The organism is Clostridium sp. LIBA-8841, from assembly GCF_057782475.1.
On record NZ_CM173488.1, the window covers coordinates 367,672 to 425,342 of the forward strand.

Genomic DNA, 57,671 nt, shown 5'->3' on the forward strand with positions numbered 1-57,671 from the left:
CAGGACTTGAACCTACGACCTTCGGGTTATGAGCCCGACGAGCTACCAGCTGCTCCATCCCGCGTCATTAAATTGTATTTACTACTCTTTAACTATACGTTAACATATCAATAAAGTCAAGTAATTTAAATATTTATTTTAAATTGTATAAAGGCTTAGAACTTTTACTTTTGTGATATATAATAAATATATAGGGGACGTATATAGTTTTAATTTGTAGTTCAGGAGGAGAAATGTTTACCAAAGGTTTTGATGAAGCATATAGTAGGGCTTTAGAACTTCAAGAATTATTTTCTAATGAAAAAGAAAAATATTATGAAGAATTAAAAAATGAAAACAGAGATATAAAGCATTTAGTTAACAAAATAAACGAAGAAAAAATATATATATTAGAAACACTAGTACCTAAATATGCTAAAAATATGAGTATTTTAGAAAGAAAAGCTATAAAAGCTACTTTAGGAGAAGAAGTTAGTAGTGAATATGTAATAAATGATTATGATATACGACCTATTAAAGAACTTTTAATGATAGATTGTAATGAAAAGTCTATTATAAAAAATATAAAGAGTCCTTTTATTAAGGTCTTTAAGATAAACAAAATAAATAAAAATTTAGATGAAGAAATGATGGAAATACAAGCCGCAAGAGATGAAATGAAGAAGATTTTAGAGCAAGCAAAAGATGATAAAAATAAATTAATAGGAATTTACAAGTTATTATGTTCTGCTACTAATTTAGGTGAGGCTATAGAACAAAGATTTAGAGATTTCATTCCTATGATACAGAGTAGTAGGCTTATATACGGAGATACTAACATAGAAAAGAGAAGCTATAGAATAGGAAATGTTCTAAAGTGCTATGAAGGAATAACAGTATTTTTAGTAAAAGTATGTGAAACTAGATATAGAAATACAGATGGAAAAAAGGTTAAGTATATAAAAGATTCTTTAATTGATGAACATTTAGAAGAATTAAAGTTCTGGAAGGAAAATTTTAATGAAATATAAATTATGTGTATAAGAAGTGGTTTGTATTTACAAAAATATATAAAATTGCCCAAGTAATCCGTGTTAAAATGTAATAAAGTGTAAATTAGGTTTTAATTTGTAAGTTTGTAAAGAAACACTTAATACGGTATAAAGGGTGGAGAAAAATGGCTATATTAGTAACAGGAGGGCTTGGTTATATAGGAAGCCATACATGCGTTGAATTAATAAATAAAGGGCTTGAGATTGTAGTTATAGACAACCTATCCAATAGTAAAGAGTTGGTTAAAGATAGAATAAAAGAAATCACAGGAAGTGATATAAAGTTTTATAAAATGGATTTGCTTGATAGTGATGGATTAGAGAGAGTATTTTCAGAAAATGAAATAGATTCAGTAATTCATTTTGCAGCATTAAAGGCTGTTGGAGAATCTACAGTAATACCACTAGAGTATTATAAAAATAACTTAGTTAGCACATTAGTTTTATTAGAAACTATGAAAAAATATAATGTTAAAAAATTGGTGTTTAGTTCATCGGCTACTGTTTATGGAGAGTGTAAGATTGTTCCGTGTCATGAAGAATGTCCTTTATCAGTTACTAATCCATATGGAAGAACTAAACTTATGATAGAAGAAATTTTAAGTGACTTATATAAATCAGATGATACTTGGGATATATGTATTTTAAGATATTTCAATCCTGTAGGCGCACATAAAAGTGGGTTAATAGGGGAAGAGCCAAATGGAATTCCAAATAATTTAATGCCATATATAACTAAGGTTGCTATTGGAGAACTTGAAGAGCTAAGTATTTTTGGAAGTGACTATGCTACACATGATGGCACTGGAGTTAGAGATTATATCCATGTAGTTGATTTAGCAATTGGACATCTTAAGGCACTAGAGAAATTAACAATGAAACCTGGTCTTGTTATTTATAACTTAGGAACAGGAAGAGGATATAGTGTTTTGGATTTGGTCAATGCTTTTTCAAAGATAAGTGGAAAAGATATTGCCTATAAAATAATAGAAAGAAGACCTGGGGATGTGGCAGAGTGTTATGCTGATCCAAGCAAAGCTAACAATGAGTTAGGATGGCAAGCTAAATATGAAATAGAAGAGATGTGTGAGGACTCTTGGAGATGGCAAACTCAAAGTTATAAAGTATATAATTCTTAGAGATATAAAATTGATTAATATGGCTATTTTTGTCGTTTAAAATAACAGTAAAGTAAATATATTCAATAAATTGATAAAAATTTTTAAAGAATAAAGAAAAATATGTAGATTTTATTGAATTTTTAACCAGAATGTGATACTGTCTACATATAGTAAATACTTATAGCGTGTTAGTATTTATTTTGGAATTGGTTGGAGAAATTTTTCTTCAGCCTTTATTCTTTATATAGATAATTTAGAAGTTCGGATATATTAATTATTAGTTAGATATCTAAAGAAGTTGGGAGCTGTATCATTGATATGGCTCCTTTTTTGTTTGAGCGTATTCTATAAAAGGAATACAATCTCACTAAAGTTCGATTGCATAAGTTCAAGATACCAAATTTTAAATTTGGACTTTCATCTAAGCCTTAGATATTATTCTGAAATAGACAATAGAAACTCTTTGCGAAATTAAGTTAGGTCTGAATATATATCTAGAAATCAACAATTACTTAAAACATAGCCTAATTTTATTATGGAAAGTCATTATAAAAATACTATTGCCATCATATATTTCATATTAAAGATTAATAATTTTAGGAGGAGTATTTTTATAATGGATATTATAAGCAATATCTTACAATCATTTTTAACTCAAAATATTTTGGGGTATATTGGTGTTGGATTAATTTTAATAGTTATATCTTTAGGGGTTATTTATAACATAAGAGTTAAAGGTAAATATGAAAGACTCTTAAAGGATTTTCAAGAAAGTGAATGGGTAAATGTACCTAATAAAGATAATCAAAAAGAACTTAAATTTTTTAATAGTGAATTGAAATCAATGGCAGATGAATTTAGAAAAAGTGCAAATAAAGGAACTAACAATATAAATACAGAGGTTATAATTCAAAAAAATATAGAAGGAAAAATATTAAAAGAAGAAAGTATTGCTAATATATTACCTGCTATTTCAATAGCTCTAGGTCTTATAGGAACTTTTTTGGGACTTACAATTGCTATTATGACCACAACAGGGATTTTATCTAGTGGAACTCAAAGCATGGCTGATTTTTCAAGAAGTATGAATATGCCTTTAGATAGTATGTCTAGTGCTTTTTGGACTAGTATTGTAGGGGTTATAGGTTCAGTTACATTAAACTGTCTTAATATTAATCTAAAGAGAGCCAAAGAAGATTTTTATGATGTTTTTGAAGATTACTTAGATAATATACTTTTTTCTATTTATATGAAATCAGAGAAAGATATGATTTCTGATTTTATGAAGGGGGTTTTAGGAGAACTTTCAGTAAAATTAGATGACTTATTTAATAGAGGAATAAACAATCTAGTTCAAGGAATAAATAGAAATACATTAGATATGACAAATACTTTTAATGGAATGAATAAGCATATGAAAGACTTAGATAATATTGTAGCCGACTTTAGAATATCTGTAATGGGAATAAAAACTCCTATAAAGAGTTTTGGAGAGAGCATGGAAAAGTTTAATAGAATAAGTACTGAATTCTGTAATTCAGTAAGTGCTACAAATACTAAGTTTGCAACTGAAACAATAAAACTTAAAGATAGTTTTATTGAACTATCTAAGTCTATAAATGATAACAAGAGGGAAATAAATAAACTTTGTATGAGGTTAGAAGTTCAAAGTAATGAGGTTAGGAGAGGGTACAATACTTTTAATGATGCATTTAAAGTCATAAAGGAAGAACAAAATAAGAATAATCAGGTTGTATCTAATCAAATTGCAAGATTAAATGATGGTTATAAAGAGTTTGAGAGAGGAATAAACAAGTTTTCAGATAATGTTTCAAATATGAAAAATGAAGTAGCAAATGGAATATACTATGCTCTTCAAAGAGAAACACAAGAACTTTCATCTAATATAGTTGATAAATTAAATGTTCCTTTAAGAGATATAAGCTTAGCTACTGAGGAATTAAGTAGAAGTACAAATAGAAAAAGGGAGATGGGAAAATCAAACTCAGATTGGCAAAAAGATGGCAAAGAGATTGGTAGGTGTTAAAAATGAAGGTTAGAAGAAGAAAATATAAAACTGAACAAGAAGTTCCTTCTTATTGGCCTTCCTTTGTTGATATAATGACCACTGTTACCTTAGTTTTTTTCTTCATATTACTTACATCTATTGGGGTTTCTAGTATTTTTGTAGACAATATAGCTGCGGAAAGAGAAACGGTTTATGATAAAATTCAAGGGGAATTAAATCAGTATGCTGTTGATGAGGAAGTAATGAATTTTAACAGAGAAGAAGGAAAAATTGATATAAAAACAGAAACCTTTTTTGATAGTGATAGTGCAGTTTTAAAAGAGGATGGAAAGAAATTAGCAGCTGAACTAGGAGAGATATTTTATAAGCTTTTATCTAAGGAAGAAATAAAGAGAAAAATAGATTATATAGAAATTGTTGGACATACTGATTTTGCTGGAGGAACAATCCACGGAAGAAAATTATCTACTGAAAGAGCAATTAGCTTTTTAAATGAAATGATGCCAGAAGATAGTAAACTTGAAGATCTTCATGGAGAGAAATTTAAAGCATCAGGTATGTCTGAGTTTGAAAACTATTCTTCTAAAGAGGAAAGAGATAGAGGGTATGACGAGTATGATATAAATGAGACTAAAAAAGATAGACGTATTGAAGTTCGTATGGTATTTAATAATGAAGATTTAGAAGAGGCAATAAGAGATAGAAATGAGTAAAAGAAAATTAGTTTTATAATAAAAAATATAGTTATAATCATGAATATATATATGTTGTATTAAAACTTTATTTAATAAAACTTATAAATATATTCCGAGAATTACTAGATTTCACTAAGAATTTATAGCTATTATTACGAAGAATTTGCTGAAGCTTCGAAACTCCCTTCGGTCAAACAGTCTCAGCTTCTTAACGCAAATTTTTCTACGTAATAGCTTAAATTCTAAAGCTCATCTAGATATTCTCTTCATACTATTTATAAGTTTTATTTTAAGTTACTTTTGATACAGCTCCTTTTTTGAATAAGTAATTATTAACTTATTTAGTAGGCTCCATATTTTTATCAATTTTAACAACAAGATTTAATTTTGTAGAATTTATATATTCCATAAATTCATTTTCATTTAAGGGTTTAGAAAAATAATATCCTTGAACAACATCAAATCCTAATCTACTAAATAATTTGAAATCTTCATAGGTCTCTACACCTTCTATAACTGAAGTAACATTTAATTTTTTTGCTAATATAGATATAAATTCAATAACAGCTATTTTATTAGGAGTTCTTGCATCAATAACAAACTCTCTAGGAACTTTTAATTCATCAAAATATAAACTTGATATTTGGCTAAGAGAAGAATAGCCTGTTCCAAAGTCATCTATTGAAATACAAATTCCATTTGATCTAAGCTGATTTATATAGGCTATTGTTCTAGTATTATTATTTAATGAAACATTTTCTAAAATTTCGGCTGTTATTAAATTGGGTGGAATACGGTGCTTTCTATAAATATGAAGTATATGGCAAATTTTATCGTAAGATTTTAATGTGTTTAAAGAAAGATTAACACTACACTTAAGTTTAATATTTTGTTTTAGTAAACTTCTTTGAAATTCACAAGCTTTTTTAAATACATACAAATCAAGGGATGATATTTCTCCTAAATTCTCTGCAATAGGAATAAATTTAGTAGGAGATATATATCCTAAGGTATCGTGTTTCCACCTTAGTAATGTTTCAAAACCAACAACTTTTAAGGTTTTTACAGAAATTTTAGGTTGAAAGACTAAATGGAATTTATTTGATAGAAGATCATCTTTAAAATCCTTCTTTAGTATGTTTGTATGCTCTAAATCTGTTTTAAGGTTATCATCATACATAAGTATTGCGTTATTAGATACTTTAAGTTTTTTAGCTCTCATTAAAGCATAATCTGCTTCTTGAATTAATAAATCTAAATTAACATTAGATTCATTTAGTGAATAACCAACATTAAAATTGATATGTATAATATCAGCATTATGTTTTACATTTATATCTTCAAAGTTATGAAGAAATTTTAAAATAGAATCAACTTGATCTATTCTAGACATTAGAGCGAAATCATTTCCACTATATCTACAATATAGGATGTCTTTTCCTAATAGAGACTTAAGTTCTTTAAGTTTGTTAGAAACTTCAACTAAAACTTTATCTCCAGCAATATGACCAAAAATATTATTTATATCTTTAAAGCTTTTTATATCTATAAAAAAGAGAGCATAGTTATTATGCTTAGATTCAAGTTGCTTTAAAAAATAGTTTCTACTATACATATTAGTTAAAAAATCAATTTCATTTGCTTTTTTAACGCTTTCAATCAATCTTAAATTATCTCTTCTTAAGATTACATCTCTAGATAGTAATAAAACCATAATAAGAAGTAGTATTATTAAACTTTCAAGTCCGTTTAAGTCTTTATTTATTATGGATGATGAAACTATATATATTGCAGCAAAGGTTACAGGAAAAATTCCTATGGTAACACTTATCCATGAATTATTTATATTCATATATGAATCATCTAGTAATCCTATATTAAAGCGGGTATCTTTTTCAATTGTTGAATAATAGATGCTAAGCAGTACTAGTATTGAGCTGAAGAAGTCTATAGCTACCCCTTGATATATATAATGAGAATAAAAAATTTCATTATTAAAATATGAGATTATATAACAATTAAGGATTGAAATATAAAAATATATAAGTAAAAGAAAACTACTTTTCTTATTATTTCTTAAATAAATTGTTTTTACAAAAATTAAGATTATAAGAAATCCTTCTAAGAAAATATATAAGCTATTAAGATTTAATAAAAATAAACTATAAATTGAATCATCTAAGAAGTATGTAGACGATAGGAAGTAATTAGAGTTCTCATAAATAATAAATGCAAAAGGTATAAATGTAAAAAATGAATCTCTAATTATGTAGTCTCTTAAAATCTTATATTGAAACATGTCCTTTATAAGAATATAAATCATGAAAATTAAAATTGCTGATAATAAAACTAACTTTATGTTCTTTAGTAAGAGTATTTTGTGAATTGGAAAATCTAAAATACCTAACAAATTCACAATTAAGTTCATTAAAAGTTGAATACTTTGAATAAGTATAAAGCTTAATTTTATTGTGTTAAGATGGCTTTTAGAGTGTCTGTATTTAAAAGAAAAAAATACTCCAATTACACATTGAAAAATCCAAAATGAAAATGCGATAGCCCATAATAAATAGTCAGGTAATATTTGGGGGTCGGTAAATACAGAAAATAATGTTATTCCTAGAACCACGAAACTAAAAATAATTTGGACTTTAAAAAAGAGTTTTATTTTATATAAAGGGTTTTCCGACATAGAAACCTCCAAAGACTTATTAAACTATATTTTTAGATTATTAATTAATCTTATTAAATAATTCATTAACATTTTATTAATAGAAATAATTTATGTCAAATAAGGAAAGTTTAAATAAAAGTGAAAATATAATCATAATCAATAGCATACTAAGTTTTATAAATAAATTAAGCTTACCAATGAATATTATTAAAGTTACTGAAATAAAGTTATGGTATACAGATATATTACTTATTTAATAAGGGTAGGAGGATATGTATGATCGATTATTTTAAAGAATTAAATGTTGAGATAGATGCCTCTGATAGTGAAGTGAAAAATGCCTATTTTAATATGACTAAAAAATACCCACCAGAAAAGTTCCCTAAGGAATATAGGGTTATAAGGGATGCTTATGAAACTTTAATAGATAAATCAAAGAGAGATGTTTATGTTTCTGAGGTATTTGATTCAGAGGTTAAAAAAATTCTTAATGAAGGAGTTGATTTAGCTAAGGATGAAAAATATGATTTAGCAATTTTAAACTTTGAAAAAGTTTTGCAGAAGTATCCTGATAATACAAAAGTTAAAAAGGATTTGGCATTGTGCTTAATGAAGGAAAGGAATTATAAAAAAAGCTCTAAGATTTTAAAAGAATTAGTTATAAGGGATCCTAACAATATAGAGTATTATAAGCTTTTGATAAATTCTTATTCAGAAAGTTACGATTTGAAAAATTTAGAAAGTGTTTTAAGGAAGAGTTTAAAATTAAAAAATGTAGAGGTGGATTTTTATTTAAAGCTATTTGAAATTTATAATGTAAGTGAATTAAGAGACTATACTAAGGCTATTAAAATTTTAAAAGAAGGCTTAGAAAATAAGAATATAGAATCTCAAAAATATAAATTATATCTAAAGCTTTTAGATTTATCTGATAGATTAGATTGTAAAAATGATTTCAATGAAACCTGCTCTTCATTAAGTGCTGTTACTTTAAAGGAAAATTATAAGGAAATAAAAACTTCAATTTTAGATTTATTATATAGGATTTTAAAAGAATTTCACTTCAAAAATGGAGTAAAACTTACATCTACAGCTTTAGTTTTAATAGATGAAAAAGAAGATATAGAAACCTTAGAAAAGATAATGAATTTTAGGAGATTATTCTTAGATCTTTGTAAAATCCATGATGATAGAGAAATAAATAGTGAATTTAAGAAACTTATTTATTATAAAGTTGTAAGTGAATTCTTAGGTGATGATCTTAAGTTTAATGAAGAATTTAAACAGATAAATAGTGATTTTTTCAATAAGTTTAATTTTGAAAATAATGAACTAATAAAGTCCATTGGAAGATTAAAGGAAGAGCATGAAAAAGTGTATTTAGGAACTAGAAATATTTGCAACGATGTTTTAAAGATATATAGTAAAATACAAAAAATAAATGGGAAAACTGAGGTGCCTAAAGAGCTTTATTCTAAAAGGAAAGAAGTTAGTAATGTGAAAAAGCTATTTAGAAAAGTAATAAATAGTTTTAAGGACAATTAGGATAAGGGGGTACTAATTTGAACTATGAAGAGGAATTAAAAAGTATTTGCGAAGAAAAAAGATATAATGAATTATTTATAGAAGATAAAGGGTTGAAAGAAATAAAAAACTCCATAAAAAAAATAGCAATACAAAATGAAAATATAAACCAGGATTATATTGAAGAAATTTATAGAATAGGAAATAGTCTTGAAGGAATTACAAGTTATATAAAACAAAAAAGTGAAGAAGAAGAGTTGCGGAGTAAAAAGATAAATAAAGAGTTAGAAATAAGGGAGAAAAGGTTCGTTAAAAGCTTAATTAACGTAATAGATAACATAAAATATATTTATGATTTTAGTTTGAAATCTGATAATGAGATGTTGGTTGAAGCTATGAGTAGTTTATTCAACATAGTAAAAAAAATAATGATAAATGTGGATATCCTTCTTATTGATGGAAAAGAAACTTTTTTTGATGAAAGCTTACATGAATGTGTTAGCACTATTTGGGATAACAATAGAAAAGACTATGAGATAACAGAAGTTTTAAAATTAGGATACATATATAAGGGAAAAGTTGAGAGAGTAGCTCAAGTAGTAGTAGTTAAAAATAAGGAGGATATATAATGGGAAAAATAATAGGAATTGATTTAGGGACAACCACTTCAGAAATAGCTTATGTTAAGGATGGTAAGCCATGTATTATAAGAAATGTTGAAGAGGGAGATGAACATGTTATTCCATCAGTAGTATCAATAGATGGAGATGAGATAAAGGTTGGTAAGAAAGCTAAGAATCAACTTTTATTAAAGCCCGAGTTAACAGTTTCAGAAGTAAAAAGAATTATGGGAACAGATGAAATTATAAGAATTCAAGATAAAGAATATAGACCAGAAGAGATTTCAGCTTTAATTTTAAAAAAGTTAAAAGAAGTAGCTGAATATTTTTTAGGGGAAGAGGTAGAGGAGGCTGTTATTACTGTTCCTGCTAACTTTAACGATATTCAAAGAAAAGCAACTAAAAATGCAGGAGAAATAGCTGGATTTAAGGTGGAAAGAATAATAAATGAACCTACTGCAGCAGCTATGGCTTATGGAGTAGATAATATAGATAAAAATGGAAATATATTAGTTTATGATTTTGGTGGCGGAACCTTTGATGTAACTATATTAGAAATGTTTGATGGAGTTTTAGATGTTAAGGTAAGTAGAGGTAATAATTACTTAGGCGGAAAAGACATTGATAATAAGTTAATAGATTATTTAGTAAGTGAATTTGAAAAATCAACAGGAATAAAGTTAGATGCATCAGATAGTAGAACCTTAGCTAGACTTAAAGAAGGAGTTGAAGAGGCTAAGAAAACTTTATCAAGCTCTAAAATGGCAGAAATAGTTTTACCTTATATTGGAGCAGATAAAGATAATAATCCAATAAATTTAGAAATGGTATTAACTAGAGAAGAGTTTGAAAATAATGTTAAAGAAATAATAGATTCAACTGAAGATATAGTAAATGAAGCCTTAGAGGATGCTAAGATTGTAGATGATGAAATAGATATAGTTTTATTAGTTGGCGGTTCAAGTAGAATACCTTATGTAAGAAATATGCTTGAAAAGAGATTTAAAGGAAAGATAGCAAGAGGGGTAAACCCAGATGAGGCAGTAGCTTTAGGAGCTTCAGTACAAGCTGCTATAAAGAATGATATTCCAGTTGGAGATTCAGGAACAATTATAGTTACAGATACTTGTAATTATACCTTGGGAGTAGCATTAAAAGGTGGAATATTCGATCCTATAATTGATAGAGACTCAAAATTACCTTCAAATGTAACAAAGAGATATTGCACAGTTATGGACGATCAAACAGAGGTGCTAGTAAGTGTTTATGAAGGAGAAAGTAGATACGTTAGCGACAACACATTAATAGATGAATTTATATTGTCAGGAATTCCTAAGGCTGATACTGGAAAGGAAAAGATTGATATAACTTTTGAGTATGATTTAAATGGAATTTTAAATGTTTCAGCAGAAATTCTTTCTACTGGAGATGAGATTTCAAAAATAATGTCTACAAGAGGCCTTTCAAAAGAAGAAGTTGAAGATCTTAGAGAAGTTGTTTCAAAAAATGATAATAAGGCAGACTTAGTTCCTTGGAAGTCAGATAACTTATTTAGATTAGTAGAACCTAATTTCAGGTTAGCAGAGAGAAAGATTCCAATGTTACCGAGTGCAGATAGAGAAAAACTTCAAGATATTATGAATGATATGAAGGAAGCTATCGTAGATAATGATAAAATGGCACTTATGAAGTTAGATGAAGAGCTTACAGATTTCTTATTTGATTTTGTTAATTAATATTGGGAGCATTTTATATGAATAATAGTGAAGAAGCTTTAGAAGTTATTTATAACAAGGCTTTAGATTTAGTAGCAAATAAAAGATTAAAAGATGGTGAAGAGTTATTAGAAAAAATTCATAAGACTGGAAATGTAAATATAGATACTCTAAATGTTTTGGGAATAATAAATTATCTATATTGTAATTTTAATGAGGCTAAAAAGTATTGGAGTGAAAGTTTAGAAATTTCATATGAGGATAATAGAGCGTTAGAATTTATTAATGATATAAATAGTGAAGAATTTAATTTAATAAAGGAAGAATATATAGAGTCTTTAAGTTTAGTAGAAAATAAAAATTATTTAGAAGCAATAAATTTATTAGAGGATATAGGAGATAAAAGAAAAGAGTTAATAGAAGTAAAAGAAATATTAGCTTTGCTCTATATGCTAATAAATGATAATGCTAAAGCTTTTAAAAATATAAGTAACGCCTTAGAATGTGATAATTCAAATTATAAGATAAAATCAATATACTATGAAATAAAAAATGATTTAGAAAAATTAAGTAATAACTATAAAGAAAATGATCCAGTAGTAGAATTTACTTTTTCTGAGGTAGTTTTAAATCTGATAATGATTTTGAATTATAAGATAAATTCTTTTTATGAAGAAGAGTTAGCTTATAAGAATGAAGAAATAAGTAAACTTCTTAAGGAAGTTGAACTTAACAGATTAGAGATTGAAAGCTTAAAAAAAGAAAATGTAGAGTATAATATTTAGCAAAAAAGCTGTATTAGATTCACTTTAAAATAAGGTTTATAATTTGAAACTTTATTTTATGGTGGAGTTTGATACAGCTTATTTATTTTATTTAACATAGAGTTTCCAATTTTGTAAAAATACGTTTAGAGATTTCTTATAAAATGTAATAATAAAGGAGTGAAGATATGAGTAAGGGAAAAATAATAAAGATAACTTTTATAACTATATTTTTTGTGTTTTTAGCTATTGTAGGTTTAGGAATGTGGGGTGTTTCTAACTTTATAGGAAAGATGGAAAAAATACAACTAGATGAAAAAAACTTAGGTGTAAATGAAGAGGTTAATAAAAATATAACTAATATAGCCTTATTTGGTATAGATGATGAAGATGGACAAGGTCGTTCTGACTCTATAATGATTTTAACAATAGATGAATTGCATAAAAAATTAAAGCTAACATCAATTATGAGAGATTCTTATGTTGAAATTCCAGGTAGAGAAGGTAAGGATAAGATAAATCACGCTTATGCTTTCGGAGGAGCAGAGTTAGCTATAAAGACATTAAATCAAAATTTTGGACTTAATATAAAGGATTTTATGGCTGTAAAAATGGAATCATTACCTGTGATAGTTGATAAATTAGGTGGAGTAGATATAAACATACAAGAAGATGAAGTAGATTTTATTAATGGAGTTGATTCTTCTGGTGTATATAATTTAAATGGAGAACAAGCTTTAGCCTATGCAAGAATAAGATATACAGATGGAGGGGACGCTAGAAGAACTGAGAGACAAAGGAATATACTAAATTCTATATTTGAGAAATTAAAGTTAACTCCTCTAGAAGAGTATCCAAGTATAATAGGTGAGTTTTTACCTTATATACAGACTAGTTTAGGTACTGGTGAAGTTCTTTCAACGGCAACCACTTTTGCAACACTTATACCTAATGGATTAGAGCAGGCTAGATTTCCACGGGATAAGGATATAGAAAACATAGAAGTTAATGGAATATATTATTTGGATTTTGATAATGAAGTTGTAAAGGATGAAATTAAAAACTATATTTTTGAGAATAAATTAGATTAAGTCGAATCTGTATCAAAATTTAAAACTAAATATAATAGAAATTAAGTATTTTAAGTTATTTATTCTGTAGACAAAAGGACTTTTTTAAAAAAGTCCTTTTAATATTTTATATAATTAATAAAAGTAAAAGATTTGAATAATAAAAGACATCTTTATAGAAACTTTTACATATTAATCATACAGTTATTAATTCTTGTTTCTTATTTAATTAAAATATGTATTATCAATATTTAATATGTAAAATACTGGGGTGACATAGAGGTGTTATTTGATTTTATATTATGGTAAAATATTCATGTAAAAATGAAGCTAAGGGTGAGTTTATTTAAGGAAGGATTATATTCCTTATTTAAGTTTTTAAAAGAAAAATAAGTTAATAAGAAAAACAATAGAAAAATTAAGGTGTTTCTTTTAAGGAGGAAAATCATGATAGACATACATTCACATATAATACCTAATATAGATGATGGATCTAAAAGTTATGAGATGTCTTTAGAAATGTTAAAAAGAGCTGAAGAATCAGGAACTAAAAAAATAATTGCAACTCCTCATTTTTTTAAAGGTTATTGGACAGAAAGCTATAGTAGTATAAAAAATAAAGTTAATGAGTTAAATAGATTAGCTAAAGAAAATAATTTAAATATTGAAATTTATCCTGGACAAGAGGTATTTTTCAATAATTATATATTAGAGGATTATAAACTTAATGAAATTGGAACATTAGCAGAATCAAGATATATGCTTATAGAGTTTCCTATGGATAAAATAAATTTTCAGAAGGCTATAGATACAATATATGAACTTAAGATAAAAGGAATAACACCAGTAATTGCTCATCCAGAGAGATATATGGATTTTATAAATGATCCAGAAAAGATAAATCAATTTATTGATGAAGGATATTTATTTCAATTAAATGGCGGGAGTATTACAGGTTTATTTGGAAAAGAAATAAAGAAAACAGCAGAGACTTTCTTGGAAAATAACATATATAGTTTTATAGGGTCTGATGCTCATAGTAATGGAAATAGAAATACTAGTTTAAGAGAAGCTTGTGAAGTGATTAATAGAATAAGTAGAGGAGCAAGCAAAAGATTTGAAGCTACTGGGCTTGCTTTGATGAATGACGAAAAAGTAGAGTTTCAAGGACAAAAAGTTAAGAAAAAGAAACGAGGACTTTTTTCTTTTTTTAAAAGATAGTTAGAAATAAAGAGTAACATCAATTAAGTTTTAAAATTTAATTGATGTTACTCTTTTATATTTGGCAATATTTTAGGTGGATGTTGATTTTAAGTGTATTTTTTTAGTTAGTCATGCTTATCATACAAGAACGTATTACTATCTTCCATAAGCATAGAAAATTGTGTCTTTTTAATCCAGCCATTACAATTTATTTTCGACTCTGTATTAAGTAAAGAGTAGTACCAGATTTCATTATTAATTTCAGCCTCATCTATAATTTTAACATGAGATTTTTCTTTTAATCTATTTATTACTAGAGAATCTGTAGATGGAGCTATAAAAATTGATGTATATGGAAGTGTAATACCATATTTAAATTCAGGTTGACTAAAATTTATTATTAAGTTTTTCTTGTTTCCATTATTTGTTTTGTTATAGGTAGTTGATTTATATTTTGAAATTTGATTGTTCAGGGTTAAAATTTGTCTTTTATACTCAGTAAATTTAATATTACATTGATATAATACAAATCCTAATGCACCTAGAGTTACTAGGATTATAAGAAAACAAAAAAAAGTAAGCATTAAAATCTCCTTAAAATAGTGTTTAATATAATATATTTTAAGTAGATAGGATTAATTACATAAATTTTTAAAAAACAAAAATACATTTATTGTAAAAAAATAAAATAATTAAAAGGAATAAAATTTAAAAAAGAGCTTAAAATAATAAGGAAAATTGACACGTTAGGAGGAATTATTATGGCTAATCTAAATGAATTAGAATTACAAAATCTTCGTCATTTAATTGGAGCTCATTGTACAATTGAAAAGAAACTTAGAGATTATTCACAACAATGTAATGATCAACAATTAAAAAACATGTTAAACAAAGATGCTGACGATGCAAAAGCAAGTAAAGAAAAGTTAATGACATTTTTAGGATAGGAGGAATTTAAGATGCAAGAAAAAGAAGTGATAAATGATTATCTCGCTGGAATAAATGCTAGTTTAGCAGGATATGGAAGCGTAATTGCTCAATGTGAGAATCAACAATTAAGAGAAACAATACAAAACATGAGAAATCAAGATGAAGTACGTCAATATGCTCTTTTCAAAGTTGCAAAAGAAAAAGGATATTATATTCCAGCTCAACCAGCAACTCCAGAAGAGATTTCAACTGTAAAACAACAAGTTTCTCAAGGATAGAAATAAAAAAACTATGTAACTGGAAATAGTACATAGAAGTTAATTGAATAGAATTTAAGTGGACTATTATTTTAATGATAGTCCGCTTTTTTATTAATAAGAATTAAACTTTAATACTTTTTTCTGACTTATAATTTTTTGAGTAATCATATGAAATTCTCAACTTCTAAAATATACTTAATAATATTTCTTTGAATTAAGACTATGTTTTAAGTATATCTTGATTTTAAAATAGTTTAAAACACAGTCTTAATTAAGTTCTAAATAATATTTGTAATTAAATATATATCAATATAAGTAAATTAAGAATTTATAAACCTAAAAGTTACATGTTTAAATATAACCAAGAAATTATTCTATAGTTTTAACGGCTTCATTTAAAACATTACCTATAGAGTCATTAATAACTAAACCTGCCTTAGAGTCTGCAGAAGTAGAACTTTTATTTATTAAAACTAAATTCTTTCCTCTAAAATAGTTAATAAGTCCTGCTGCAGGATAAACAACTAGGGAAGTTCCACCTATTATAAGCGTATCTGCCTTAGAAATAGCATCAACAGCACCTCTAATAACATTATCATATAAAGGCTCTTCATATAAAACCACATCAGGTTTAACTATTCCTCCACACTTAGTACAAGTAGGAACTCCTTTTGAATCTAGTATGAAATTTTCGTCATAGAAAGCATGGCAATCCATACAGTAGTTTCTAAGAACTGATCCGTGAAGTTCAAAAACATTTTTACTTCCAGCCCTTTGATGAAGACCATCTATGTTTTGAGTAACTATAGCCTTTAATTTTCCCATTTCTTCAAGCTTAGCTAAGGCAATATGAGCTCCATTAGGTTCAGCATCAGGATATATAAGTTTAGCCTTATAAAAATTAAAAAATTCTTCAGGATATCTTTTAAAAAAGCTATGTGAAACTAATTGTTCCGGAGTAAAAGTTATATTTAGCTTTTCATTGAATAATCCATTAGAGCTCCTAAAGTCGGGAATTCCAGATTCTGTACTTACACCAGCCCCACCAAAAAATACGATATTATCACTATTTTTTAGGATTTCAGCCAGCTGTTCTATCTTTGTCATATAAATCACCTTCCTTAATGATTTTATTTAATCTTATTATCTCATAAAAAAAGATTAAATCTAAGATAGAGATTTTTTTATTTATTATGGAGAAATCCAATTTCCTGTAGCAACTATCATAGCCATAAGTTTCAAAGTATTACCAAAGAAAGTTGAGGATTCAAGGGGTATAGATAATATATGGTTCCAAAGATTAGTTGTCCAATTAGGATTATCCTTTTGTAGGAGTGATAATACAAGAAATGGTGCTACAAATGATAAATCATTAGAGGTACCAAAAGGTTGGCCAGGAGGACCATTTCTTAAATAGTATCCTGAAACAATGTTTTCAGGAGTAGTATTTGTAGTTTTTATTATCCATTTGTTGAGGATAGATAATTGTTTTGAAATAGAGATTTTTTTATTTAAGATTGAATCCATAGAATACCTCCAAGGTATTCTAGCACTATTAAAATAATAATCCCCATCATGCATGGATTCTAATATTTTTGTATTAGGAGCTATAAAAACACCTTTTTCTTTAATAAAAAAATCTGGCATAAGTCCATTATCCTTGCTTTCTCTTTTCATTTGGCTGTTAATAATTTTTTGTATTCTAGTAATTACTAAATTCCATTTTTTTGAGTTTTTAGTATCAGCTTTAACAAATGATCTAAGGCTATAAAGCATAAAATCAGAGCTTCTGGTCACACCTTTAAATGTACTGTTAGTTAATCCAGTAACCCAATCACCTAAGTTTAAAATATAATCATCTTTATCAACGCAGCTATCCATTAAGGCTTGAATTCTTTTAACAGCCTCGTATTTATAATCAATTTTATCAAGTTTTCTCCATAATTTATCTGCAATTAATAATCCATAGCTTATATCCATATCTCCATCAGTAGCAGAGGAAGTTTCGGGTTCGCTATTTACTATATTGCCATTAGAGTCCATAATTTGTTGCCACGCCATTAAATTTTTATTATAAAAACTAGGATATGATTTTATGAAATTATAAATATTAGTGAAATGTTCTTTAGCGAATTTATCAAACTTGTACATAATAGGGAAAATGACCATTCCATATCCCATAGCTTCAGAGCAAGTAACTGCATTGTTAGTAGTAGGTTGATCAAGAGTATAAAAAAGATATTCTTTAGTAGGAGAAGAATCTTTAACAGTAATTAAATAACGATTTTTCCATTCTTCATAAAATTTTAATAGTTCAAAAGTCAATTGTTCCTTAGAATAATCATACATTATTGAATTTATATAAATATTAATCACCTCAAATAAGTTATAATATAAATATATTAATTTAGGTAAGAATAGTTAATTAAATTTTATTAACTAATATAATTGCTTATATATTTAGAAATTATATATAGTCTATAATTAATATTGGGAATTATATTATGCATTATCGAAAAAGGAGAATCATTATGAGGTTAAAAGAAATAAGGGAAAGAATGTACGGTCAAAAGCTTTATTATTGTAATGATGAGGAATTAATGAATGAACAGATGAAATGTTTAGAGTTACTTTATGATTTTAATCAAACACGTCCTTCTGAACAGGATAAAAGAAATAAAATGCTAAAGAAGATGTTTGCTGAGATAGGAGAAAACTGTTATATAGAACCTCCTTTTCATGCTAATTGGGGTGGTAAGAATGTACATTTTGGTAATGATGTTTATGCAAATTTCAATTTAACAATGGTTGATGATTGTGATATATTCGTTGGAAATAATGTTTTATTTGGTCCAAATGTTACTGTATCAGCAGGAACACATCCTATACACCCAGAATTAAGAAGTAAACAAGCTCAATATAATGTTTCTATTCACATAGGAAATAATGTTTGGATTGGTGCAGGTGCTGTAATACTTCCAGGAATTCATATTGGTGATAATTCGGTGATTGGAGCAGGGAGTGTGGTTACGAAAGATATTCCAGCCAATGTAGTTGCAGTTGGAAATCCATGTAGAGTCTTAAGAGAAATCAATGAAAATGATATGAAGTATTATTATAAATATATGAAAATTGACATTGAATAAGAGATTTTCCATATAAAAATTATTAAATAAAAATATTTACTTACACTAAAAATTTTTAATATGGTAAAATAGAATTATACAGTGTGTAGTTTTAATGACGTAATTCCAGTTGTTAAAACTACTTTTTTTATTTTAGAAAAGTATAATTGCTAACTACTTGAATTAAAAGTGCAATGTGTTAATGGTGCAATGAGAGCAAAATTTTAATTTAAAGAAGGTGAAATTTTATTGTTTAAAATTAATGATTATATAATGTATGGAACTGTTGGAGTTTGTAAAGTTATAGATATTACTAAAGAAGCTATTATTAATAATATAGAAAAAGAATATTACGTATTAAATCCTATTTATTCTAGTTATTCTAAAAATACAGTAATTAAGATTCCTGTTGATAATAAGAAGATTTCTATGAGAGAAATACTTTCCAAGGATGATGTAGATTCATTGATAAATGATATACCTAATAAGGAAACCTTATGGATAAAAGATGATAAGCAAAGGAATGAACAATTTAAATCAATGCTTAAAAGCGGGAATTGTGATGATTTAATTACCTTGATAAGAAGTATATATTTAGATAAAAAGAAGAGAAAATTAGATGGCAAAAAAGTATGTAAGGGCGATGAAGAGATTATGCAGACTGCAGAGAAATTATTAAATGAGGAATTTGCAACTATTCTTCATATTCGTCCAGAAGAGGTAAAATCATATATAAAAAGTCATGTACATCAATAGAATATAGGTAAAGATAATCAAGAAGTTAGTGAACACTTTACTGAAATAGTGAGAATAGACATTAATAGAAGCATATGAAATACTTAAATGGTATTTTATATGCTTTTATTTTAAGGAATAGAAAAGAAGCAAGAGAGTTTTTAGCAAGTTTTAATTAAGTTATCTATAAAGAAATTTCTAAAAATCAATCATAGTTTAAAACACAATCTACTATTTAGATAAGTTATTTAAAAGAGTAAAAATAAAATAGTTATTTAAGGAAAAGATAAAAAGTAGATAATATCTTTTTCAGAGGTGAACTATGAAAGAAATTGAGAGTCTTTTTGAAAGGTTAGCACTTATTAATATAAATGAAATTATTATAATTCTTGTTATTATGCTAATTGTTTTAATAACAAACAAAATATTGATAACTAATTTATTCAAATTGCTAAGGAAAGGCGCTAGAAAGACTAAAAATTACTTAGATAATAATATTGTTAGAGCATTGGAAAATCCACTGAAACTCTTTGTATCATTTATAGGCATATATTCAATCTTTAAGGTGATAAATGTTGATTTATTAGGGTTAGATTTTTTTTCTACATATAAGATTATAAGAGTTGGAATAATAGCATCGTTTATTTATTTTGCATATAACTTAACTTTGGAGAATTCATTGCTTTATTCTAAATTACATAAAAATGATAGCGGAAATACCATAGTGTTTCCTTTTTTATCTATAGTTATAAGGTTAGTGATTCTCTTAGTAGGAATAATTATAATTGCTAATGAATTTGGATTAACTGGTTTCATTGCAGGATTAGGAGTAAGTGGAGTTGCTTTTGCTTTAGCTGCACAGGACACATTTTCTAATTTATTTGGAGGGATGGTTATAGTTCTAGATAGGCCATTTTCTATTGGAGATTGGATACAAGCAGGCGATGTAGAAGGATTAGTAGAAGAGATTACATTTAGAAGTACGAAAATAAGAACATTTTCTATGGCCTTGGCTACTGTTCCAAATTCAAAGCTTGCCAATAGTAACATAATAAATTGGACTCAAAGAAAATTAAGAAGAATACATTTTAAATTTACTATGGATTGTAAAACATCTATAGAAAGTATAAAAAATTCTGTTAATAAAATAGAGAATATGCTAAGAGAACATGATAAAATAGATAAAAATCTAATAATAGTAAGCTTTAATGAACTTTCAACTTATGGCTTTAGAATTTTTATATATTTCTATACAGATCAATTTGAATATTTAAAATATGAGAAGCTTAAAGAAGAAATAAATATAAACATCTTAGAAATATTAAGGGAAGAAAGTGTGGATTTAATGTTTTTGAACTTTGATTTTAAAGGTTTTGATAGAAGAGGTGACACTTGTAATTTTGAAAGTACTGAGTTGGAATCAATAAAGAATATTACTGAGGAGGAGAGAGGCGTATGACAATGATATTGGAAGCATGTGTTGGGAATTATATAGAAGGAAAAAGAGCAGAGGAGTTAGGAGCAAATAGAATAGAACTTTGCGATAACTTATCTCAAGGGGGAACAACTCCAAGTTATGGAACAATACTTCAATGTAAGAATGATATGAAAATAGACATTAATGTAATAATTCGTCCAAGAGGAGGAAATTTTGTTTATTCTAAAGCAGAATTAAATATAATGAAAAATGATATAGAGCTTTGCAAAAAGATAGGAGTAACTGGAGTTGTATTTGGTTTTTTAAATGAAGATAATATATTAGATTTTGAAACTACTAAAGAGTTTGTTCAGTTAGCGAGACCATTAGGTATAACATTCCATATGGCCTTTGATGATATTGAAGACAAATTTGATGCAATAGACAAACTTGCATCATTAGGAGTAGATAGGATTCTAACAAAAGGTGGAGATGATAATGCCTTTAAAAATAAAGATACCTTAAAAAAGTTAGTTGAATATGCTGGAGAAAGAATAATAATACTTCCAGGTGGAGGAGTTACTAAAGAAAATTTTTTGGAGCTTAAAAAATACACTAATGCAAAGGAGTTCCATGGAAGTAAGATTGTAGGGAATTTATAGAAATAATTAAAGTGATTGAAGCAATTAGAAATAACTCATTATATATATTGTTAATCTTTTAAAACGGTAAAAAATAACTCTTTACAAAGTAAAGTAAATGTCTTAATATATTATATATAGTAACACTAAATTCTAACAAAAGATATAAATTTGATTCTTAAAAGTAACTAATGCTTAAGTGCAATGTAAATAATTTGTAATAAGTAATTTGTATAATTAAATTAAAGGATTATTTGTTAGGAGTGATAAAAGTGTTAGAGAAAATGATATTAAGTGATAAAGAATGTGAATATCTTACTAAAAGTATAGCTGGTGGAGTTGGAATTGGTTTAGCTTTAGGAGCTATAATGAATAATCCTGAGTTTGGATTTGCTTTAGGCGGAGTAGTAGGAATAGTATCTTCACTTATTTATACTTTAGTAAAGAGAAGTAAAAGCAAAATAGGTAAAAAGGTTATAAACTAACATAAATATTGTTTGTTCGGGTTTATAGTACAAAATTAACATAGTGTTAATTCCCCCCTACTTAAACTATAAATCCCTTTTAATATAAAATTTATATATGTAAAAAAGAAGCAGATTAATCTGCTTCTTTTTTTATTCCTAAACTAATAGGTGGATTTTTAAAAGAACTTTTTATAGTATTTTTTGTATTAGTAATTTGAAGGGATTCTATAACAGGAACAATAATTGCAGCAACAAAACCACCTGCTAAACCATTATTATATAAATTCAATCCTCCATGTAATTCTCCAATATTGAAAACTATGAATATATGCAAAAATCCAGCTATTATTCCATAAGGCCAACCATAGTATCCTGAAATAGGAGCTAAGCCTGTACTAAATAAAATACAAACCACTGTAACTGGAGAATTTATATCAGAGATACTAATAAGAGAGGCTAGTGATGCACCTATAATAAGTGGAATAGAATTAGCTAAGTTTTTTCCATAACATCCAAAACCAGCCATTGCAAAAATTGCTCCAATTGTAGGTCCATTTAAATCTCCATTTATAAGTAATACAAAAAGTGTTGAGAATATACAAAGAACACCCATATTAAAATAACAACTACTTCCATAGATTGAAAAGAAGTCACTAGGAAATATACCATGTTCCTTATTGATTCCTATTTGATCTTTTAATACTCTTTTTTTAGATTTATCTAAAATTAGACTACAAATTATGAAATATGCACTTATTACCAATAAGAACACTATATATAAATTGTTATTACCTTTATGCCAAATTGAATTTGTTTCAAAGTTATGACCGACAGCTTTCATTAAAGACATTACTGCTATTGCAATAATACCTCCCGCAAATCCTACATTATAAAGAGAAAATCCAGAATGAATCCTTGAAGCGTTTTGTGCAATTGGAGGAAGAATAAATCCTATTATCATACCAACTAATGTTCCCATAATTGTTCCAGATATAGGATGGATTCCTGGGAAAAATGAAAATTGGCTAACTGTAGGGGCTAGTGCAGTTCCTAAGGAAGCTACAACTAAATAATCTTTGAAAGGTTTTTTTTTCACTTTAGAATATATCCAAGTTCCTAAAATTATGGGCCATATATTTACTATGTTTTTTCCAAACATACCGAAACCAGTTAAAAACCACAAAGACATGATACTTCTTCCGGTAGATTTAATATCGTTTATATAAAACAAAAATATAAATATTATGCCTAGTAGTGCACTGTTAATTAAGGTTGCTCCAAAACCACCTATACTTATATAATCTGTTATTAATATGTCTGAATTTAAAATTATTTTGTGAAGTCCAGTTACTATTTCTTTTGGGCTTTCTAAAAAAAAGGCAAGTATAATAAAAGAAATATATAAAATTAAATGTATAAGGTATTCTTGTGGTAACCTTTTCAACAAAAACAACACTCCTTTATTAAAATATATTTAAGATTAATCAATATTAAGGGTTAAATTAATACTAATTTAAGTAGATTATATAATAGAAGTTTTTAAAAGAATAGATAATTACCATAATCGTAATAAAATAGAAACAAATAAAGCTACTATTAGTATATAAGTCCTAAAAATATACTAATAGTAGCTTGTTATATATAGTATTTAAATACTACATATAGATTAATCTAATAACTCTGATCTCTTTTTTGTTGTCATTGGGGTTTTTACCATCATATCATGATCACACATCATACTAGGATTATGCATCATCATGGGATTACACATCATCATAGGATTACACATTATCATCATAGGATTATGCATCATATGAGACTTATGCATCATACCATCCTTATGCTTCATATGATGCTTACCCATCATACAATGCTTACCCATCATATCAGGACTATGCATCATATGATGCTTACCCATCATCATAGGGTTACACATCATCATAGGATTACACATCATCATAGGGTTATACATCATCATAGGATTACACATCATCATCATAGGATTACCCATCATACTAGGGTTATGCATCATACTAGGATTATGCATCATACTAGGATTATGCATCATGTAATGATCACACATCATATCAGATTTATGCATCATGTGAGGCTTACCCATCATACCATCCTTATGCATCATACCAGGCTTACACATCATATCATGATCATGCATTTTATGTTTTGCTTTATTTTCTTTAGACTTATGATCCATAGGCATAAAAGCACAGTCTTGATTGCTCTTCATATTCATAGTAACAAATTTTAAATCATCGTCATCATCTCTATAATTTATCATAAAAATAACTCCTAATTAAATTAATCTTATAATAGAGTATATTAAATTAGGGGCATAAAGTTTCCTTAAATAATTTAATTTATAATTAATTTAAATATTAGGTATTTGCCAGTCTATAGGAGTTTTGTTTATTGAAACTAGAAAATCATTTGTTTTAGAAAATGGTTTTGAACCGAAAAATCCACGGTTTGCAGATAGTGGGCTTGGATGTACTGACTTAATTATTTTATGTATTGGATTAGTTATTATAGTTTCCTTTGAAATTGCATTTTTTCCCCAAAGAATAAAAACTATAGGTTCATCTCTTTTATTTAATAATTCGATTACTTTGTCAGTGAATATTTCCCAACCTTTACCCTTATGAGAATTAGCTTGCCCTTCTCTAACAGTTAAAACTGTATTTAATAAAAGAATACCTTGCTTTGCCCAAGATTCTAAGAAACCATTATTAGGTATATAACAACCAAGATCAGAGTTTAATTCCTTAAATATATTTCTTAGTGAAGGCGGGGTTTGCACTCCAGGCTTTACAGAAAAACTAAAGCCATGAGCTTGGTTTGGGCCATGATATGGATCCTGTCCTAAAATAACAACTTTAACTTCATTATAAGGTGTAAATTTTAATGCATTAAATAGATCATACATACTTGGATGGATTATTTGTGTTTTATATTCATTTATCAAAAACTTTCTAAGTTTTAAATAATATTCTTTTTCAAACTCATCTTTTAATAGATTATCCCAATCATTGTTAAATTCAGCAGACATTAAATTACCTCCGTTTATTAAAATAGATTTTACTAAAGTATAATTAAATTCTATACTTAATAATTTTTTATAACAAGGGTGTTAAATATAATCAGGTTTTAACATAATAACATTAATAGTTTCAACATATATGAAAGCTATTAGACTTATCTAGCTAAAAAGATTTGGTGAATATGAATTTTCATATATTTTATAAATTTAAGATGAATGTATCTATAGGAAAGAATATTAAAATGCATATTACTTTAAAATAAGCTTTATTAGAGTAATTTAAAGAAAGCTTAACAGTTTTATTTGAGTGAATAACTTTGATAAAGAATCTTTTATCTTTTATTAATAATTATATTAAAAGATTAGTATACATATACTAGGAAATAATGTTTACAAATGGGTATGATTGTTAATTTAGGGGGAGAGGGTTATGTTATTAAAGAAGATAGCTGCAATACTAATGGCAGCTTCAATAGTTACGACTACTTTTTTCATTAATAATAAAAATGTTATGGCAGTAGATTCAAATGCTAGAGCTAAGGAGATAGTTTCTAATATGACTTTAGAAGAAAAGCTTGGTCAGATGATAATGCCTGACTTTAGAATGTGGCAAGAAGAAGGTTCTACATCACAATCTGATTTAACGGAAATTAATAATGAGATTGCTGAGATAATAGATAAATATGATTTAGGTGGTGTAATACTTTTTGCTGAAAATGTTAAGGAGGTAGTTCAAACAACTACTTTAATACATGATTTACAAGAGGTAGCTATAAATGATAAGGATGGTAATTTGCCATTGCTTATAACCTTAGATCAAGAAGGTGGAATAGTAACTAGACTTGGTGAAGGAACTAACTTACCAGGAAATATGGCATTGGGGGCTACTAGGAGCGAAAAGGCTTCATATGATGCAGGATATGTAATTGGAAGAGAATTAAATGCTTTAGGAGTAAATGTAAATTTTGCTCCTGTTTTAGATACAAATAATAATCCTCAAAATCCAGTTATAGGCGTAAGGTCTATTTCTAGCAATCCAGATCTTGTAGGTAATTTAGGTGCGAATATTGCAAAAGGTATCCAAGACCAAGGTGTTGCTGCAACGGCAAAACACTTCCCAGGACATGGAGATACTGCAACTGACTCACATTATGGATTACCTGTAGTAGATAAGCCTATTGAAGAGTTGAGAAAAATAGAGCTTAAGCCCTTTAAAATGGCTATAGAAAATGGAATAGATATGATAATGACAGCTCACATACAGTTTCCTCAAGTAGAGAAGGATACTGTTACATCTAAAAAAGATGGAAGTCAAATAGGAATTCCGGCTACCTTATCAGATGATATTATAACTGGTGTTTTAAGAGAAGAAATGGGATATGACGGAGTTGTAATAACTGATGCTATGAATATGAAGGCCATAGCAGATAATTTTGGAGAATTAGAATCAACAAAGATGGCTATAAACGCAGGTATAGATATTGTTCTTATGCCTACTATATTAAGAAATAAAACTGATGTTGAAAAGTTAGATTATATAATAAGTGGAGTTTTAGATGCTGTTAACAGTGGAGAAATCAAAGAAGAGGAAATAACGGATTCTGCAGAAAGAATAGTTAAACTTAAAATAGATAGAGGGATAATTGATTTAAAAGAGGATGATATGTCTTTAGAAGAAAAGCTCGAAAAAGCTAAGAAGGTTGTTGGCTCTATTGAAAATAGAGATATAGAAAGAAGAATTTCAGAAGAGGCTATTACTGTTACTAAGAATGAAAATAATATACTTCCATTAAATCCTAAAGAGGGAGAAAAAGTTTTATTAATAGCACCAAATGAAAGTCAGCTTCATAGCATGAAATTTGGAATAAACAGACTTATATATGAAAATAGTTTGAAAAATGTGCACTTAGATGCCTATGCATATAATAATATAGGTTCTATAGATGAAAAGTTAAAAGAGAAAATTGAGGAGGCTGATTATATAATAGTAGCCTCCCTAGCAAGTAATGCTAGCCATTTAAAACCTGGCAATTGGAGTAGAGACTTACCTAGAGCTGTAATAGATTATGGAAATGGGTTAGATAAAGATACCGTACTTATAAGTTTAAGAAATCCCTATGATGTAGCAGCTTATGATAATGCAAGGGCGCAGGTTATTGCATATGGATTCAAGGGTATGGATCCAACTGAAGGTGATACATTATTTCCAACTAAATCTTCAGGACCTAACATACCAGCAGCTATTGGAGTTATTTTCGGAGATGCAGAGGCAAAAGGAAAATTACCTGTAGATATTCCAAATTTGAATGATGATGGAACTATGAATACAGAGGTTAATTATTATAATTATGATCATGGAATTACTAATTTATATGATTTAGGAAAGATTGAGATAGACATTGATGAGGAAATAAAATCAAAGGAAAATTTTGAAGTGAAATTTGAATTAGATGATTTTAATGAAATAATAGCAAAAGAATATAGGGTTAAGATTAGATTTAATGGAGATGATTTAGAATTTATTTCAGGTAAGCTTAATAAAGAGGGAGAATTACAGACTAATATTATAGATAGTAATACTTTAGAGTTAATAATAAATATGGGAAATAATAATTTAAAAGCTAATGATTTAAATTTCCAATTAGAATTTAAAGCAGTTGATGAAATAGAGTCAACTAATATAGAAGTTATAAGTTCAGAGTTGATTGATATAAAGGATAGGAAGTTTCATCAAAAAGGAGTTAGTATAGAGTTTGGGATAAAAGAGAATGAAAATGAAGAAGATAAACCTATAAATCCAGATGAAGATGAAGACAAAGAAGATAATAATGAAGAAGAAGCAGATAAAAATGAAGATGAATTACCACAAACTGGATATGGAGTTGGTAGAGGATTTATTTTGGGATTAGGTTCAATTTCACTTTTAGCAGGATTAGGCTTAAAAAGCAAAAGATTTAGAAGAAAAGAGTAAGTTAAATAGCATAAATTAAAAATAAAGGAATACTTGTTTTTACAGTATTCCTTTATTTTTACATATAAATACATTCTTTATCATGAAAACTTATCCAAGTGTATCAATATATGAATCATGTTGAATAAGGAAGAAAAATTAAGGATTATAGGAATAATATTTGAAAGACTACATATTACAAACATAGATATAATGCTATACATGTTAAGATAAATCTCGTCGCTGAGAGACACACAAACAACTCAACAAAACAAATTAAAAGTTTTGAAAAAAGTTGTTGACAGAGTTTCAAAGTGATGTTAAACTAAGAAAGTCGCTTGAGGGCGACAAAGAAATGGTCTTTGAAAATTAAACAGAAGATATTAACATAAACCAGCAATTCTTTTATAAGTAATATGAGTAATAGATTAAACTTTTAAATTGAGAGTTTGATCCTGGCTCAGGATGAACGCTGGCGGCGTGCTTAACACATGCAAGTCGAGCGATGAAGTTTCCTTCGGGAAACGGATTAGCGGCGGACGGGTGAGTAACACGTGGGTAACCTGCCTCATAGAGTGGAATAGCCTCCCGAAAGGGAGATTAATACCGCATAATGTTGAGAGATGGCATCATCTTTTAACCAAAGGAGCAATCCGCTATGAGATGGACCCGCGGCGCATTAGCTAGTTGGTGGGGTAACGGCCCACCAAGGCGACGATGCGTAGCCGACCTGAGAGGGTGATCGGCCACATTGGGACTGAGACACGGCCCAGACTCCTACGGGAGGCAGCAGTGGGGAATATTGCACAATGGGGGAAACCCTGATGCAGCAACGCCGCGTGAGTGATGAAGGTTTTCGGATCGTAAAGCTCTGTCTTTGGGGAAGATAATGACGGTACCCAAGGAGGAAGCCACGGCTAACTACGTGCCAGCAGCCGCGGTAATACGTAGGTGGCGAGCGTTATCCGGATTTACTGGGCGTAAAGGGAGCGTAGGCGGATGATTAAGTGGGATGTGAAATACCCGGGCTCAACTTGGGTGCTGCATTCCAAACTGGTTATCTAGAGTGCAGGAGAGGAGAGTGGAATTCCTAGTGTAGCGGTGAAATGCGTAGAGATTAGGAAGAACACCAGTGGCGAAGGCGACTCTCTGGACTGTAACTGACGCTGAGGCTCGAAAGCGTGGGGAGCAAACAGGATTAGATACCCTGGTAGTCCACGCCGTAAACGATGAATACTAGGTGTGGGGGTTTCAACACCTCCGTGCCGCCGCTAACGCATTAAGTATTCCGCCTGGGGAGTACGGTCGCAAGATTAAAACTCAAAGGAATTGACGGGGACCCGCACAAGTAGCGGAGCATGTGGTTTAATTCGAAGCAACGCGAAGAACCTTACCTACACTTGACATCCCTTGCATTACTCTTAATCGAGGAAATCCCTTCGGGGACAAGGAGACAGGTGGTGCATGGTTGTCGTCAGCTCGTGTCGTGAGATGTTGGGTTAAGTCCCGCAACGAGCGCAACCCTTGTCGTTAGTTACTACCATTAAGTTGAGGACTCTAGCGAGACTGCCTGGGTTAACCAGGAGGAAGGTGGGGATGACGTCAAATCATCATGCCCCTTATGTGTAGGGCTACACACGTGCTACAATGGCTGGTACAGAGAGACGCAATACCGCGAGGTGGAGCCAAACTTTAAAACCAGTCTCAGTTCGGATTGTAGGCTGAAACTCGCCTACATGAAGCTGGAGTTACTAGTAATCGCGAATCAGAATGTCGCGGTGAATACGTTCCCGGGTCTTGTACACACCGCCCGTCACACCATGAGAGTTGGCAATACCCGAAGTCCGTGAGCTAACGCGTAAGCGAGGCAGCGGCCGAAGGTAGGGTCAGCGATTGGGGTGAAGTCGTAACAAGGTAGCCGTAGGAGAACCTGCGGCTGGATCACCTCCTTTCTAAGGAATACATCTTAGGATAACTAAGATGACATAGAATTCTGGATAATATCTCTGTTTAATTTTGAGAGACTATCTCTCAAAATTGTTCTTTGAAAATTGCACATAATTTAATTTATAGAAAACAACAAGCCAAATTGGCAAACCAATTTCTATTCTTTGTAAAATGAGAACTATAACTAATATAGGTCAAGCTACAAAGGGCGTATGGTGAATGCCTTGGCATCAGGAGCCGATGAAGGACGTGATAAGCTGCGATAAGCTTCGGGTAGGCGCACATAGCCTGAGATCCGAAGATCTCCGAATGAGGAAACTCACATGGGAAACCCCATGTATCGTTAAGTGAATACATAGCTTAATGAAGGTAACCCAGGGAACTGAAACATCTAAGTACCTGGAGGAAGAGAAAGAAAAATCGATTTTCTTAGTAGCGGCGAGCGAAAGGGAAAGAGCCCAAACCGGAAACTTGTTTCCGGGGTTGCGGACATAACATAAAGAGAAGTAATGGCTAACTGAGGAGAGCTGGAAAGCTCCACCGTAGAAGGTAATAGTCCTGTAAGTGAAAGCTAGTACAATCGAGTTATGATCCAGAGTACCACGAGACACGTGAAACCTTGTGGGAAGCAGGGAGGACCACCTCCCAAGGCTAAATACTACCTGATGACCGATAGTGAAGCAGTACCGTGAGGGAAAGGTGAAAAGAACCCCGGGAGGGGAGTGAAATAGAACCTGAAACCGTATGCCTACAACCGCTCAGAGCCCCTTATGAGGGTGATGAGGTGCTTTTTGTAGAACGAGCCAACGAGTTACGGTATGTAGCAAGGTTAAGTACTTAAGGTACGGAGCCGAAGGGAAACCGAGTCTGAATAGGGCGACTAGTTGCATGCCGTAGACCCGAAACCGGGTGACCTATCCATGGCCAGGTTGAAGCGAGGGTAAAACCTCGTGGAGGACCGAACCACGTTGCTGTTGAAAAAGCATGGGATGAGCTGTGGATAGCGGAGAAATTCCAATCGAACCCGGAGATAGCTGGTTCTCTCCGAAATAGCTTTAGGGCTAGCGTCGAGTATGAGTAGTGGAGGTAGAGCACTGAATGGGCTAGGGGGCATAGCGCTTACCGAACCTTATCAAACTCCGAATGCCACATACTTTGAGCTCGGCAGTCAGACTACGAATGATAAGATCCGTGGTCAAAAGGGAAACAGCCCAGATCGTCAGCTAAGGTCCCAAAGTGTAAGTTAAGTGGGAAAGGATGTGAGATTTCTAAGACAACTAGGATGTTGGCTTAGAAGCAGCCACTCATTAAAAGAGTGCGTAATAGCTCACTAGTCGAGAGATCTTGCGCCGAAAATGTAACGGGGCTAAACTTACCACCGAAGCTACGGGCTTGAACTTAGTTCAAGCGGTAGGAGAGCGTCGTAACCGGGCTGAAGTCGTACCGTAAGGAGCGGTGGACTGGTTACGAGTGAGAATGTTGGCATCAGTAGCGAGATGTGGGTGAGAATCCCACAGGCCGAAAACCTAAGGTTTCCTCAGGAAGGTTCGTCCGCTGAGGGTTAGTCGGGACCTAAGCCGAGGCCGAAAGGCGTAGGTGATGGACAACTGGTTGATATTCCAGTACCACTACCATCGTTATTATCGATGGCGTGACGCAGGAGGATAGTGTGTGCTAGCTATTGGATGCTAGTCTAAGCATTTAGGCAGTGAAAGTAGGCAAATCCGCTTTCATAATGCTGAGGTGTGATGGGGAAGGTTCTACGGAACCGAAGTACATGATTCCACGCTGCCAAGAAAAGCGTCTAGAGAGAGAAGTAGTGCCCGTACCGCAAACCGACACAGGTAGGTGAGGAGAGAATCCTAAGGCCGGCGGAAGAATTACAGTTAAGGAACTCGGCAAATTGACCCCGTAAGTTCGCGAGAAGGGGTGCCTACGAGAGTAGGCCGCAGAGAATAGGCCCAAGCAACTGTTTAGCAAAAACACAGGTCTCTGCTAAAGCGTAAGCTGATGTATAGGGGCTGACGCCTGCCCGGTGCTGGAAGGTTAAGGGGAACACTTAGCGCAAGCGAAGGTGTGAACTTAAGCCCCAGTAAACGGCGGCCGTAACTATAACGGTCCTAAGGTAGCGAAATTCCTTGTCAGGTAAGTTCTGACCCGCACGAATGGCGTAATGACTTGGGCACTGTCTCAACTGTAAATCCGGCGAAGTTGTAGTGCGAGTGAAGATGCTCGCTACCCGCGATTGGACGGAAAGACCCCGTAGAGCTTTACTGTAGCTTAGCATTGAGTTTTGGTATTGTCTGTACAGGATAGGTGGGAGACTAGGAAACCAGGGCGTCAGCCTTGGTGGAGTCATCCTTGGGATACCACCCTGACAGTACTGAAATTCTAACTGGCGGCCATGAATCTGGTCACAGGACATTGTTAGGTGGGCAGTTTGACTGGGGCGGTCGCCTCCTAAAAAGTAACGGAGGCGCCCAAAGGTTCCCTCAGAACGGTCGGAAATCGTTCGTAGAGTGCAAAGGCAGAAGGGAGCCTGACTGCGACACCCACAAGTGGAGCAGGGACGAAAGTCGGGCTTAGTGATCCGGTGGTACCTCGTGGGAGGGCCATCGCTCAACGGATAAAAGCTACCTCGGGGATAACAGGCTGATCTCCCCCAAGAGTCCACATCGACGGGGAGGTTTGGCACCTCGATGTCGGCTCGTCGCATCCTGGGGCTGAAGTAGGTCCCAAGGGTTGGGCTGTTCGCCCATTAAAGCGGCACGCGAGCTGGGTTCAGAACGTCGTGAGACAGTTCGGTCCCTATCCGTCGCGGGCGTAGGAAATTTGAGAGGAGCTGTCCTTAGTACGAGAGGACCGGGATGGACTGACCTCTGGTGTACCAGTTGTTCTGCCAAGAGCACAGCTGGGTAGCTAAGTCGGGAATGGATAAACGCTGAAAGCATCTAAGCGTGAAGCCAACCTCAAGATGAGATTTCCCATAGCGTAAGCTAGTAAGATCCCTTGAAGAACACAAGGTTGATAGGTCGGGGGTGTAAGCATGGTAACATGTTCAGCTGACCGATACTAATAGATCGAGGGCTTGACCAAATATAGTAAATTAAATATGTGCAATTTTGAAAGAACAAAAATCTTTCTAAAACATCTGGTGATGATGTTCTTTAGGGTAACACCCGTTCCCATTCCGAACACGACGGTTAAGCCTTTAGAAGCCAATGGTACTGCACGGGAGACTGTGTGGGAGAGTAGGTGGTCGCCAGGTTTTTATTTTATGGCTCGATAGCTCAGTCGGTAGAGCAGAGGACTGAAAATCCTCGTGTCGCTGGTTCGATTCCTGCTCGAGCCACCAAAAGCTTAGTGAAAATTCACTAAGCTTTTTTTATAGATATAGTAAACTATTATGTAGATTTTAATATTATATATTATAAATATTAAAAAAATGGTCTATTTATAGACCATTTTTTGTTTTAATCTAAATTTTTTAAAGTCTCTAATACCTTATCTATGTGTCCTTTAACTCTAACTTTTCTAAAATCTTGTACTAATATACCTTCTTTATCAATTATAAAGGTACTTCTTTCTATGCCCATATATTTTTTCCCATACATATTTTTTTCTTTTATTACATCATATAATTTACATACAGTTTCATCAGGATCACTAAGTAATACAAATGGAAGTGATAATTTAGTAATAAATTTATCATGAGATGCTAGAGAGTCTCTAGAAACTCCAAGAATAATTGTATTTAGATCATTAAAGTTTTGTATATTATCTCTGAAATCGCAGGCTTCAGTAGTACAACCAGCCGTATTATCTTTAGGATAGAAGTATAAAACTATGTTTTTTCCTTTATAATCGCTTAGAGAATGCTCTTTTTCATCAGAACCCATAAGTTTAAAGTCTGGAGCTAATTTATTTATTTCAATTGACATAAGAATCCCTCCTTTTAATTGTTTATATTATATAATAATTATTATTTATTATCAATAAATTGGTTTTTTAAACTATTTATAATATTAATTTATCTGATTTTAACTACGATTGTTAAACTTAAAAAGTAATAAATACATAATTTTTAAACATATTGTATTAAAATCCAAAGTTATTTTATAGATTATAAAAATACTCAGAATTCCTTTGTAATTCATAAAATGTATGTTAATATATGAAGTATAGGAAAATAAAACTTTAATTGCAAAGGAGATAATATATATGGAAAAGAAAGTTTTAGCAACAGTTGGAAATACAGAAATAACTTCAGACTATATAGATGAGATAATAGCAAGATACCCAGCTCAACAACAAGCTATGCTTGCTAGTGAAGAAGGTAGAAGACAAGTTTTAGAGCAAGCTATAGCATTTGAATTAATGTCTGAATTTGCAAAAGAAACTGGATTAGATAAAACTGAACAGTTTAAAGATCAATTAAATAAATTTGCTAAAGAATTATTAGCTCAAATGGTTATGCAAAAAACTTTATCACAAGTTACTGTAACTGATGAGGAAGCAAAGGCTTACTATGAAGATCATAAAGATAACTTTGTTGAGTTAGAAACTGTAACAGCTAAGCATATATTAGTTGAATCAGAAGAAGAAGCTAAGAAAGTAGAAGAAGAAATAGCTTCAGGAGCAGTTACTTTTGAAGATGCTGCAAACAAATATTCAAGTTGTCCTTCAAAAGAACAAGGTGGTAACTTAGGTTCATTCTCAAAAGGAATGATGGTTCCTGAATTCGAAGAGGCTGCATTCAACCTAGAATTAGGTGTAGTTAGTGCTCCAGTTAAAACTCAATTTGGATATCACTTAATAAAAGTAGAAGACAAAACAGAAGCTAAAACAAAAGCTTTTGAAGATGTTAAAGATCAAGTTGTTAACATGTTAATTCAAGAAAGACAACAAAAGAAATACTTAGAATTAATAAAAGAATTAAGAGAAAAGTACGGTGTTAAATTAGCTTAATTCTAATTTAAATTCTTTTAAAAGGGTTAAATATGGGATTTTTTATCCTATATCTAACTCTTTTTTTATTGTTTTTATGTGTAGTTAAATCTATAAAGGTTAATACTTAAGAGAGTATATTAAATAATAAGTAGATTTTACTACTTTGTAAGATAAATGTATAAATCTTTTTCAAGTATTTGTGGTATAATTAGGTTTAGTTATTTTACAAAAAAATAGATAATAAGCAGAGGTGAACAACTTGAAGGATTGGCTTGAGATTGAGAAAAGTATTTTTTCTCATTGGAGAATGATATTTAGCATATCCAAGAAAGAATTTAAAAAAGAGTTTGCTGGCTCTAAGTTAGGAATGGCTTGGGCTATAATAAGACCATTAGCTATGATAACTGTTTTCTGGATGATATTTTCAACTGGATTGAAGCAAAGAGTTCAGAATGTAGAAGTAAGCTACTTAGTTTGGCTAGTTTCAGCATACATACCATGGATATTTATTTCTGACGTAATTGTGGCAGGAGCGAGTTCAATAAGGGTTAACTCCTTTTTGGTTAAAAAGGTTAAATTCCCTGTAGAAATATTACCTACTATAAGAATAGCAATTAGTTTTTACACATTTTTAGTTTTATTAGTAATAAGCTTTATAATATTTGCAGCTAATGGTGATTTAGGATTAATAAATATACCTAAATTAATTTATGCTATTGTAATAACAATAATATTCTTAGCAGCGTTATCAAGATTATTATCTGCATGGGTAGTAATGTCAATTGATATACTACATGGAATATCTGTATTTATGCAATTTTTATTCTGGATGTGTCCAGTTATGTGGCAAGCAGGATCATTGCCTGTAGCTAGAAGTATGCCTTGGATTGAAACAATATTAAAATTAAACCCTTTATATTATTTAGCGGTTTTATTTAGAGACGCATATTTAGGAACACATACAGTTGGTATAAAATATGGAGTTTATTTCTGGATAGTAACAATAATATTATTCATATTTGGTTCTAAAGTATTCAATAAATTTAGACCAGAATTTGATGATGTTTTATAAAAAGAGAGGTACAGAATATGTCTGTTGCTATAAGAGTTAGAAACTTAACTAAAAAATATAAATTATATCAAAAGAGAGCTGAAAGATTAGCTAATGCTTTTGGTAAAGAAAAGAATATAAAAGAATTTTATGCTCTAAAAGGAGTTTCTTTTGAAATAGGCAAAGGCGAATGTGTTGGTATTATCGGTCATAATGGGGCCGGTAAATCAACACTTTTAAAATTGCTAACAGGTGTAGCATTTCCTACTTCAGGAGAAATTGAGATAAATGGAAGATTAGCATCCATGCTAGAATTAGGTTCTGGATTCAATCCAGAGCTTACAGGTATGGAAAACATTTATTTTAATGGTAGCTTAAATGGTTTAACAAAGGAAGAGATAGATTCAAGATTAAAGGATATATTAGAATTTGCTGATATAGGTAAATTTATAGATCAACCTGTAAAAAACTATTCAAGTGGTATGTTTGCAAGGTTAGCTTTTGCTGTAGCTATAAACGTAGATCCTGATATATTAATAGTTGACGAAATATTATCAGTTGGTGATGTTGGCTTTCAAGTTAAATGTATGGAAAAGTTTAATGAGTTTAAGAAAAAAGGTAAGACAATACTTTACGTTTCTCATGGACTTGGTACAGTTAAAAAATTCTGTGATAGAGCAATATGGCTTCAAAAAGGTGAAGTTGTGGATGATGGGAATTCCGTAATTGTAGTAGAGAGATACTACAATTTAAATTTCAATCCAGCTAATATAGAACAACTAAAAGAGCACAAAAGTGACATAATAAATAGTATATTAGTTAAATCTAATGTTAAGGAAGTTGAATATCACGAAACTATAAACTTAGAGGTTGAGTATGATCTTATTTCAAATGATTTAAAAGACCCTAATATAGTTTTAGAATTTAGAAAAACTGACTATGAGCCAGGTACGACTAGAGGAAATGATCAGTTTGTCTGTGGTATAAATAGTAAAGATAATATGAAGAGAATTCCTTTTAATTTAGGAGTTAATAAATTAAATGTATCTTTAAACAAAGTTAACTTAGTAGCAGGAGTTTATTATATTGACTTTGTCTTAAGAGATGGTGATGAGGAAGTATATAGAAAAATAAATGCATATAGTTTTACTTTGAATGATAAGTATAGAGGCGAAGGTTTCTTAATACTAGGACATTCTTGGGGTAATTAATCGGAGGAATAGTATGAGTATAGGTAGAATTGCTAAGAGAGCAACGGAAGTACTTAGAGAAGATGGTTTAATAGAAGTTATAAAGAGAATTTTAAGATATATAAAAAGACGTATTAAAGGTAAGATGGATAACAATGCCTTAGTTTATAGAAAAAACTACGAAGAAGCTAATGCTATATTTCATGAAATATTAAATAAAGAGAAGTTTAAAGCCGTTGTTGTTTTTGACTCAAGAGTAGGGTGGAATATTCCATTATTCCAGCGTTCACAGCATATGGCTAATGAACTTACTGATGATGGATATCTTTATTTTTATAGAACTTCTGAACAGTTTGATCCAGATATAAAGACTGTTGAAAAGCTAAAGGATAGACTTTACCTAGTTAATATGGCTAATTTTGCTTTACAAAATGCTATGTTTGATATCTTAAAGGAGTATAAAGGACATAAGTTCTTATCTCTTTACTCAACAGATGTTTATTTAGATGAACAATATATAAAAGAGAAATATACTGATAATGGATTTAAAATAATATATGAGTATATAGATGAACTTTCAGACGAGATATCAGGACATTTACCTGACTTTGTATATGATAGACATAAACATATTATAGAAGATAAGAGTAATATAGCTGTAGGTTCAGCTGATAAGCTTATAGAAGAGATAGAAGAGATAAGAGGCACAGAGAATGTTGCTATGATAACAAATGGAGTACAATATGATCATTGGCAATATAGAAGTGATGAGGTTCCAGAGAAGTTAAAAGATATAGTAAGCAAAGGAAATCCTATAATAGGATATTTTGGAGCTTTAGCAAAATGGTTTGATTATGATTTACTTAAAAAAGTAGCTAAAGAAAGACCTAACTACGAAATAGTATTAATAGGATTTTTATATGATAATAGCTTTAAAGATAGTAAAGTAGATGAATTTGACAATGTACATTATTTAGGTGTTGTTGATTATAAAGAACTAAATAAATATTCTCAATACTTTACAATATCAACTATACCATTCTTATTAAACGATATAACTGAATCAACAAGTCCAGTTAAGCTTTTCGAATACATGGCTATGGGTCATCCTATAGTTACTACTGATATGAGAGAATGTAGAAAATATAAATCAGTATTAATAGGAAAGAGCCATGAAGACTTTATAGAAAAATTAGATTTTGCTTTAACTCTTGATAAAAAAGATAAGTATTATGACTATCTAAAAGAGGAAGCTCTAGCAAATACATGGAGAGAAAAAGCTGCCATATTAGATAGATTAATTGAAAAAAATATTTAATAGTGAGAGGTTAATAGGATGAGTTTAAAAAGAAAAATTAAAAATGTATTAAGACCTATATTGAAACCAATGTTACTTAAGTATAGAGAAAAAGGACATGAAGACCAAAAACAAGTATTCTTTGATGAAATAACTGGAGCAATAAAGAACGGAAACTATGATGCTATAGTTATATTTGATGTTTACTTTGGATTTGAGGTTAAAATGTTCCAAAGACCTCAACATATAGCTTTAAACTTAGCTAAGGAAAATGTTTTATATTTCTATAAAGCATCACCATATGTTGATAAAGATATAGAAACATATAAAAAGATGGCTGATAATCTTTATTTAGTAAATACAGATTTATACTGGCTTCAAGAGTGCTTAATAGACATAGTATCTCAAAGTGGAGTACCTGCTTTTGGACAAATTTATTCAACTTCATTTGTTGAATATGATAGTTGGTTAAAGAAATTTACTGATAGAGATTTTAAAATCATATATGAATATGTTGATGATTTATCAGATGAGATTGCTGGACATAAAATATCAGATGAAGTAAAAGCAAGTCATAAGAGAATGCTTGAAGATACTGAAAAGGTATATGTTGTAACAACAGCTGATAAACTATATCAAGAGGCTAAGGAATTAAGAGGAGAAAATAAATTAGCTCTTGTAACTAATGGAGTTCAATATGAGCATTTTGCAGATATTGATTGCAAAAAAGTTCCTGAAAAGATGAAAAAGATTGTTAAGAGTAAGAAAAAGGTGATTGGTTATTTTGGAGCTTTAGCAAGTTGGTTTGATTATGATTTAATAAAAGAGCTTGCTGAAGAGTTTAAGGATGACTATGAAATAGTTCTTATAGGAATAGATTATGATCAATCATTAGGAAAGAGTGGAATACTAAAATTAGATAATGTTCATTATTTAGGTACTGTTAACTATAATGAACTTCCAACATACTCTAAATTCTTTAATGTTTCTATAATTCCTTTTGTTGTTAATGAGATAACAGAAGCTACTTCACCAGTAAAGTTATTTGAATATATGGCTTTAGGTAAACCAATAGTTACAACAGCTTTACCAGAGTGTAGAAAGTATGAATCACCACTAGTAAGTGATTCTCATGAAGATTTTATAAATAATATTAAAAAAGCTGCTGAATTAGAATATTCTACGGAGTATATAGATTTACTTAGAAAAGAAGGAAATCAAAATACTTGGAGACAAAAGGCAAAAGACATTAAGGAGCTTATATTAAACTCTTAATGGGGGAGAAATCATGGAAAAGGCAATAGAAGTAAAAAATCTTTGTAAAAATTACAGAGTTTACGATTCAAAATCAGGTAGAATAAAAAATATAATAAATCCTTTTGGAAAAAGAGAAGTTAAAGAATTTAAAGCCTTAACGGATGTTTCTTTTCATGTAAATAGAGGTGAAATAGTTGGTATTATTGGTAATAATGGTGCTGGAAAATCAACTTTATTAAAGATATTAACAGGAGTTTCATTTCCATCTTCAGGAGAAGTTAATGTTAATGGAAGAGTATCTTCTCTTTTAGAATTAGGAACTGGCTTTAATCCAGAACTTACTGGAGAAGAAAATATATATTTCAATGGAAGCTTAGTAGGATTGACTAAAGAAGAAATAGATAATGTAAAAGATAATATTATTGAATTTGCTGATATTGGAGAATTTATAAATCAACCAGTTAAAAGTTATTCAAGTGGTATGTATGCTAGATTAGCTTTTGCTGTTGCTATAAATATTAATCCAGATATACTTATTGTAGATGAAATTTTATCCGTCGGAGACGTTGGATTCCAAAAGAAATGTATGGATAAGTTTAATGAATTTAAAGAGGCTGGTAAAACAGTTCTTTATGTATCGCATGGACTTGAAACAGTTCAAACCTTCTGTGAAAGAGCTATATGGCTTGAAAAGGGAAAGGTTATGGATATAGGTCCATCTTTCGATATAGTTGAAAAATACTATGATAAGCTTATGAAAAGTGATTCTAAAGAAGAACTTGAGACAGGAAAATTTGTTGAACTTAATAATGTAGAAATAATAAATAAGAAAAAAGCTTATAGAAAAGGCGAAGATATAGAATTTTTAATTGAATATGATGTATTAAATCCATCAGTTAAAAATGCTGGTATTACTATTGAAATGAGAAGAGCTTATAAAGAGCCTTGCGAGTTCAAAAATGCAGATCAGTTTATATTCTCAGTAAATAGTAATGTTGATGAATTCACTATACCTTGGAAAAAAGGAAAAAATAAGATGACTTTTAAAATAGATTCCCTAGATGTTAAGGAAGGAATTTATTACTTAGATGTTATATTTTCAGAAAGTCAAAATCTTGTTGCTTTAGAAACACAAGAAAATGTTGTTTCATTTGAAGTGCAAAATGAAGCTGAAACTGAAGGTTTTGTATTTTTAGATTCTACATGGTCATAAAAGAGAGAGGATATAACCATAAATTATATGGTTAATATCCTCTTTTGTGTACTAATTATATGAAAAGATGTTAATAATGTAAAAGTATTAAAGTCTTTTAAATAAGGAGAATTTTTATGAAGAATATTTTTGAAGTTATGTTAGAAAAAAATATTGGGGATTTTACATATGAACAGAAGCTAGAATTAAATAGTTGGCTTATAAAAAATTTAAAGTTAAAGGAACTTATATACTCTGATTTAGAGGTTACTACAGATGTTAATGATGAGGGAAATAATGTTTCTCATTATGAAAATAAAATTACTGAAGATGATATATTATCAGGTAAATTAAATGAGGTGTGTTCAAAAACATCTAAATATATAGATGATGCAATAAGCTCTATATTATTTGAAGCGCAGTTTAATTGTTTTTATGAAAAAATAAAAAATATATTAGAAACTGAAGAGTTTGATGAAATTATTGTATTTCATGCTTCATTCGGATGGAACATAGAAATGAAACAAAGACCTCAACATTTAGCGGAGGCTTTAAGTAATAAAAAAATATTATATATATATAGAAGTGATATAAAAAATGATAATATATATTCTATTGAAAAGATAAAAGATAATTTATATGTTCTTAATTTAGATATGTATAGTTTAAATATAGCTTTTTTTGAAGCTATAAAAACAATAAATAAACCTAAATTTGTACATGTTTATGCAACTTGTTTAAATTCAGTTGACTATGAAAAAATAAAAACATATATGGATAAAGGTTTTAAAGTTATATATGATTTCGTAGATGAGCTATCAAGCGAGATAAGTGGATATGAGATAACTCCTAAAATGATAGAGGATCATGAAAGACTTTTAAGAGATAAGGATAATGTATTGGTTGTTTCAACAGCTAGAAAATTAAAAGAAATTGCAAATAGTTTTAGAGGTGAAAATGAAAATAATATTTTAGCTCCAAATGCAGTTAATTTAGAAGATTTTAAAAAGCATGGACGTGAGATAGGAAAAGAAATTCAGCCTATAGTTAAGAAAAGAAGACCTATAATAGGATATTATGGTGCTTTAGCAAAATGGTTTGATTATAAGCTAATTGAAAAATTAGCTAAGGAGAGAGAAGAATATGAGATTATTTTAATAGGAATGGATTATGATGGTTCTTATGGCCAAAGTAATTTAAAAAATTATTCTAATGTATCTTATCTAGGAATGATTGATTATAAGGACTTAATTAATTATTCAAAATGCTTTGATGTTTGTATAGTACCATTCATAAAAAATGACATAACAGATTCTACTTCTCCATTAAAAATCTTTGAATATATGGCTTTAGAAAAACCAATAGTAACTACGGATATAAATGAATGTAAAAATTATAATTCTTGTATGGTTTCAAAGGATTATGATGAATTCATAAGAAATATTGATAGGTCATTAAAATTAGGATTAAGAGATAGAAAATATTTTAAAATCTTAAAGAAGGAAGCGGAAGAAAATACTTGGGACAATAGAGCTGAATTAATAAAGAAGTCAATTAAGGGGCTAGAATAGAAGCAAAAGAGACTGTATCAAATATAACTTAAAAAACTTATAAATAGGTTCCTAGAGATATTCTTTTCATACTATTTATAAGTTTTATTATTAAGTTATGATATAGTCTTTTTTTTATTAATTAACATAATGTTATTTTACAAGTAAATCATTAAAAGATTCTATGTATTCATGTGCATGCTCTTTGATTTGAGCTCTTTCCTCATCAGAAACAGTATGGTCTTCCACAGCGAATACTTTCATTCCAGCACTAAGAGCACCTTTAACTGCAGGTAGGATATCTTCAAAAACTGCACAGTCTTTAGGATCTAAGCCTAATCTCTCAGCTGCTAATAAATAAACATCAGGAAAATTTTTTCCTCTAGAAACTTCTCCTGTTATTGTTATTGAATCAAATAAATCAAATATATCATTTGATTTTAGAGAAACTTCTAATAATGGATAAGAGTTACTAGTAGCTAATCCTATTTTTATATTAGATTGTTTTAACTGATTAAGGAACTCTTTCGCACCAGGTTTAAGTTTTATGTTTTCTTTATATTCTATATAGGCCATGTCATGCCATGTTTTCATTATTTCTTCTTCTGAATCTGCTATATTAAATCTTTCTTTAAAATATTTAGCAACTTCGTTGAAGCCTAAATGAGTGATTTCTTCTTTAAGGTTCTTAGGAACTTCATGGCCGAGACCATTTAGATAATCAACATCTATTTTAGCCCATACTCCCATTGAATCAACTAAAGTTCCATCTAAATCAAAGATTACACCTTTTATATTGTTAAGCATTGTTGCCTCACCCCCAATACAGTTTATCATATAAATTATATTGAAGGTAAGATTAAATATTTATACTTCTTTGAAAAGAAATTTAAGCTTATTGATTCTAAAAAATAAGTTTTAAAATTCTCTTTCGAAGATAGAAATTTTTTCTTTGTTTTCAAAACATTCAAGTGATGTGATTCCTAGTTTAGATAATACTTCATCCATAGTATGGCTATGGGTAGCAACTTTGATTGGAGCGCTATAGGCAACTTCATCAACATGTTTTTTTCCTATACTAGGGTCAACAATTCTTTTAGGACCACCAACGCATCCTCCAACACATCCCATACCTTCAACAAAGCTTGCTTTTAATTCGCCATCTTGCAATTTGTTTAGAAGTTCTTTACATTCCTTAACACCACTTGCTTGAACTGATTTGAAGATTTTAGCTTTATCTGGATATAATTCTTTAACAACATCATTTATAGCTTCAGAAACACCACCAGTTCTAGCGTATAGTCTTCCACCTCTAGATGTATATTCTATTGATGGAACTCCTTTCATATTAGATGGATCTATTTTTAAAGCCTCGAATATCCCTTTAAGTTCTTCAAAAGTTAAAACATAATCTATAGTACCAGCTAAATCTTTTTCTCTTGCTTCAGCTTTTTTAGCTATACATGGACCTACAAAAACAACTTTAGCATCTTTATTTAATTTTTTAATTACTCTTCCAGCTGCAATCATAGGAGAAACAGAAGGAGATACATCTTTTACTAAGTCGTTATAACATTTTCTTAACATACCAACCCACATAGGGCAACAACAAGAGGTTATTAATACATCTCCAGTTTTTTCTACATGGTGATTAAATTCAACAGCTTCCTTTATTGATAACATATCAGCTGCAAAGGCAACTTCAATCATATCAGTAAAGCCTATTTTTATAAAAGCTTCTCTTAGCATATCTAATGTTACATTTTCGCCAAATTGCCCAGCTATGGCAGGAGCAACAGTAGCTATTACTTTTTCATTATTTTTTATTAAATCAATAATTGGAAGAAGCTCTATTCTATCTAAGAAATGACCACTTTCACATACTTGAACACATATACCACAGTTTTCACAAAGGTTAGGATCTATATATTTACTGTTATCTAAAGGATTAGTTAATATTGCATCAAAAGGGCATAGACTTTGACATTTTCCTTTAGTATCTTTAGAACAGTTTTCAGTACATACAGATACCTTTTCAACTATATTTTTCTTTATTTTATGTGATGTGATAGCTTTTTTTATATCATAAGCAATATTATTAGAGTTTTTATCTATATCAACTCCACATAGGGAAGAAAGAACCTCTATTGCTTCTTCTTTACTATTAAAATTATCTTTTATCATATTATTTAATTTTTCATCGAAATTATCTTCTGAATAATATGATGAAATAAGATCTTTGAATAAAGAGTCATATTTTTTATTCATTATAAATCCTCCTAAAATCTATTTAATAAGATTATTATGTGCACAAATTTAAATCGTATTAGTAAAGTGTATAAATTTTTGCAAGTTGGAGAGTATTTTAAACAAACAATAAATCAATAATAGGAAAAGGTGATATGTAATGAAATATATTATTTTAACTGGAGTAGTAGTACTAATTTGGATGTTTTATATGGCTTTATTTAATGCAGCATCAAAAGCGGATAGATATCTAGAAGAGGAACTTGCAAAAAGTATTAAAGAGGAAGTTAATGATAATTTAGAATAAAAAATATGTTTAGGAATATAATTTATTGATAGCATTTTATAATAGGGGATATAAATGATTGATGTACTTCTAGATCCAGGACATGGTGGATATGATGTTGGTGCTACTGGTATAAGTGGAATAAAAGAAAAGGAATGCACTTTGTATGTATGTAAGGCTTGTGAGTCAATTTTAAAAAGTAATAACCTTAGTGTTAAATTAACAAGAAGAGATGATACGTATTTAACTGAGAATGAAAGAAATAAAATAGCCAAAAGTTTGAATCCTAAATGCTTTATTTCAGTTCATTTTAATAGTAGTAATAATTTAATAGAATCTGGGACAGAAGTATTTTATGATGGCAATTCCTTAAGTGGAAAAGAAATAGGTCAGCATATAATAGAATGTATAAATAAAGAAACTGAATTACCTATTAAAGGCATAGAAAGTGATAAATACAAAGAGTTAGAGGAAATTGAAAGTGTAGCTATTCTAATAAAAGTATGTTATTTAAGTAATCCAAAGGAAGAAAAATTACTTAAGGATTATAGTTTTAAAGAAAAAATAGCACAAGGATTAGCTAAAGGGATTTTAAAGTATTTAGAGGAAAATAATATTATAGAAGTTAAAAGTGATGTTATTAGTGGGGGATATAATATGACTGATGTTAAAAGCAATATAATAAATGAACCGTTAGAAGATAAAAATCAAGCTAAGCAATGGGCAAAAAACAAAGGTGCTACTTCAAAGTTTATAGGATTAGCTGATTTATATTGGAAGTTATATAAGGAGTGTGGAGGAGTTAATCCTACAGTGGCATATGCTCAAGCTGCTTTAGAAACAGAATACGGAAAATTCGGAGGAATTGTTAAAGAGGAGTTTAAAAATCCATGTGGTTTAAAAACCTCTATATCAACAGATAATTCACCAGATGCTCATGCAAAATTTGATACATGGATAAAAGGAGTACAAGCTCATTTAGATCACTTAGCTTTATATGCTGGGGCTAGTGGATATCCTAAACTAAATAGCGTAGATCCAAAGCATTTTCAATATTTAATGGGAATATGTAAATATGTTGAGGATTTAGGGGGAAAATGGGTCCCATCATTAGATTATGGCATGAAAATAATAGAACTTATAAATGATATATCATCCACAGAAATAATAGATGCTTTTAAAGAGAGTGATATAGATAAAGAAGATGAGAATAATATAACATCAGATAAAGCCATATTAGAGGTTGATAAAAAATTTGAGAATATAAATGATGTTTTAAAAGGATTGAAGGAAGAATTTATAACAATCAAAGGAAATAGCAATAATGATAAAGAATATATTGATAAGATCTCAAAAGAAAATGATTTATTAAAAGAAGAGAATTTAAATCTTAAAAATAAATTAGAGGAATATAAAAAGATAATAGAATCAATATATGATCTAGTAGATAGTAAATAAAATTTCACTTTGAATTTAAAGAATAATATAAGTTTATTTATTATATATAATTATGATTGTTTCAGAGGGATATTTTATACCCTCTGAATTTTATATTGCTATATTTTATACACTAACTATATCTTAAATATAAGATAGAGAATATTTTAGGTAGAGTATTATATATTTTATATAAAATAAAAAGGAATTGCTTTTGCAATTCCTTTTGGTCGGGGTGACAGGGATCGAACCTGCGACCTCATGGTCCCAAACCACGCGCGCTCCCATCTGCGCCACACCCCGGCGACATCTACTATTATATGAGAAAAAAATAAGGTTGTCAACAAAAAAATAAAAAAATATTATATTTTATTAATATATATGATATTTTCATAAGGATGTTATAATGTTAAGTAGTAATTTAATAATTAAAAAATGAGGTGGAACAAATGAAAATAAGTTCAATTGTTATGCTAGCAGCTAGTTTCTTATTAATAGTTGTTGGTATAGTATTGTTTGCAAACAAAAAAAGATTTGATGGGGAAAATCAAACAGGAAAATATAGTGCTAAATACATACAAATTAATGCTTTAGGAAATATTTTTATTGGATTTTTAGGAACTATTTTAGGAGCGGTAGATAATTTTGTTAGTGGAAATTCAATAAAAATAGCTTTCGTGGTAGTTATAATAGGTGGGTCAATAGTACAAAAAATAATTGCCAATAAAATTATAAAATAGGTAATAAATGTAAATTAAAGTTAATTTTTTGTAAATTAAGTGAAAAAAAACTGTTTATTTAACAAAGAAATGTCAATTTTATGTTGTTACAAAAAGGTTTCAAATGTTATAATGTTAGGTGTAAAACTTTTAACATAGGGGAGGGATGAGTTCCTATTTTCATTAAATGGGAGCAAGTAGATATGAAGAAGAAAATAATTTCAATAGTTCTTGCTGCTTCAATGACATTCGGAGTAGGACAAAGTGTATTCGCAACTCCACTTACGGATAGTCAAAAGCAACAAATGGAACAAAATCAAGATAAATATGCAGATATAAATAGTAAGATAAGAGAGTTAGAAAATAAAATAGATGGATTATCAGCTAAAATAGAGCCTTTATTTTTCCAAGTTGAAAAAAATAAGGATGAAATAGCTAAAACAGAAGAATCAATTTCAACGGTTAAAGTTCAAATTGAAGAATCAAAGAAAAAAATAGAAAAACAGCAAGAAGTTTTAGGACAAAGAATTAGAGCAACTTATAAAAGTGGTGGACAAGCAAACTACTTAGGTGCTTTATTAGAATCTAATGGTATAAGTGATTTCTTATCAAGAGCACAAGCTATTAGTAAAGTAATGGGTATGGATAAGCAAGTTATCGATGAATTAACTTCTGAAAAGGAGAAACTTGATAACCAAGTTAAAGAATTAGAAGATAAAACTGCTGAATTAAATAAGCTTAATACAGAAACTCAAACAAAAATAGATGATTTAAATAAAATGAAAGCTGAACAAGAAGGCATTATTCAAGAAATGAAGTCTGAACAAGAAAAGGTTGTTGGAGAATTAGCACCTTTAGAAAGACAATTAATTGAGCCTTGGGTAAATAAAATTAATTCAAATAGTTCTATAGATGAGTTAAATCAAGCCAAGACAGCTTTACAAGGTTTAAGAAACCAAATAAAAACTTCAGATGTAGATGCTGAAGCAGTCCAAGCTATAGAAAAAGCTAAAGACTTAATCGCTGAAAAGCAAGCGGAAGGAAACTCAGCAAACACTCCAAATAGAGGTGGAAATGTAAATAATGGTGGAAATACTGCTAGTGGAGGAAGCTCATCAGGTAGCGGAAGTTCATCAGGCGGTGGAAATGTAGTAGCACCTCCAAGTCAAGGGGCAGCATCATCATTAATATCATATGCTTATCAATTTATAGGTAGACCTTATGTATTTGGAGCAACAGGTCCAGATTCATTTGACTGTTCAGGATTTACTCAATATGTATATAAAAATGCTTTAGGTATTGGGTTATCAAGAACTACTTATACTCAAGTAAATGAAGGTAAGCAGGTTTCAAGAGATCAATTACAACCGGGTGATTTAGTATTTACTGAAGGACCAGCATCAGCTCCAGGCCATGTTGGAATATATGTAGGAAATGGAAATATGATTCATGCTGCAAGACCAGGTGTTGGTGTAGTAGTAGGACCAATATATAATTTTTCAACTGCAAGAAGAATATTATAATTGTAAGTTATTATGCCAAACAGATAATTTCTGTTTGGCATATTTTATTTTATAGAACTTTATCAAGGTTATAGTTGATTTTTAGTGTAAGAAAGAATTAAAAATTATTATAGAATATAATTTTTAAGAAATTAAATAATCAGTATTAAGAAATTATTTTCCCTGTTTAGAGATAATATTAATGTTATTATTAAAAAATACTTAATTAAAAGACTCATTTTAGTAAAGCATAATAGTAAACAAAATTATTAGTGACAACTACTATATGCTATAATATAAAAGATATAAATATGAGTTGAAATAAGTGTTTATTTATACTTTTAAATATAGTAAAGGTGAGTGTGAAGAATAATGAATGAAAATTTTAGAGAGTTGGATTTAACTTTAGTTAATAATGATGAAACTCTTGATGATTTACAGTTAAATGGATTACATATAATACAGAAAAAAGAAGGATTTAGATTTGGAATAGATGCTGTTTTGTTAGCTAATTTTGCTAATGTAAATAAAAAGCATTCAGTATTAGATTTATGTACAGGAACAGGAATCATTCCTTTTGTTATTTATGGTAAGAAAAATCCTAAAGAAGTAGTTGGTATAGAAATTCAAGAAGAATTTGCAGAAATGGCTAGGAGAAGTGCCACTATAAATAATATACAGGATAAGGTTTCTTTTGTCTGCGGAGATTTAAAAGATAAAAATTTAAGTAATTCATTACCTAAATTTGATGTGGTTACTGTCAATCCGCCATATAAATTAAGTAATGCTGGAATTGTTAATCCAGAAGATAAACTTGCTATAGCTAGGCATGAAATAATGTGTAATTTAGAGGATGTTATAGCGGCAAGTAGAAGATTCTTAAAAGATAATGGTAGACTTTATATGGTACATAGACCAGAAAGATTAGCAGATATATTCTGTTTAATGAGAAAATATAAAATAGAGCCTAAGAGAGTTAGAATGATTCATCCAAATACTAAAAAAGCGGCTAATATTGTATTAGTAGAAGGACAAAGAGATGGAGGAGCCTTCTTAAAATGGGAACCACCTTTATATGTTTATAAAGATGAAGGTGGATATAGTGAAGAGATAGACAGAATATATGGAAGGGAGAGCAAATAAAATGAGTAAGATTTATTTAGTACCAACTCCTATAGGGAATTTAGGAGATATAACTTTAAGAGCTTTAGAAGTTTTAAAAAATGTTGATTTAATAGCAGCTGAAGATACAAGACAAACACTTAAGCTTTTAAATCATTTTGAAATAAAAAAGCCTTTAATGAGCTATCATAAGCATAATGAACAAGGAAAAGGTGATGAGATACTTAGAAGAGTTAAAGAAGGTGTTTCTGTAGCTATAGTAAGTGATGCTGGAACTCCAGGAATATCAGATCCAGGAAGTGTAGTTGTTGAAAAGTGCATAGCTGAGGGGATAGAATTTGAGGTATTACCAGGAGCAACTGCCTTTACCACAGCTTTAATATACTCAGGATTAGACACAACTAAATTTATGTTCAAAGGATTTTTCCCTAGAGAGAATAAAGAGAAAAAGGCTTTCATTGAAGATATAAAGGATAGAACTGAAACAATAATAATATATGAATCACCATACAGAATTTTAGATACAATAGATACTTTAAAAGAAGGATTAGGAAATAGAAATATAGCAGTGTGTAGAGAGTTAACTAAACTTCACGAAGAAATATTTAGAGGAACTATGGAAGAAGCAAAATTTCACTTTGAAGAGAATTCCCCTAAGGGTGAATTTGTTTGTGTAATATCAGGAAAATCAGATGAAGAAATTGAAGAAGAGAATAATGCTAAGTGGAGTAATATGTCAATTGAGGAGCATATAATCCACTACATAGATAATGAGGGAATGAAGAAAAAGGATGCTATAAAGCAAGTAGCAAAAGATAGAGGAGTTGCAAAATCAGAAATCTATAAATTCTCGTTAAATATATAAGTATTATAAAATAAAAAAATAAAGCACTTCATAGGGGATTATGAAGTGCTTTAACACTATAAGGGGATATAGTGTTAAAAAATTATTATTGGTTAGGGTTAAAATGGTTAATTAATTATTTATATAAATAAGTTAATTACTATTTTTTTAATTCATCTAAACATTTTTGGCAGATGTTTTTACCTTTGTAGTTAACAACATCTCTAGCGTCTCCGCAGAATATACATGCTGGCTCATATTTCTTTAATATGATTTGCTCTCCATCTACATAGATTTCTAAAGCATCTTTTTCTGCTATATCTAATGTTCTTCTTAACTCTATAGGAATAACTATTCTTCCTAATTCGTCTACTCTTCTTACTACACCTGTTGATTTCATTATACTTCCTCCTTGCATTTTACAACTTTCGACAAAACGCATTATAATATTAACAAACTTGTCATATTAAGTCAATATGTTTTGTCAAAAAAAATGTTTGTTTACAATTTTTTTTATTCTCAATCAATTATATATTCAATATACTACCATTTTTTTGAAAAGTCAAGGTAAAGATTAATTTATTTTACATAAATAAACTAACTTTGATTTAACAAAAAGTTAAATAAAAGGATAAATTTTGATATATTAATATAAAATTCTATAAAAAAAGTAATAATTAATACAATCAAATTAGCCTATAAAATAAAATTGGAAAAAAATATTAAAAATGTCGTATGACAAATTATTCATTATATATAATATTCTATGATTAAGTGAATACTTTGTTTATTATTATTTAAGAAAATATAAAAAAAACTCACATAAAAAAGAAAAAGTAGAATTAAAATAAAAAAATAGAATATTATAAAAATGAGTTGGATTTGAAAAGTAAAATATATTTAAATTTTTATAAAAAAATTTGAATATATTTTACTTTTATAGGATTAAATATAAAAGTAAAATATGGTTAAAATAGATTATTATATAATTTTTTATGCTTTATCTATAAAATAAGTTAAGAAAGAATGAAATAGAAGGTATTAACTTGTAATGTGATTATAAATACTATATAATACATAATAAGGGTTTACAACGAAATTTGAGGTGTGCTATGGATATTAATAATTTTAATTCTGAACAAATAAAAATTTTAGCGGAAGAAATGTCAAAGAGCAGTATGGTTTCTTATGATGAATTGCCAAAATATGATTTGTTTCTTTCACAAGTTATAGACTATTTAAATGACAAGTTTACGGAAGATAAATTTACTAATAATATAGTTCAAAATTATATTAAAAGTGAGGTAATATCAAAGCCGGAAGATGGAAAAAAACGTGGATATACTAAGGTGCACTTAGCTCAATTGGTTTTATTAAGTTATATGAGACCCTTACTAAAAACCGATGAGATAAAAAAAGTATTTGCTCTAGCATTTAATGATATTAATGATAGAAGCGATGACATAATATCTTGGGAAACGGCTTATAAGATGTTTGGAGAAGTACAAGAAGAGAGTATAAAAAGATTCTTAGAAATGCCATTAGTAGACAATGACAAAATAGAAGAAATAATTAAAATTTCTGATATAAAAGAAGAAGATAGAGACTATATAGTAACTTTCTTAACAGTTATGACATTAATTGCACAAGCAAGCGTTGTAAAGAAAGTAGTACAAAAAATAGTTAATGAATATCATAAGGAAGAAAAGTAAAAAAGTTGAAGGCGAAGCTTCAACTTTTTTTGTTTATTCAAAGAAAGAAATATTATAATTACAAGTAAATTCTTTTCCAGGTAAAAGTGATTCAATTGCAGCCTTATCTTTAAATTCACCAGTGAATCCATCAAAATCTGCATGTCCAAACCAAGGTTCAATACAGATGAAAGGAGCACCAGTATCTTTTGTCCATAGACCTAAATAAGGGAATTGACCAAAGTCAAATTCTAAGTATTTATTATGCTTTTTAGATTTTAATGAAATCTTGTCTGAATTTAAGTTTTTAAAAACTAAAGCATCATTTTTAAATAAATCAAAAGAAAGTGGAATTATGTTTTCGTTTTGTAAGAAAGGTTTTTCTTCTTTAGAAAAATAGCCAGCTCCAACTAATTGCATAATATTAGCAGTTTCTTTTTTGTTAAATTCAAAATAGTAATCATCAAAGTTATCATTTTCAATAGGACACATGAATGCTGGATGAGCTCCAATTGAGAAATACATTTCCTTATCATCTAAATTTTTTACTATATAATCAATACTTAGATTTATGTCATTTAAAGTATATTTTATTATAAGTGAAAATTTAAAAGGATAAACCTTTAATGTATCTTCAGAATAATTTAATTCAAAAGAAATTGAATTATTAGTTTGTTCTATCATTTCAAAATCACGAACTCTAGCTAGTCCATGTTGAGGAAGCTCATAAGTTTTTCCATCCACGATATATTTCCCATTAAATACTTTACCAACTATAGGAAAAAGTATTGGGGCATGATATTTCCAATAAGCTTCATCTCCAGACCATAAAAATTCAGTGTTACCTTTTTTCCCTCTTATGCTATGTAATTCACCACCATGATTACTTAAAGAGATTTTTAAGTGTTCGTTTTCAAGAGTATAAATCATAATCTCATCCTTTCAGAGTAGTATATTTTAAAATAATTATATCACTAATTATGTATAGTAAAAAAGCTAGAAAACAATCATTTAAGATTATTTTCCAGCTAGTTAACATATTATTTTGGATTAACATCCTTGTAGATGTAGTTCTGTATTTGTTCTTTTGTTTTTGTTTCATCAAATGTTAGATACCAAACACCATCAATCATTTCACCTTTACAATATCCATCTAGAGGGAAACGCATATTTTCTACTGGAGGAATACCAGTTGAAGCCACTGATGTAGCTACGCTAAGTATTTTAGATGGAGTTAAGTTTGTTTCAACATAAGGTAAAAGCTTATTAATTGTTTCAGGATATTCAGTGACCTTTAAAGTTGAAAGTTTCTTTATAATTCCGTCAAGAACATTTCTTTGTCTTTCAGTTCTTTCATAATCTCCATCACCGACATAACGAACTCTTGCGTATCCAACAGCTTGAGTACCATTTAATACTTGTTCACCTTCATGAACAGGTTTATATTCTGTGCCAGTTATTTGTGCAACATTTTCAACGTATTTATTAACTTCGTTAACTTCATAAGGTTTTATATTGATTGAAACTCCGCCGATATCATCTATTATCTTAGCTAAGTTATCAAAGTTAACAGTTACATAATCTTTTACATTAAGTCCGAAGTTTTCATTTATTGTTTTTAATGCTAAAGTAGGACCGCCATAAGCATAAGCATGTGTTAATTTAGTTTTTCCATGACCATCAACCTCAACATAACTATCTCTCATAAGAGAAGTAAGTTTTATTTTATTATGTTTAGTATCTATTGTAGCTATCATTATTGCATCAGAACGTCCAACATCATTATGATCTCTACTATCTACTCCAAAAAGAGCGATATTTAATATACCATCTTGGAATAAGTCCTTATTATCTTTATCAATACCTAAAGAATCATCGTCTTGAGCTATTTTTTTTATGTCCATTTTATTTAATGTTGAATATACATATGTAGCACCTAATCCTATACTTACAAGTAATACGAAAAATAGAGTCAATATTATCACTTTAAGTTTATTTTTTTTCTTAGGTGTATTACTGTTATTAGGATTATTGTTTTTTGTATGTTTGCCTTGCGACATTAATTTCACCAACCTTCACCCTTTTTAAAATTTTACATATTTAACTATTTTAATTTTATTCCTATTCATTAACAAAAAAGTTACATTTTTATTAATTATACATATGTATTATAAATATGTATAATTAATATAGTTAGAGTTAATTATACTTATTATCATGAATTATAAGGAGTAGAGTATGAAAAAGAAATCAAAAAGTTTTTTGAGAAAAGCTATAATATTTCTTATTATGTTTATAAAGAAAATAGGAGATGATGATATTTTTGCCTTAGGGGCTCAATTAGCTTATTATATGGTATTATCATTTATTCCTTTTTTAATGTTTTTAATGACTTTGGTAGGATTCAGCCATTTAAATAGTGATTCTGTGCTTAATCTATTAAGTAATGTAATGCCTACAGAGGCTTTTACTTTAATACAAAATACTGTTATTGAAATAGTGGATGTAGAACAAACAGGATTATTATGGATAAGTATTGGATTAGCTATCTGGGTATCTTCTTCAGGATTTAAAGCTGTAATAAAAGGATTAAATAAAGCTTATGGAGTTAAAGAAACAAGGTCATATGTAAAGTTAAAGGCATTCTCAATTATATATACAATTTTATTAGCTTTAGTTATTATAGCTACCTTGTTTTTATTTGTATTTGGAGATGTAATAGGTGATTTTTTAATAAGAGAATTAGAACATCCAGAATTTATATATTCTTTATGGAATATCTTAAGGTATATAGTTGTTATTTTAATAATGATATTATTTTTTATGTTTTTATATAATGCCACTCCTTGTGTAAGACTAGGATGGTTAGAAGTAATTCCAGGAGCAGCTGCTACAACAATAGGGTGGATAGTAGTTTCATATATATTTGCATATTATGTTAATAACTTTAGTAATTATTCTAGGTTGTATGGAAGCTTAGGGGCTGTATTTATGTTTATGACATGGCTGTTTATAACTTCAATGATTTTAATACTAGGTGGAGAAATAAATGCTGTTTTAGCTGAGAAAGGTAAACTAGGTGATTTGTAATATAAAAGAGGCTTTGAACTATAATTCAAAGCCTCTTTTTATATTAATTAAATTTATTATTTTTCATAACCATTTGGATGATCTTTATGCCAGTTCCAAGCTGTTTCAATTATTGTTTCTAATGAATTGAATTTTGGTTTCCAGTTTAATTCTTCAATAGCTTTATCTGATGATGCTATTAATGTTGCTGGATCTCCAGCTCTTCTAGGTGCTACCTCAGCAGGAATTGGATGACCAGTTACTTTTCTAGCAACCTCCACAACCTCTTTTACAGTAAATCCTGTACCATTACCAAGATTATATATTCTACTTTCTCCGCCATTCATTAATCTCTCTAATGCTAGTGAGTGAGCTGATGCTAAATCTGATACATGTATATAGTCTCTTACACAAGTACCATCCTTAGTATTATAATCGTCTCCAAACATCATTATCTTGTCTCTTTTTCCTAAAGCAACTTGTAATATTAAAGGTATTAGGTGAGTTTCAGGTGAGTGATCTTCACCAATCTTTCCGTTTATATGAGCTCCAGCTGCATTAAAATATCTTAAGGCAGTATATTTTATTCCATAGCAAGTATCACACCATTTTAAAATCTTTTCAACAAGAAGCTTAGACTCTCCATAAGCATTTGTTGGAATATTTTTATCAGTTTCTAATATAGGAATATTTTCTGGTTCCCCATAAGTAGCTGCTGTTGAAGAGAATACTATATATTTTACATTATGATCTCTCATGGCTTCTAATAGACTTATAGTTCCTGAAACATTGTTATTAAAGTATTTTAAAGGTTCTGTCATGCTTTCACCAACAAGAGAGTAGGCAGCAAAGTCAATAACAGCTTCTATATTGTTTTCAGTAAAAATCTTATCTAATATTTTTCTATCTCTTAAATCACCTTTATAAAGTTTTCCACCAAGAATAGCATCTTCATGTCCTTTTTCAAAGTTGTCCAAGATAACAACTTCCTTATTATTTTCAAGTAGTTCTGCAACCATATGACTTCCTATATAACCTGCACCACCACAAACTAAAATTGCCATGTTAATACCTCCAATAAATATAATTCTAATATTATTATATACTATTATAAGTAAAAGTTTTACTAAAATAAATAGATTTTCCTATAAAATATGAATATATTTTACTTTTTTGGTTAAAATGGTAGATAACGATTTTTTAGGAGGTAATATTGCATGAATAAAATAGTATTATTAGGACGTTTAGTAAAGAATCCAGAATTAAGATATGTAGAGGGTGGAGAAAAAGTATATACGAAGTTCACAATTGCTGTATCAAGAAATTTTAAGTCTTCTACAGGAGAAAGAAAAAAGGATTTTATTCCAATAATAATGTGGGAGAAAAAGGCCGAAATAGCTTGCAAATATCTAAAAAAAGGTGATTTATTAAGTGTGAGTGGTAGACTTATAACGAGAAATTTTGAGGATAGTGAAGGGAAGAGAAGATATATAGTAGAGGTTTCAGTAGAAGATTTTAAGTGTGTTAATTTCAATCATGACAAAGTAGATAATAATTTTTAATATAAAATAAAAAGTAGTAAGTAAATTTTACTTACTACTTTTTTAGTTTATTGTGATTTAAGTATCATAATTTAAGAATTATTTTAAAGCATTTCCGATTTCAACACCAAAGTTGAAAGCTTCTTGTGACTCTGCTTCTGATGGCTTAAATTTAATTTTTAATCCTTCAACAGGCATTTTCATTTTTAATTCTTTTAATCTTGTTTCAATTCTAGGAACAGCTTCACCGCTCCATCCGTATGAACCAAATGCACCAGCTATTTTTCCACCGTGAACTACAGGGTTAAGTTTTGACATTAAGTCTCTTACTGGCTCAAGAAGTTCATTTACTATTGTTGGAGAACCAAATAATATAGCATCTGATGAACCAACTTCACCAACTAATTCTGCCATATCATGTTCTATTATATTATATAGGCTTATTTCTAAATTTCCAGTTGATTTCATACCTTCAATTATTTCTTCAGCTATTTGTTTAGTATATCCATATGCAGAAACATAGAATATTGAAACTTTTTTAATTTCATTAGCTGGAGCTGGAGTACTCCATTCTTTATAAAGGTTAACTATTTTAAATGGATTAGCTCTTAAAATTGGACCATGACCTGGACATATAATTTCTATGTCTAAATCTTTTATCTTATCAAGTGCTTTTAAAACATATGGTTTAAATGGTCCCATTATGCAATCAAAATAATATCTTAATGATTCCATATATTCTTCTTCATTTGG

Annotated in this window: 49 protein-coding genes, 3 tRNA genes and 3 rRNA genes (2 of these 55 only partly in view); 38 read left to right on the top strand and 17 right to left on the bottom strand. The window is 29.4% G+C overall.

What is annotated here, in order from left to right; translation table 11 throughout:
• Positions 1-64, bottom strand: a tRNA-Met gene (locus AC2A4K_RS01570) (it extends 12 nt beyond the left edge of the window).
• Between the two features lie 169 nt (positions 65-233).
• Here AC2A4K_RS01570 and AC2A4K_RS01575 point away from each other — a divergent pair.
• From AC2A4K_RS01575 to AC2A4K_RS01590, 4 genes are all read left to right on the top strand, one after another.
• The gene (locus AC2A4K_RS01575; protein WP_322505305.1) at positions 234-1,010 is read left to right on the top strand and encodes a hypothetical protein; all 777 of its coding nucleotides are present in this window, start codon (positions 234-236) and stop codon (positions 1,008-1,010) included.
• A gap of 146 nt (positions 1,011-1,156) precedes the next feature.
• Positions 1,157-2,170, top strand: a complete 1,014-nt coding sequence (gene galE, locus AC2A4K_RS01580) for a UDP-glucose 4-epimerase GalE (RefSeq protein WP_322505304.1) — start codon at positions 1,157-1,159, stop codon at positions 2,168-2,170.
• 598 nt (positions 2,171-2,768) lie between these two features.
• On the top strand, positions 2,769-4,199 hold the full coding sequence (locus AC2A4K_RS01585) for a CXorf38 family protein (RefSeq protein ID WP_322505303.1): 1,431 nt from the start codon (positions 2,769-2,771) through the stop codon (positions 4,197-4,199).
• Positions 4,200-4,201: 2 nt separating this feature from the next.
• Entirely contained in the window at positions 4,202-4,894 is a 693-nt protein-coding gene (locus tag AC2A4K_RS01590; RefSeq protein ID WP_322505302.1) for an OmpA/MotB family protein, read from the top strand.
• Positions 4,895-5,213: 319 nt separating this feature from the next.
• Here AC2A4K_RS01590 and AC2A4K_RS01595 read toward each other — a convergent pair whose 3' ends face one another.
• Entirely contained in the window at positions 5,214-6,728 is a 1,515-nt protein-coding gene (locus tag AC2A4K_RS01595) for a putative bifunctional diguanylate cyclase/phosphodiesterase (RefSeq protein ID WP_322505301.1), read from the bottom strand.
• Between the two features lie 1,098 nt (positions 6,729-7,826).
• On the opposite strand from AC2A4K_RS01595, the gene AC2A4K_RS01600 reads away from it, so the two are divergent.
• The 6 genes from AC2A4K_RS01600 (at position 7,827) to AC2A4K_RS01625 (ending at position 14,464) form a co-directional block, all read left to right on the top strand.
• Positions 7,827-9,095, top strand: a complete 1,269-nt coding sequence (locus AC2A4K_RS01600; RefSeq protein WP_322505300.1) for a tetratricopeptide repeat protein — start codon at positions 7,827-7,829, stop codon at positions 9,093-9,095.
• 17 nt (positions 9,096-9,112) lie between these two features.
• Positions 9,113-9,703 (top strand): nucleotide exchange factor GrpE, encoded by a 591-nt coding sequence (gene grpE / locus AC2A4K_RS01605; protein ID WP_322505299.1) that lies wholly within the window; start codon positions 9,113-9,115, stop codon positions 9,701-9,703.
• The gene (locus AC2A4K_RS01610; protein ID WP_322505298.1) at positions 9,703-11,430 is read left to right on the top strand and encodes an Hsp70 family protein; all 1,728 of its coding nucleotides are present in this window, start codon (positions 9,703-9,705) and stop codon (positions 11,428-11,430) included. Before grpE ends, AC2A4K_RS01610 begins: the two co-directional genes overlap by 1 nt.
• A gap of 17 nt (positions 11,431-11,447) precedes the next feature.
• Complete coding sequence (locus AC2A4K_RS01615; RefSeq protein ID WP_322505297.1) at positions 11,448-12,194, top strand: V-type ATP synthase subunit I domain-containing protein; 747 nt, start codon at positions 11,448-11,450, stop codon at positions 12,192-12,194.
• A 167-nt stretch (positions 12,195-12,361) separates the two neighbouring features.
• On the top strand, positions 12,362-13,264 hold the full coding sequence (locus AC2A4K_RS01620; RefSeq protein ID WP_322505296.1) for an LCP family protein: 903 nt from the start codon (positions 12,362-12,364) through the stop codon (positions 13,262-13,264).
• 426 nt (positions 13,265-13,690) lie between these two features.
• Complete coding sequence (locus AC2A4K_RS01625) at positions 13,691-14,464, top strand: tyrosine-protein phosphatase (RefSeq protein ID WP_322505295.1); 774 nt, start codon at positions 13,691-13,693, stop codon at positions 14,462-14,464.
• A 107-nt stretch (positions 14,465-14,571) separates the two neighbouring features.
• Here AC2A4K_RS01625 and AC2A4K_RS01630 read toward each other — a convergent pair whose 3' ends face one another.
• Positions 14,572-15,030 (bottom strand): hypothetical protein, encoded by a 459-nt coding sequence (locus tag AC2A4K_RS01630; protein WP_322505294.1) that lies wholly within the window; start codon positions 15,028-15,030, stop codon positions 14,572-14,574.
• 177 nt (positions 15,031-15,207) lie between these two features.
• Here AC2A4K_RS01630 and AC2A4K_RS01635 point away from each other — a divergent pair, with 177 nt between their 5' ends.
• Positions 15,208-15,393 (top strand): hypothetical protein, encoded by a 186-nt coding sequence (locus AC2A4K_RS01635; RefSeq protein WP_322505293.1) that lies wholly within the window; start codon positions 15,208-15,210, stop codon positions 15,391-15,393.
• A gap of 12 nt (positions 15,394-15,405) precedes the next feature.
• Complete coding sequence (locus AC2A4K_RS01640) at positions 15,406-15,654, top strand: spore coat protein (RefSeq protein WP_322505292.1); 249 nt, start codon at positions 15,406-15,408, stop codon at positions 15,652-15,654.
• Between the two features lie 351 nt (positions 15,655-16,005).
• Here AC2A4K_RS01640 and AC2A4K_RS01645 read toward each other — a convergent pair whose 3' ends face one another.
• Together AC2A4K_RS01645 and AC2A4K_RS01650 are read right to left on the bottom strand one after the other, a co-directional pair.
• Positions 16,006-16,743, bottom strand: a complete 738-nt coding sequence (locus AC2A4K_RS01645) for an NAD-dependent protein deacylase (RefSeq protein WP_322505291.1) — start codon at positions 16,741-16,743, stop codon at positions 16,006-16,008.
• A gap of 84 nt (positions 16,744-16,827) precedes the next feature.
• Entirely contained in the window at positions 16,828-18,012 is a 1,185-nt protein-coding gene (locus AC2A4K_RS01650) for a glycosyl hydrolase family 8 (RefSeq protein ID WP_488458836.1), read from the bottom strand.
• A gap of 155 nt (positions 18,013-18,167) precedes the next feature.
• Between AC2A4K_RS01650 and AC2A4K_RS01655 the strand changes: the two genes are divergently transcribed.
• The 5 genes from AC2A4K_RS01655 to AC2A4K_RS01675 all read left to right on the top strand — a co-directional run bounded on the left by AC2A4K_RS01655 (position 18,168) and on the right by AC2A4K_RS01675 (position 22,039).
• On the top strand, positions 18,168-18,782 hold the full coding sequence (locus tag AC2A4K_RS01655; protein ID WP_322505289.1) for a sugar O-acetyltransferase: 615 nt from the start codon (positions 18,168-18,170) through the stop codon (positions 18,780-18,782).
• 228 nt (positions 18,783-19,010) lie between these two features.
• Positions 19,011-19,517 carry a CarD family transcriptional regulator gene (locus AC2A4K_RS01660; RefSeq protein WP_322505288.1) on the top strand — a complete coding sequence of 169 codons (507 nt, stop codon included), beginning with the start codon at positions 19,011-19,013 and terminating at the stop codon, positions 19,515-19,517.
• A gap of 301 nt (positions 19,518-19,818) precedes the next feature.
• On the top strand, positions 19,819-20,955 hold the full coding sequence (locus tag AC2A4K_RS01665) for a mechanosensitive ion channel family protein (RefSeq protein WP_322505287.1): 1,137 nt from the start codon (positions 19,819-19,821) through the stop codon (positions 20,953-20,955).
• Positions 20,952-21,575: a copper homeostasis protein CutC gene (locus AC2A4K_RS01670; protein WP_322505286.1), complete on the top strand. Its 624-nt coding sequence runs from the start codon at positions 20,952-20,954 to the stop codon at positions 21,573-21,575. The genes AC2A4K_RS01665 and AC2A4K_RS01670 overlap by 4 nt, the downstream gene beginning before the upstream one ends.
• Before the next feature lie 251 nt (positions 21,576-21,826).
• Entirely contained in the window at positions 21,827-22,039 is a 213-nt protein-coding gene (locus AC2A4K_RS01675) for a hypothetical protein (protein ID WP_322505285.1), read from the top strand.
• A gap of 115 nt (positions 22,040-22,154) precedes the next feature.
• On the opposite strand, the gene AC2A4K_RS01680 is transcribed toward AC2A4K_RS01675, so the two are convergent.
• From AC2A4K_RS01680 to AC2A4K_RS01690, 3 genes are all read right to left on the bottom strand, one after another.
• Positions 22,155-23,465, bottom strand: a complete 1,311-nt coding sequence (locus AC2A4K_RS01680) for a DUF1576 domain-containing protein (RefSeq protein WP_322505346.1) — start codon at positions 23,463-23,465, stop codon at positions 22,155-22,157.
• 222 nt (positions 23,466-23,687) lie between these two features.
• Positions 23,688-24,317, bottom strand: a complete 630-nt coding sequence (locus AC2A4K_RS01685; protein ID WP_322505284.1) for a hypothetical protein — start codon at positions 24,315-24,317, stop codon at positions 23,688-23,690.
• Positions 24,318-24,407: 90 nt separating this feature from the next.
• Complete coding sequence (locus AC2A4K_RS01690) at positions 24,408-25,085, bottom strand: uracil-DNA glycosylase (RefSeq protein ID WP_322505283.1); 678 nt, start codon at positions 25,083-25,085, stop codon at positions 24,408-24,410.
• 421 nt (positions 25,086-25,506) lie between these two features.
• Between AC2A4K_RS01690 and AC2A4K_RS01695 the strand changes: the two genes are divergently transcribed.
• The 5 genes from AC2A4K_RS01695 (at position 25,507) to AC2A4K_RS01715 (ending at position 33,328) form a co-directional block, all read left to right on the top strand.
• On the top strand, positions 25,507-28,047 hold the full coding sequence (locus AC2A4K_RS01695) for a glycoside hydrolase family 3 protein (RefSeq protein WP_322505282.1): 2,541 nt from the start codon (positions 25,507-25,509) through the stop codon (positions 28,045-28,047).
• A gap of 416 nt (positions 28,048-28,463) precedes the next feature.
• A 16S ribosomal RNA gene (locus AC2A4K_RS01700) occupies positions 28,464-29,978 on the top strand.
• Between the two features lie 187 nt (positions 29,979-30,165).
• A 23S ribosomal RNA gene (locus tag AC2A4K_RS01705) occupies positions 30,166-33,069 on the top strand.
• A gap of 54 nt (positions 33,070-33,123) precedes the next feature.
• A 5S ribosomal RNA gene (gene rrf / locus AC2A4K_RS01710) occupies positions 33,124-33,241 on the top strand.
• Together the 16S, 23S and 5S rRNA genes with 1 tRNA gene alongside form the textbook arrangement of a ribosomal RNA operon.
• Positions 33,242-33,252: 11 nt before the next feature.
• A tRNA-Phe gene (locus AC2A4K_RS01715) sits at positions 33,253-33,328 on the top strand.
• Between the two features lie 118 nt (positions 33,329-33,446).
• Here AC2A4K_RS01715 and AC2A4K_RS01720 read toward each other — a convergent pair.
• On the bottom strand, positions 33,447-33,914 hold the full coding sequence (locus tag AC2A4K_RS01720) for a peroxiredoxin (protein ID WP_322504695.1): 468 nt from the start codon (positions 33,912-33,914) through the stop codon (positions 33,447-33,449).
• A 280-nt stretch (positions 33,915-34,194) separates the two neighbouring features.
• On the opposite strand from AC2A4K_RS01720, the gene AC2A4K_RS01725 reads away from it, so the two are divergent.
• From AC2A4K_RS01725 to AC2A4K_RS01755, 7 genes are all read left to right on the top strand, one after another.
• Positions 34,195-34,941: a peptidylprolyl isomerase gene (locus AC2A4K_RS01725; protein WP_322504694.1), complete on the top strand. Its 747-nt coding sequence runs from the start codon at positions 34,195-34,197 to the stop codon at positions 34,939-34,941.
• Positions 34,942-35,173: 232 nt separating this feature from the next.
• Complete coding sequence (locus tag AC2A4K_RS01730) at positions 35,174-35,995, top strand: ABC transporter permease (RefSeq protein WP_322504693.1); 822 nt, start codon at positions 35,174-35,176, stop codon at positions 35,993-35,995.
• A gap of 17 nt (positions 35,996-36,012) precedes the next feature.
• Positions 36,013-37,185: an ABC transporter ATP-binding protein gene (locus AC2A4K_RS01735; RefSeq protein ID WP_322504692.1), complete on the top strand. Its 1,173-nt coding sequence runs from the start codon at positions 36,013-36,015 to the stop codon at positions 37,183-37,185.
• Between the two features lie 13 nt (positions 37,186-37,198).
• Positions 37,199-38,482, top strand: coding sequence for a glycosyltransferase (locus AC2A4K_RS01740; protein WP_322504691.1), 1,284 nt, complete (start codon positions 37,199-37,201; stop codon positions 38,480-38,482).
• Positions 38,483-38,500: 18 nt separating this feature from the next.
• Positions 38,501-39,736: a glycosyltransferase gene (locus tag AC2A4K_RS01745; protein WP_322504690.1), complete on the top strand. Its 1,236-nt coding sequence runs from the start codon at positions 38,501-38,503 to the stop codon at positions 39,734-39,736.
• 13 nt (positions 39,737-39,749) lie between these two features.
• Positions 39,750-40,931, top strand: coding sequence for an ABC transporter ATP-binding protein (locus AC2A4K_RS01750; RefSeq protein ID WP_322504689.1), 1,182 nt, complete (start codon positions 39,750-39,752; stop codon positions 40,929-40,931).
• Positions 40,932-41,047: 116 nt separating this feature from the next.
• A complete protein-coding gene (locus tag AC2A4K_RS01755; RefSeq protein WP_322504688.1) occupies positions 41,048-42,481 on the top strand; it encodes a glycosyltransferase in 1,434 nt (477 codons plus the stop codon).
• 132 nt (positions 42,482-42,613) lie between these two features.
• Here the strand turns inward: AC2A4K_RS01755 and AC2A4K_RS01760 are convergent, their stop codons facing one another.
• Positions 42,614-43,267 carry an HAD family hydrolase gene (locus AC2A4K_RS01760; RefSeq protein WP_322504687.1) on the bottom strand — a complete coding sequence of 218 codons (654 nt, stop codon included), beginning with the start codon at positions 43,265-43,267 and terminating at the stop codon, positions 42,614-42,616.
• A gap of 111 nt (positions 43,268-43,378) precedes the next feature.
• The gene (locus AC2A4K_RS01765) at positions 43,379-44,728 is read right to left on the bottom strand and encodes a [Fe-Fe] hydrogenase large subunit C-terminal domain-containing protein (protein ID WP_322504686.1); all 1,350 of its coding nucleotides are present in this window, start codon (positions 44,726-44,728) and stop codon (positions 43,379-43,381) included.
• 139 nt (positions 44,729-44,867) lie between these two features.
• Between AC2A4K_RS01765 and AC2A4K_RS01770 the strand changes: the two genes are divergently transcribed.
• Both AC2A4K_RS01770 and AC2A4K_RS01775 read left to right on the top strand, forming a co-directional pair.
• Positions 44,868-45,014, top strand: a complete 147-nt coding sequence (locus tag AC2A4K_RS01770; RefSeq protein ID WP_322504685.1) for a hypothetical protein — start codon at positions 44,868-44,870, stop codon at positions 45,012-45,014.
• A gap of 54 nt (positions 45,015-45,068) precedes the next feature.
• Positions 45,069-46,451 carry an N-acetylmuramoyl-L-alanine amidase gene (locus tag AC2A4K_RS01775; RefSeq protein WP_322504684.1) on the top strand — a complete coding sequence of 461 codons (1,383 nt, stop codon included), beginning with the start codon at positions 45,069-45,071 and terminating at the stop codon, positions 46,449-46,451.
• 206 nt (positions 46,452-46,657) lie between these two features.
• On the opposite strand, the gene AC2A4K_RS01780 is transcribed toward AC2A4K_RS01775, so the two are convergent.
• Positions 46,658-46,733, bottom strand: a tRNA-Pro gene (locus tag AC2A4K_RS01780).
• Between the two features lie 146 nt (positions 46,734-46,879).
• Between AC2A4K_RS01780 and AC2A4K_RS01785 the strand changes: the two genes are divergently transcribed.
• The 4 genes from AC2A4K_RS01785 to rsmI all read left to right on the top strand — a co-directional run bounded on the left by AC2A4K_RS01785 (position 46,880) and on the right by rsmI (position 50,638).
• On the top strand, positions 46,880-47,170 hold the full coding sequence (locus AC2A4K_RS01785) for a hypothetical protein (protein WP_322504683.1): 291 nt from the start codon (positions 46,880-46,882) through the stop codon (positions 47,168-47,170).
• A gap of 182 nt (positions 47,171-47,352) precedes the next feature.
• On the top strand, positions 47,353-48,672 hold the full coding sequence (locus AC2A4K_RS01790) for a C40 family peptidase (RefSeq protein WP_322504682.1): 1,320 nt from the start codon (positions 47,353-47,355) through the stop codon (positions 48,670-48,672).
• Between the two features lie 351 nt (positions 48,673-49,023).
• The gene (locus AC2A4K_RS01795; protein ID WP_322504681.1) at positions 49,024-49,794 is read left to right on the top strand and encodes a tRNA1(Val) (adenine(37)-N6)-methyltransferase; all 771 of its coding nucleotides are present in this window, start codon (positions 49,024-49,026) and stop codon (positions 49,792-49,794) included.
• Position 49,795: 1 nt separating this feature from the next.
• Positions 49,796-50,638, top strand: coding sequence for a 16S rRNA (cytidine(1402)-2'-O)-methyltransferase (gene rsmI / locus AC2A4K_RS01800; protein WP_322504680.1), 843 nt, complete (start codon positions 49,796-49,798; stop codon positions 50,636-50,638).
• Positions 50,639-50,777: 139 nt separating this feature from the next.
• Here rsmI and AC2A4K_RS01805 read toward each other — a convergent pair whose 3' ends face one another.
• A complete protein-coding gene (locus AC2A4K_RS01805) occupies positions 50,778-51,017 on the bottom strand; it encodes an AbrB/MazE/SpoVT family DNA-binding domain-containing protein (protein WP_003476163.1) in 240 nt (79 codons plus the stop codon).
• 712 nt (positions 51,018-51,729) lie between these two features.
• Between AC2A4K_RS01805 and AC2A4K_RS01810 the strand changes: the two genes are divergently transcribed.
• Complete coding sequence (locus AC2A4K_RS01810; protein WP_322504679.1) at positions 51,730-52,329, top strand: DUF1836 domain-containing protein; 600 nt, start codon at positions 51,730-51,732, stop codon at positions 52,327-52,329.
• A gap of 33 nt (positions 52,330-52,362) precedes the next feature.
• On the opposite strand, the gene AC2A4K_RS01815 is transcribed toward AC2A4K_RS01810, so the two are convergent.
• Positions 52,363-53,238 (bottom strand): aldose 1-epimerase family protein, encoded by an 876-nt coding sequence (locus tag AC2A4K_RS01815; protein WP_322504678.1) that lies wholly within the window; start codon positions 53,236-53,238, stop codon positions 52,363-52,365.
• Between the two features lie 110 nt (positions 53,239-53,348).
• Complete coding sequence (locus AC2A4K_RS01820; protein ID WP_322504706.1) at positions 53,349-54,368, bottom strand: LCP family protein; 1,020 nt, start codon at positions 54,366-54,368, stop codon at positions 53,349-53,351.
• Positions 54,369-54,546: 178 nt separating this feature from the next.
• On the opposite strand from AC2A4K_RS01820, the gene AC2A4K_RS01825 reads away from it, so the two are divergent.
• Positions 54,547-55,398: a YihY/virulence factor BrkB family protein gene (locus AC2A4K_RS01825; RefSeq protein WP_322504677.1), complete on the top strand. Its 852-nt coding sequence runs from the start codon at positions 54,547-54,549 to the stop codon at positions 55,396-55,398.
• A gap of 56 nt (positions 55,399-55,454) precedes the next feature.
• Here AC2A4K_RS01825 and galE (AC2A4K_RS01830) read toward each other — a convergent pair whose 3' ends face one another.
• On the bottom strand, positions 55,455-56,441 hold the full coding sequence (gene galE, locus AC2A4K_RS01830; protein WP_322504676.1) for a UDP-glucose 4-epimerase GalE: 987 nt from the start codon (positions 56,439-56,441) through the stop codon (positions 55,455-55,457).
• 153 nt (positions 56,442-56,594) lie between these two features.
• On the opposite strand from galE (AC2A4K_RS01830), the gene AC2A4K_RS01835 reads away from it, so the two are divergent.
• Positions 56,595-56,939, top strand: coding sequence for a single-stranded DNA-binding protein (locus AC2A4K_RS01835; protein ID WP_322504675.1), 345 nt, complete (start codon positions 56,595-56,597; stop codon positions 56,937-56,939).
• Between the two features lie 78 nt (positions 56,940-57,017).
• Here AC2A4K_RS01835 and AC2A4K_RS01840 read toward each other — a convergent pair whose 3' ends face one another.
• Positions 57,018-57,671, bottom strand: partial view of an FprA family A-type flavoprotein gene (locus AC2A4K_RS01840; RefSeq protein WP_322504674.1) — the 3' portion only. The gene runs 546 nt beyond the window's last position; 654 of the gene's 1,200 nt are visible here — the last part of the coding sequence; its start codon lies beyond the right edge, outside the window; its stop codon occupies positions 57,018-57,020.

Excerpts from the sequence above, each read along its gene's own strand:
- AC2A4K_RS01575 (WP_322505305.1), top strand. The coding sequence starts at position 234 with ATGTTTACCAAAGGTTTTGATGAAGCATATAGTAGGGCTTTAGAACTT.
- galE (WP_322505304.1), top strand. The coding sequence starts at position 1,157 with ATGGCTATATTAGTAACAGGAGGGCTTGGTTATATAGGAAGCCATACA.
- AC2A4K_RS01585 (WP_322505303.1), top strand. The coding sequence starts at position 2,769 with ATGGATATTATAAGCAATATCTTACAATCATTTTTAACTCAAAATATT.
- AC2A4K_RS01590 (WP_322505302.1), top strand. The coding sequence starts at position 4,202 with ATGAAGGTTAGAAGAAGAAAATATAAAACTGAACAAGAAGTTCCTTCT.
- AC2A4K_RS01595 (WP_322505301.1), bottom strand. The coding sequence starts at position 6,728 with ATGAATATAAATAATTCATGGATAAGTGTTACCATAGGAATTTTTCCT.
- AC2A4K_RS01600 (WP_322505300.1), top strand. The coding sequence starts at position 7,827 with ATGATCGATTATTTTAAAGAATTAAATGTTGAGATAGATGCCTCTGAT.
- AC2A4K_RS01610 (WP_322505298.1), top strand. The coding sequence starts at position 9,703 with ATGGGAAAAATAATAGGAATTGATTTAGGGACAACCACTTCAGAAATA.
- AC2A4K_RS01615 (WP_322505297.1), top strand. The coding sequence starts at position 11,448 with ATGAATAATAGTGAAGAAGCTTTAGAAGTTATTTATAACAAGGCTTTA.
- AC2A4K_RS01620 (WP_322505296.1), top strand. The coding sequence starts at position 12,362 with ATGAGTAAGGGAAAAATAATAAAGATAACTTTTATAACTATATTTTTT.
- AC2A4K_RS01625 (WP_322505295.1), top strand. The coding sequence starts at position 13,691 with ATGATAGACATACATTCACATATAATACCTAATATAGATGATGGATCT.
- AC2A4K_RS01630 (WP_322505294.1), bottom strand. The coding sequence starts at position 15,030 with ATGCTTACTTTTTTTTGTTTTCTTATAATCCTAGTAACTCTAGGTGCA.
- AC2A4K_RS01635 (WP_322505293.1), top strand. The coding sequence starts at position 15,208 with ATGGCTAATCTAAATGAATTAGAATTACAAAATCTTCGTCATTTAATT.
- AC2A4K_RS01640 (WP_322505292.1), top strand. The coding sequence starts at position 15,406 with ATGCAAGAAAAAGAAGTGATAAATGATTATCTCGCTGGAATAAATGCT.
- AC2A4K_RS01645 (WP_322505291.1), bottom strand. The coding sequence starts at position 16,743 with ATGACAAAGATAGAACAGCTGGCTGAAATCCTAAAAAATAGTGATAAT.
- AC2A4K_RS01655 (WP_322505289.1), top strand. The coding sequence starts at position 18,168 with ATGAGGTTAAAAGAAATAAGGGAAAGAATGTACGGTCAAAAGCTTTAT.
- AC2A4K_RS01665 (WP_322505287.1), top strand. The coding sequence starts at position 19,819 with ATGAAAGAAATTGAGAGTCTTTTTGAAAGGTTAGCACTTATTAATATA.
- AC2A4K_RS01670 (WP_322505286.1), top strand. The coding sequence starts at position 20,952 with ATGACAATGATATTGGAAGCATGTGTTGGGAATTATATAGAAGGAAAA.
- AC2A4K_RS01685 (WP_322505284.1), bottom strand. The coding sequence starts at position 24,317 with ATGATAAATTATAGAGATGATGACGATGATTTAAAATTTGTTACTATG.
- AC2A4K_RS01690 (WP_322505283.1), bottom strand. The coding sequence starts at position 25,085 with ATGTCTGCTGAATTTAACAATGATTGGGATAATCTATTAAAAGATGAG.
- AC2A4K_RS01695 (WP_322505282.1), top strand. The coding sequence starts at position 25,507 with ATGTTATTAAAGAAGATAGCTGCAATACTAATGGCAGCTTCAATAGTT.
- AC2A4K_RS01720 (WP_322504695.1), bottom strand. The coding sequence starts at position 33,914 with ATGTCAATTGAAATAAATAAATTAGCTCCAGACTTTAAACTTATGGGT.
- AC2A4K_RS01725 (WP_322504694.1), top strand. The coding sequence starts at position 34,195 with ATGGAAAAGAAAGTTTTAGCAACAGTTGGAAATACAGAAATAACTTCA.
- AC2A4K_RS01735 (WP_322504692.1), top strand. The coding sequence starts at position 36,013 with ATGTCTGTTGCTATAAGAGTTAGAAACTTAACTAAAAAATATAAATTA.
- AC2A4K_RS01740 (WP_322504691.1), top strand. The coding sequence starts at position 37,199 with ATGAGTATAGGTAGAATTGCTAAGAGAGCAACGGAAGTACTTAGAGAA.
- AC2A4K_RS01745 (WP_322504690.1), top strand. The coding sequence starts at position 38,501 with ATGAGTTTAAAAAGAAAAATTAAAAATGTATTAAGACCTATATTGAAA.
- AC2A4K_RS01750 (WP_322504689.1), top strand. The coding sequence starts at position 39,750 with ATGGAAAAGGCAATAGAAGTAAAAAATCTTTGTAAAAATTACAGAGTT.
- AC2A4K_RS01755 (WP_322504688.1), top strand. The coding sequence starts at position 41,048 with ATGAAGAATATTTTTGAAGTTATGTTAGAAAAAAATATTGGGGATTTT.
- AC2A4K_RS01760 (WP_322504687.1), bottom strand. The coding sequence starts at position 43,267 with ATGCTTAACAATATAAAAGGTGTAATCTTTGATTTAGATGGAACTTTA.
- AC2A4K_RS01765 (WP_322504686.1), bottom strand. The coding sequence starts at position 44,728 with ATGAATAAAAAATATGACTCTTTATTCAAAGATCTTATTTCATCATAT.
- AC2A4K_RS01770 (WP_322504685.1), top strand. The coding sequence starts at position 44,868 with ATGAAATATATTATTTTAACTGGAGTAGTAGTACTAATTTGGATGTTT.
- AC2A4K_RS01775 (WP_322504684.1), top strand. The coding sequence starts at position 45,069 with ATGATTGATGTACTTCTAGATCCAGGACATGGTGGATATGATGTTGGT.
- AC2A4K_RS01785 (WP_322504683.1), top strand. The coding sequence starts at position 46,880 with ATGAAAATAAGTTCAATTGTTATGCTAGCAGCTAGTTTCTTATTAATA.
- AC2A4K_RS01790 (WP_322504682.1), top strand. The coding sequence starts at position 47,353 with ATGAAGAAGAAAATAATTTCAATAGTTCTTGCTGCTTCAATGACATTC.
- AC2A4K_RS01795 (WP_322504681.1), top strand. The coding sequence starts at position 49,024 with ATGAATGAAAATTTTAGAGAGTTGGATTTAACTTTAGTTAATAATGAT.
- rsmI (WP_322504680.1), top strand. The coding sequence starts at position 49,796 with ATGAGTAAGATTTATTTAGTACCAACTCCTATAGGGAATTTAGGAGAT.
- AC2A4K_RS01805 (WP_003476163.1), bottom strand. The coding sequence starts at position 51,017 with ATGAAATCAACAGGTGTAGTAAGAAGAGTAGACGAATTAGGAAGAATA.
- AC2A4K_RS01810 (WP_322504679.1), top strand. The coding sequence starts at position 51,730 with ATGGATATTAATAATTTTAATTCTGAACAAATAAAAATTTTAGCGGAA.
- AC2A4K_RS01815 (WP_322504678.1), bottom strand. The coding sequence starts at position 53,238 with ATGATTTATACTCTTGAAAACGAACACTTAAAAATCTCTTTAAGTAAT.
- AC2A4K_RS01820 (WP_322504706.1), bottom strand. The coding sequence starts at position 54,368 with ATGTCGCAAGGCAAACATACAAAAAACAATAATCCTAATAACAGTAAT.
- AC2A4K_RS01825 (WP_322504677.1), top strand. The coding sequence starts at position 54,547 with ATGAAAAAGAAATCAAAAAGTTTTTTGAGAAAAGCTATAATATTTCTT.
- galE (WP_322504676.1), bottom strand. The coding sequence starts at position 56,441 with ATGGCAATTTTAGTTTGTGGTGGTGCAGGTTATATAGGAAGTCATATG.
- AC2A4K_RS01835 (WP_322504675.1), top strand. The coding sequence starts at position 56,595 with ATGAATAAAATAGTATTATTAGGACGTTTAGTAAAGAATCCAGAATTA.